63 protein-coding genes and 1 riboswitch (1 of these 64 cut by a window edge) are annotated in these 56,663 nt (G+C 42.1%); of the genes, 56 read left to right on the top strand and 7 right to left on the bottom strand.

Annotated features, from left to right (window positions below; translation table 11 throughout):
* Positions 1-251 precede the first annotated feature (251 nt).
* The 11 genes from BMZ58_RS11975 to BMZ58_RS11925 all read left to right on the top strand — a co-directional run bounded on the left by BMZ58_RS11975 (position 252) and on the right by BMZ58_RS11925 (position 10,880).
* Entirely contained in the window at positions 252-470 is a 219-nt protein-coding gene (locus tag BMZ58_RS11975) for a YqzK family protein (RefSeq protein WP_075036792.1), read from the top strand.
* Between the two features lie 7 nt (positions 471-477).
* Complete coding sequence (gene xerD, locus BMZ58_RS11970) at positions 478-1,365, top strand: site-specific tyrosine recombinase XerD (RefSeq protein ID WP_075036791.1); 888 nt, start codon at positions 478-480, stop codon at positions 1,363-1,365.
* 97 nt (positions 1,366-1,462) lie between these two features.
* Positions 1,463-2,641: a phosphopentomutase gene (gene deoB, locus BMZ58_RS11965; protein ID WP_075036790.1), complete on the top strand. Its 1,179-nt coding sequence runs from the start codon at positions 1,463-1,465 to the stop codon at positions 2,639-2,641.
* A 14-nt stretch (positions 2,642-2,655) separates the two neighbouring features.
* Positions 2,656-3,477: a purine-nucleoside phosphorylase gene (locus BMZ58_RS11960; RefSeq protein ID WP_075036789.1), complete on the top strand. Its 822-nt coding sequence runs from the start codon at positions 2,656-2,658 to the stop codon at positions 3,475-3,477.
* 80 nt (positions 3,478-3,557) lie between these two features.
* Complete coding sequence (locus tag BMZ58_RS11955) at positions 3,558-4,859, top strand: pyrimidine-nucleoside phosphorylase (protein WP_075036788.1); 1,302 nt, start codon at positions 3,558-3,560, stop codon at positions 4,857-4,859.
* Between the two features lie 409 nt (positions 4,860-5,268).
* Positions 5,269-5,661, top strand: coding sequence for an HIT family protein (locus tag BMZ58_RS11950; RefSeq protein ID WP_075036787.1), 393 nt, complete (start codon positions 5,269-5,271; stop codon positions 5,659-5,661).
* A 277-nt stretch (positions 5,662-5,938) separates the two neighbouring features.
* Entirely contained in the window at positions 5,939-7,114 is a 1,176-nt protein-coding gene (locus BMZ58_RS11945) for a D-alanyl-D-alanine carboxypeptidase family protein (RefSeq protein WP_075036786.1), read from the top strand.
* A gap of 93 nt (positions 7,115-7,207) precedes the next feature.
* The gene (gene spoIIAA / locus BMZ58_RS11940) at positions 7,208-7,573 is read left to right on the top strand and encodes an anti-sigma F factor antagonist (protein ID WP_075036785.1); all 366 of its coding nucleotides are present in this window, start codon (positions 7,208-7,210) and stop codon (positions 7,571-7,573) included.
* Positions 7,558-7,998 carry an anti-sigma F factor gene (gene spoIIAB / locus BMZ58_RS11935; protein ID WP_075036784.1) on the top strand — a complete coding sequence of 147 codons (441 nt, stop codon included), beginning with the start codon at positions 7,558-7,560 and terminating at the stop codon, positions 7,996-7,998. The genes spoIIAA and spoIIAB overlap by 16 nt, the downstream gene beginning before the upstream one ends.
* Positions 7,999-8,008: 10 nt before the next feature.
* Entirely contained in the window at positions 8,009-8,755 is a 747-nt protein-coding gene (gene sigF / locus BMZ58_RS11930; RefSeq protein ID WP_075036783.1) for an RNA polymerase sporulation sigma factor SigF, read from the top strand.
* A gap of 340 nt (positions 8,756-9,095) precedes the next feature.
* Positions 9,096-10,880: a solute:sodium symporter family transporter gene (locus tag BMZ58_RS11925; RefSeq protein WP_075036782.1), complete on the top strand. Its 1,785-nt coding sequence runs from the start codon at positions 9,096-9,098 to the stop codon at positions 10,878-10,880.
* 73 nt (positions 10,881-10,953) lie between these two features.
* Here BMZ58_RS11925 and BMZ58_RS21140 read toward each other — a convergent pair whose 3' ends face one another.
* Entirely contained in the window at positions 10,954-11,160 is a 207-nt protein-coding gene (locus tag BMZ58_RS21140) for a hypothetical protein (RefSeq protein WP_167360070.1), read from the bottom strand.
* A gap of 71 nt (positions 11,161-11,231) precedes the next feature.
* Between BMZ58_RS21140 and BMZ58_RS11920 the strand changes: the two genes are divergently transcribed.
* The 10 genes from BMZ58_RS11920 (at position 11,232) to BMZ58_RS11875 (ending at position 18,559) form a co-directional block, all read left to right on the top strand.
* On the top strand, positions 11,232-11,849 hold the full coding sequence (locus BMZ58_RS11920) for a stage V sporulation protein AA (protein ID WP_075036781.1): 618 nt from the start codon (positions 11,232-11,234) through the stop codon (positions 11,847-11,849).
* Positions 11,836-12,246, top strand: coding sequence for a stage V sporulation protein AB (locus BMZ58_RS11915; protein WP_075036780.1), 411 nt, complete (start codon positions 11,836-11,838; stop codon positions 12,244-12,246). The genes BMZ58_RS11920 and BMZ58_RS11915 overlap by 14 nt, the downstream gene beginning before the upstream one ends.
* A gap of 41 nt (positions 12,247-12,287) precedes the next feature.
* A complete protein-coding gene (gene spoVAC, locus BMZ58_RS11910; protein WP_075036930.1) occupies positions 12,288-12,731 on the top strand; it encodes a stage V sporulation protein AC in 444 nt (147 codons plus the stop codon).
* Positions 12,732-12,743: 12 nt separating this feature from the next.
* Positions 12,744-13,760: a stage V sporulation protein AD gene (spoVAD, locus tag BMZ58_RS11905; RefSeq protein ID WP_075036779.1), complete on the top strand. Its 1,017-nt coding sequence runs from the start codon at positions 12,744-12,746 to the stop codon at positions 13,758-13,760.
* Positions 13,757-14,107: a stage V sporulation protein AE gene (spoVAE, locus tag BMZ58_RS11900; RefSeq protein ID WP_075036778.1), complete on the top strand. Its 351-nt coding sequence runs from the start codon at positions 13,757-13,759 to the stop codon at positions 14,105-14,107. The genes spoVAD and spoVAE overlap by 4 nt, the downstream gene beginning before the upstream one ends.
* A 23-nt stretch (positions 14,108-14,130) precedes the next feature.
* Positions 14,131-15,600, top strand: coding sequence for a spore germination protein (locus tag BMZ58_RS11895; protein WP_075036777.1), 1,470 nt, complete (start codon positions 14,131-14,133; stop codon positions 15,598-15,600).
* A gap of 118 nt (positions 15,601-15,718) precedes the next feature.
* Entirely contained in the window at positions 15,719-17,014 is a 1,296-nt protein-coding gene (gene lysA, locus BMZ58_RS11890) for a diaminopimelate decarboxylase (RefSeq protein WP_075036776.1), read from the top strand.
* 14 nt (positions 17,015-17,028) lie between these two features.
* A complete protein-coding gene (locus BMZ58_RS11885) occupies positions 17,029-17,463 on the top strand; it encodes a peptidylprolyl isomerase (RefSeq protein ID WP_075036775.1) in 435 nt (144 codons plus the stop codon).
* Between the two features lie 22 nt (positions 17,464-17,485).
* Positions 17,486-17,947, top strand: coding sequence for a site-2 protease family protein (locus tag BMZ58_RS11880; protein ID WP_075036774.1), 462 nt, complete (start codon positions 17,486-17,488; stop codon positions 17,945-17,947).
* Between the two features lie 246 nt (positions 17,948-18,193).
* Positions 18,194-18,559, top strand: coding sequence for a GNAT family N-acetyltransferase (locus BMZ58_RS11875; RefSeq protein ID WP_075036773.1), 366 nt, complete (start codon positions 18,194-18,196; stop codon positions 18,557-18,559).
* Positions 18,560-18,634: 75 nt separating this feature from the next.
* On the opposite strand, the gene BMZ58_RS11870 is transcribed toward BMZ58_RS11875, so the two are convergent.
* Positions 18,635-19,099, bottom strand: coding sequence for a DUF309 domain-containing protein (locus BMZ58_RS11870; protein ID WP_075036772.1), 465 nt, complete (start codon positions 19,097-19,099; stop codon positions 18,635-18,637).
* 765 nt (positions 19,100-19,864) lie between these two features.
* On the opposite strand from BMZ58_RS11870, the gene BMZ58_RS11865 reads away from it, so the two are divergent.
* The 16 genes from BMZ58_RS11865 (at position 19,865) to BMZ58_RS11790 (ending at position 35,482) form a co-directional block, all read left to right on the top strand.
* Positions 19,865-20,620 (top strand): segregation/condensation protein A, encoded by a 756-nt coding sequence (locus tag BMZ58_RS11865; protein ID WP_075036771.1) that lies wholly within the window; start codon positions 19,865-19,867, stop codon positions 20,618-20,620.
* The gene (scpB, locus tag BMZ58_RS11860; protein WP_075036770.1) at positions 20,611-21,201 is read left to right on the top strand and encodes an SMC-Scp complex subunit ScpB; all 591 of its coding nucleotides are present in this window, start codon (positions 20,611-20,613) and stop codon (positions 21,199-21,201) included. Before BMZ58_RS11865 ends, scpB begins: the two co-directional genes overlap by 10 nt.
* 619 nt (positions 21,202-21,820) lie before the next feature.
* On the top strand, positions 21,821-22,885 hold the full coding sequence (locus BMZ58_RS11855; RefSeq protein ID WP_075036769.1) for a D-alanyl-D-alanine carboxypeptidase family protein: 1,065 nt from the start codon (positions 21,821-21,823) through the stop codon (positions 22,883-22,885).
* Positions 22,873-23,463 (top strand): nucleoside recognition domain-containing protein, encoded by a 591-nt coding sequence (locus BMZ58_RS11850; protein ID WP_075036768.1) that lies wholly within the window; start codon positions 22,873-22,875, stop codon positions 23,461-23,463. The genes BMZ58_RS11855 and BMZ58_RS11850 overlap by 13 nt, the downstream gene beginning before the upstream one ends.
* Positions 23,460-23,975 carry a spore maturation protein gene (locus tag BMZ58_RS11845; protein ID WP_075036767.1) on the top strand — a complete coding sequence of 172 codons (516 nt, stop codon included), beginning with the start codon at positions 23,460-23,462 and terminating at the stop codon, positions 23,973-23,975. Before BMZ58_RS11850 ends, BMZ58_RS11845 begins: the two co-directional genes overlap by 4 nt.
* Before the next feature lie 138 nt (positions 23,976-24,113).
* Positions 24,114-24,842 carry a pseudouridine synthase gene (locus tag BMZ58_RS11840; protein WP_075036929.1) on the top strand — a complete coding sequence of 243 codons (729 nt, stop codon included), beginning with the start codon at positions 24,114-24,116 and terminating at the stop codon, positions 24,840-24,842.
* A gap of 53 nt (positions 24,843-24,895) precedes the next feature.
* The gene (gene resA, locus BMZ58_RS11835) at positions 24,896-25,447 is read left to right on the top strand and encodes a thiol-disulfide oxidoreductase ResA (protein ID WP_075036766.1); all 552 of its coding nucleotides are present in this window, start codon (positions 24,896-24,898) and stop codon (positions 25,445-25,447) included.
* Positions 25,448-25,475: 28 nt separating this feature from the next.
* Positions 25,476-27,110 carry a cytochrome c biogenesis protein ResB gene (gene resB / locus BMZ58_RS11830; protein WP_075036765.1) on the top strand — a complete coding sequence of 545 codons (1,635 nt, stop codon included), beginning with the start codon at positions 25,476-25,478 and terminating at the stop codon, positions 27,108-27,110.
* A 17-nt stretch (positions 27,111-27,127) separates the two neighbouring features.
* Positions 27,128-28,318 (top strand): c-type cytochrome biogenesis protein CcsB, encoded by a 1,191-nt coding sequence (ccsB, locus tag BMZ58_RS11825; protein WP_075036764.1) that lies wholly within the window; start codon positions 27,128-27,130, stop codon positions 28,316-28,318.
* Between the two features lie 253 nt (positions 28,319-28,571).
* Positions 28,572-29,288, top strand: a complete 717-nt coding sequence (locus BMZ58_RS11820) for a response regulator transcription factor (protein WP_075036763.1) — start codon at positions 28,572-28,574, stop codon at positions 29,286-29,288.
* Positions 29,288-31,075, top strand: coding sequence for an ATP-binding protein (locus BMZ58_RS11815; protein ID WP_075036762.1), 1,788 nt, complete (start codon positions 29,288-29,290; stop codon positions 31,073-31,075). The genes BMZ58_RS11820 and BMZ58_RS11815 overlap by 1 nt, the downstream gene beginning before the upstream one ends.
* 42 nt (positions 31,076-31,117) lie before the next feature.
* Positions 31,118-31,298: riboswitch (cobalamin riboswitch) on the top strand.
* A gap of 211 nt (positions 31,299-31,509) precedes the next feature.
* A complete protein-coding gene (locus BMZ58_RS11810) occupies positions 31,510-31,947 on the top strand; it encodes a DUF4430 domain-containing protein (RefSeq protein ID WP_075036761.1) in 438 nt (145 codons plus the stop codon).
* 5 nt (positions 31,948-31,952) lie between these two features.
* Positions 31,953-32,465, top strand: coding sequence for an ECF transporter S component (locus BMZ58_RS11805; RefSeq protein WP_075036760.1), 513 nt, complete (start codon positions 31,953-31,955; stop codon positions 32,463-32,465).
* Positions 32,466-33,163: 698 nt separating this feature from the next.
* Positions 33,164-33,712 carry an RNA polymerase sigma factor SigX gene (gene sigX, locus BMZ58_RS11800; RefSeq protein WP_075036759.1) on the top strand — a complete coding sequence of 183 codons (549 nt, stop codon included), beginning with the start codon at positions 33,164-33,166 and terminating at the stop codon, positions 33,710-33,712.
* The gene (locus BMZ58_RS11795; RefSeq protein ID WP_075036758.1) at positions 33,693-34,928 is read left to right on the top strand and encodes a hypothetical protein; all 1,236 of its coding nucleotides are present in this window, start codon (positions 33,693-33,695) and stop codon (positions 34,926-34,928) included. Before sigX ends, BMZ58_RS11795 begins: the two co-directional genes overlap by 20 nt.
* Positions 34,929-35,032: 104 nt before the next feature.
* Positions 35,033-35,482, top strand: coding sequence for a helix-turn-helix transcriptional regulator (locus BMZ58_RS11790; protein WP_075036757.1), 450 nt, complete (start codon positions 35,033-35,035; stop codon positions 35,480-35,482).
* A gap of 26 nt (positions 35,483-35,508) precedes the next feature.
* Here BMZ58_RS11790 and BMZ58_RS11785 read toward each other — a convergent pair whose 3' ends face one another.
* On the bottom strand, positions 35,509-35,760 hold the full coding sequence (locus BMZ58_RS11785) for a ferredoxin (RefSeq protein ID WP_075036756.1): 252 nt from the start codon (positions 35,758-35,760) through the stop codon (positions 35,509-35,511).
* A 134-nt stretch (positions 35,761-35,894) separates the two neighbouring features.
* Here BMZ58_RS11785 and BMZ58_RS11780 point away from each other — a divergent pair, with 134 nt between their 5' ends.
* Genes BMZ58_RS11780 through BMZ58_RS11765 form a run of 4 tightly spaced genes read left to right on the top strand, consistent with a single transcriptional unit; the run spans position 35,895 to position 39,353 of the window.
* Positions 35,895-36,962: a YpbB family protein gene (locus BMZ58_RS11780; RefSeq protein ID WP_075036755.1), complete on the top strand. Its 1,068-nt coding sequence runs from the start codon at positions 35,895-35,897 to the stop codon at positions 36,960-36,962.
* Positions 36,952-38,460, top strand: a complete 1,509-nt coding sequence (locus tag BMZ58_RS11775; RefSeq protein WP_075036754.1) for a RecQ family ATP-dependent DNA helicase — start codon at positions 36,952-36,954, stop codon at positions 38,458-38,460. Before BMZ58_RS11780 ends, BMZ58_RS11775 begins: the two co-directional genes overlap by 11 nt.
* Complete coding sequence (locus BMZ58_RS11770; RefSeq protein ID WP_075036753.1) at positions 38,457-39,044, top strand: CPBP family intramembrane glutamic endopeptidase; 588 nt, start codon at positions 38,457-38,459, stop codon at positions 39,042-39,044. The genes BMZ58_RS11775 and BMZ58_RS11770 overlap by 4 nt, the downstream gene beginning before the upstream one ends.
* Positions 39,045-39,353 (top strand): hypothetical protein, encoded by a 309-nt coding sequence (locus tag BMZ58_RS11765; protein WP_075036752.1) that lies wholly within the window; start codon positions 39,045-39,047, stop codon positions 39,351-39,353.
* 2 nt (positions 39,354-39,355) lie between these two features.
* Here BMZ58_RS11765 and BMZ58_RS11760 read toward each other — a convergent pair whose 3' ends face one another.
* From BMZ58_RS11760 to BMZ58_RS11750, 3 genes are read right to left on the bottom strand one after another with little or no spacing between them, the layout of a single operon-like run.
* Positions 39,356-39,925, bottom strand: coding sequence for a manganese catalase family protein (locus BMZ58_RS11760; RefSeq protein WP_075036751.1), 570 nt, complete (start codon positions 39,923-39,925; stop codon positions 39,356-39,358).
* A gap of 30 nt (positions 39,926-39,955) precedes the next feature.
* Positions 39,956-40,225, bottom strand: coding sequence for a spore coat protein CotJB (locus tag BMZ58_RS11755; protein WP_075036750.1), 270 nt, complete (start codon positions 40,223-40,225; stop codon positions 39,956-39,958).
* A complete protein-coding gene (locus tag BMZ58_RS11750) occupies positions 40,225-40,443 on the bottom strand; it encodes a spore coat associated protein CotJA (RefSeq protein ID WP_075036749.1) in 219 nt (72 codons plus the stop codon). Before BMZ58_RS11750 ends, BMZ58_RS11755 begins: the two co-directional genes overlap by 1 nt.
* A gap of 148 nt (positions 40,444-40,591) precedes the next feature.
* Here BMZ58_RS11750 and BMZ58_RS11745 point away from each other — a divergent pair, with 148 nt between their 5' ends.
* The 7 genes from BMZ58_RS11745 (at position 40,592) to BMZ58_RS11715 (ending at position 47,953) form a co-directional block, all read left to right on the top strand.
* Complete coding sequence (locus BMZ58_RS11745; protein WP_244151542.1) at positions 40,592-41,212, top strand: CBS domain-containing protein; 621 nt, start codon at positions 40,592-40,594, stop codon at positions 41,210-41,212.
* Between the two features lie 382 nt (positions 41,213-41,594).
* Entirely contained in the window at positions 41,595-42,392 is a 798-nt protein-coding gene (locus BMZ58_RS11740) for a metallophosphoesterase (RefSeq protein WP_075036747.1), read from the top strand.
* Positions 42,393-42,467: 75 nt separating this feature from the next.
* The gene (locus tag BMZ58_RS11735; protein WP_075036746.1) at positions 42,468-43,367 is read left to right on the top strand and encodes a MerR family transcriptional regulator; all 900 of its coding nucleotides are present in this window, start codon (positions 42,468-42,470) and stop codon (positions 43,365-43,367) included.
* Positions 43,368-43,498: 131 nt separating this feature from the next.
* Positions 43,499-44,080: a genetic competence negative regulator gene (locus BMZ58_RS11730; RefSeq protein ID WP_075036745.1), complete on the top strand. Its 582-nt coding sequence runs from the start codon at positions 43,499-43,501 to the stop codon at positions 44,078-44,080.
* A gap of 227 nt (positions 44,081-44,307) precedes the next feature.
* Positions 44,308-45,252, top strand: a complete 945-nt coding sequence (locus BMZ58_RS11725; protein ID WP_075036744.1) for a D-alanine--D-alanine ligase — start codon at positions 44,308-44,310, stop codon at positions 45,250-45,252.
* A 128-nt stretch (positions 45,253-45,380) separates the two neighbouring features.
* Positions 45,381-46,661 (top strand): Glu/Leu/Phe/Val family dehydrogenase, encoded by a 1,281-nt coding sequence (locus tag BMZ58_RS11720; protein WP_075036743.1) that lies wholly within the window; start codon positions 45,381-45,383, stop codon positions 46,659-46,661.
* A 314-nt stretch (positions 46,662-46,975) separates the two neighbouring features.
* Positions 46,976-47,953 carry a YpdA family putative bacillithiol disulfide reductase gene (locus tag BMZ58_RS11715; RefSeq protein ID WP_075036742.1) on the top strand — a complete coding sequence of 326 codons (978 nt, stop codon included), beginning with the start codon at positions 46,976-46,978 and terminating at the stop codon, positions 47,951-47,953.
* 196 nt (positions 47,954-48,149) lie between these two features.
* Here the strand turns inward: BMZ58_RS11715 and BMZ58_RS11710 are convergent, their stop codons facing one another.
* On the bottom strand, positions 48,150-49,121 hold the full coding sequence (locus BMZ58_RS11710; RefSeq protein ID WP_075036741.1) for an asparaginase: 972 nt from the start codon (positions 49,119-49,121) through the stop codon (positions 48,150-48,152).
* A 93-nt stretch (positions 49,122-49,214) separates the two neighbouring features.
* On the opposite strand from BMZ58_RS11710, the gene prsW reads away from it, so the two are divergent.
* From prsW to fni, 8 genes are all read left to right on the top strand, one after another.
* Positions 49,215-49,874, top strand: coding sequence for a glutamic-type intramembrane protease PrsW (gene prsW / locus BMZ58_RS11705; protein WP_075036740.1), 660 nt, complete (start codon positions 49,215-49,217; stop codon positions 49,872-49,874).
* Positions 49,875-50,171: 297 nt separating this feature from the next.
* Positions 50,172-51,002 (top strand): spore cortex-lytic enzyme, encoded by an 831-nt coding sequence (gene sleB / locus BMZ58_RS11700; RefSeq protein WP_075036928.1) that lies wholly within the window; start codon positions 50,172-50,174, stop codon positions 51,000-51,002.
* An 11-nt stretch (positions 51,003-51,013) separates the two neighbouring features.
* Entirely contained in the window at positions 51,014-52,354 is a 1,341-nt protein-coding gene (gene ypeB / locus BMZ58_RS11695; RefSeq protein ID WP_075036739.1) for a germination protein YpeB, read from the top strand.
* A gap of 120 nt (positions 52,355-52,474) precedes the next feature.
* Positions 52,475-53,137, top strand: coding sequence for a flagellar brake protein (locus BMZ58_RS11690; protein WP_075036738.1), 663 nt, complete (start codon positions 52,475-52,477; stop codon positions 53,135-53,137).
* Between the two features lie 149 nt (positions 53,138-53,286).
* Complete coding sequence (cmk, locus tag BMZ58_RS11685) at positions 53,287-53,973, top strand: (d)CMP kinase (protein ID WP_075036737.1); 687 nt, start codon at positions 53,287-53,289, stop codon at positions 53,971-53,973.
* The gene (locus BMZ58_RS11680) at positions 53,970-54,554 is read left to right on the top strand and encodes a lysophospholipid acyltransferase family protein (RefSeq protein ID WP_075036736.1); all 585 of its coding nucleotides are present in this window, start codon (positions 53,970-53,972) and stop codon (positions 54,552-54,554) included. Before cmk ends, BMZ58_RS11680 begins: the two co-directional genes overlap by 4 nt.
* A 101-nt stretch (positions 54,555-54,655) precedes the next feature.
* Complete coding sequence (gene rpsA, locus BMZ58_RS11675; RefSeq protein ID WP_075036735.1) at positions 54,656-55,798, top strand: 30S ribosomal protein S1; 1,143 nt, start codon at positions 54,656-54,658, stop codon at positions 55,796-55,798.
* A gap of 15 nt (positions 55,799-55,813) precedes the next feature.
* A protein-coding gene (gene fni / locus BMZ58_RS11670; protein WP_075036734.1) for a type 2 isopentenyl-diphosphate Delta-isomerase crosses the window boundary here: on the top strand, positions 55,814-56,663 show its 5' portion. 170 nt of this gene lie beyond the right edge of the window; 850 of the gene's 1,020 nt are visible here — the first part of the coding sequence; its start codon is at positions 55,814-55,816; its stop codon lies beyond the right edge, outside the window.

The following is a 56,663-nucleotide window of genomic DNA, read 5'->3' as shown; positions in this document are numbered from 1 at the left end:
CACTCCCACGGAGAGAGTGGTTCCCAAAAAAACATTCGTATGGCTAAAGTAAGTGATTCTGCATTTTCTTAAATCTCTGACTCTTGTATTTTTATTTACAAATGGACCAAAATCGTGTAGGTTAAAGCTAGATGGGGCATATCTCTTTGGAAAACGTGTCATTTGCAATGTTTTCTTCCATACTTCTACGTATATTTGTAGGGATTTTAGGCATATCCTTTACAAAAAGGTACGGAAGTGAGGGGAGCTGCATGACTCGTCTGCGGAACAGTTTAAGAGATTTGATCAAAGTCCTCATTGTCTTCACCGTTTGTACTTGTGTATTTTATATGGCTTTACGGATGGTGCACGAAGAGTATGAGAGGCAACATCGATACGATCCTCCCGAGGGAACGGCTATCAAAGTCTATCAGCCCGTAGAACAGGAGTGGACGGATCGGCTGTCAATATTTTTCCAACTAGGAGAGTAGATGGACGATGCAATATGCTCTGGAAGACTTTTTTCATTATTTGACTGTTGAACGTGGTTTATCCCGGAATACCATCCAATCGTACAAACGTGATCTTACACAGTACGAGGGTTTCATGCAAAAGGAACAAGGGATTCATCAATGGGGCGAAATCACTCGTTCACATATCATGAAGTATTTGCATCACCTTAATGACCAGGGGCGCTCGGCAGCGACGGTTGCTCGGCTGTTATCTTCCATCCGTTTATTTCACCAGTTCCTCATCAGGGAAAAAGTGACAGAACAGGACCCGAGCTTACATATAGAAACACCGAAGAAAGAGAGAAAGCTCCCGAAAGTCCTTTCCTCTGATGATGTGGACAAGCTTTTGAACATTCATGCAAAAGATCCATTATCAGCGAGAAATAAAGCGATGTTCGAAATGCTTTATGCGACGGGATTACGAGTGACGGAGCTCGTCTCATTAAAAGTCTCGGATTTGCATTTGACAATGGGGTTTGTGCGCTGTCTCGGGAAAGGCTCTAAAGAGCGGATCATACCATTAGGTGATATGGCGAAAGACGCGGTGGAAACCTATTTGGAAGTTGGTCGCGGAGCTTTGGTGAAGCAAAAGAAGACGGAAGAACTTTTCGTGAATCACCATGGCAACAGTTTGTCACGGCAGGGTTTTTGGAAGATACTGAAAGCGGTTGCTCGTGATATGGGTGTCAACAAAGAATTAACACCACACACGTTGAGACATTCGTTCGCTACCCACTTGCTTGAAAATGGTGCAGATTTAAGAGCGGTCCAGGAGATGCTTGGTCATGCAGACATTTCAACAACCCAAATTTATACACATGTCTCTAAGACACGTTTGAAAGATGTTTATCGCTCGTATCATCCACGGGCATAAACTCCTTTTATAATTTCAGTTGTCTGACATCCTACAACTCAAAAGTTAGGGTAGTTTTGCACGAATTTGGGAAATTAATCAATAGGAGGGATCGTAGATGAAATCATTTAAAAGAATATTTTTAGTAGTAATGGATTCTGTAGGTATCGGTGAAGCACCCGACGCCGCACAATTCGATGATGAAGGAGCTCACACGCTTGGCCATATCGCAGAGCATATGAACGGTTTGAACATGCCGAATATGGCGGCGCTCGGATTAAGCAATATCAGTCCGATCCAGGGTATAGAAAAAGCGGATCAGCCGCAAGCTCATTACACGACAATGGTCGAAGCATCAAACGGAAAAGATACGATGACAGGACACTGGGAAATCATGGGCCTCTATATCGACCAGCCTTTCCGGACATTCCCTGTCGGTTTTCCAGATGATTTGTTGAACCAAATCAAAGAGAAAACAGGTCGAGGGATTGTAGGCAACAAACCAGCTTCCGGAACAGAAATACTGACGGAACTCGGAGAACATCATATGAAGACTGGTGATTTGATCATCTATACTTCTGCCGATTCTGTCTTACAGATTGCAGCTCACGAGGATATCATTCCACCAGAAGAGCTTTATGAAATCTGTGAATTTTGCCGCGAAATCACAAAAGATGAAAAGTATATGGTGGGTCGTGTGATCGCTCGACCGTTTATCGGTGAACCCGGGGCTTTCGAAAGGACATCCAATCGTCATGACTATGCCTTGAAACCTTTTGGACGTACCGTTATGAACGAGATGGCTGATGAAGGGTTAGATGTAGTTGCCATTGGGAAAATCTCTGATATCTATGATGGAGAAGGCGTTACAGAAGCGCTTCGTACGAAAGATAACATGGATGGGATGGACCAATTAGTCAGATCGATGGACAAGGACTTTAAAGGAATGAGTTTCCTGAACCTTGTAGATTTTGATGCCAAATTCGGTCACCGCCGTGATCCACAAGGATATGGAGAAGCGTTGGAAGAGTACGACGAGCGTCTCCCGGAAGTGTTGGAAAAAATGCAGGATGACGACTTGTTGATCATCACTGCTGATCACGGAAATGACCCGGTCCATCATGGAACAGATCATACACGTGAACTTGTTCCGCTTCTTGTTTATCATAACAGCATCAATGAAGGATCAGAGCTTGATCAACGGAAAACATTCGCTGATATCGGCGCGACCGTCTCTGATAACTTCTCAATCAAAATGCCTGAACATGGCAAAAGCTTTTTAAAAGATATCCAGTAGGGAGGAGAAATATTATGTACCAAACACAAGTAACAGAAGCATCACAATTCATCCAGGGAAAATTGAAGAATGAACCTACCGTTGGTTTGATTCTCGGATCGGGCCTTGGGGTTCTTGCCGATGAAATCGAAAATCCAACAACGATCGCTTACACAGAAATCCCGCACTTTCCAGAGTCTACGGTTTCCGGTCATAAAGGACAATTGGTCGTTGGAGAGTTGGAAGGGCGTCAGGTCATCGCTATGCAGGGACGTTTTCACTATTATGAAGGGTATGACATGAAACAAGTCACTTTCCCTGTGCGCGTAATGAAGGCCCTGGGTGTCGAAACATTATTTGTCACAAACGCGGCAGGCGGAATTAATGAAGCCTTCCAACCGGGGAATTTGATGATCATTACCGATCACATCAATAACATGGGGGACAGCCCATTAATCGGACCGAACGATGAAGAACTCGGACCACGCTTCCCGGATATGTCTGAAGCTTACGATCGCGATCTGATCAACCATGCGAAACAATCAGCTGACCGCTTGAGCCTGAAAGTCCAGGAAGGTGTTTACGTGGGTAACACGGGTCCAGCTTATGAAACAGGTGCAGAGATCCGTATGCTGCGCACAATGGGAGGAGACGCAGTCGGCATGTCTACGGTTCCTGAAGTTATGGTAGCGAACCATGCTGGCATCCGAGTGCTTGGAATCTCTTGTATTTCCAACATGGCAGCAGGAATCCTCGACCAGCCGCTCACTCATGATGAAGTCATCGAAACGACGGCACAAGTGCGTGAAGACTTCTTAGGTTTTGTAAAAGAACTTTTAAAAACTTTGCCTGCATAAACGATCGGTATAACGTAAGCGTCCGTTCAGGGCGCTTACACCATTTTTCCTAACAAAGAAAATAGTAAAGGGTGATAGAGATGAGAATGTATGACATTATCGTCAAGAAACGCGATGGCGGGGAACTGACAAAAGAGGAAATCGAATTTTTCGTTGAGGGATATACAAAAGGGGACATTCCTGATTACCAGGCGTCAGCATTTACAATGGCTATCTATTTCCAGGGGATGACAGCAGAAGAAACGGCAACTCTGACACAAGCAATGGTAGATTCAGGGGAGACGATCGACCTTTCAGCTATCGAAGGGAAGAAAGTCGATAAACACTCCACTGGTGGTGTAGGAGATAAAGTTACATTTATCGTCGGACCTTTGGTAGCTTCTGTCGGTATCCCAGTAGCTAAAATGTCTGGTCGTGGATTGGGCCATACAGGTGGAACTCTGGATAAACTGGAATCCGTCAAAGGCCTTGAAATCGAAATGACCAAAGAAAAATTCATTGAAAATGTAAATACACACAAATTGGCTGTCGCAGGGCAAACAGGTAATTTAGCTCCTGCAGACAAGAAACTATATGCTCTCCGTGATGTTACAGGTACGGTCAACTCTTTACCATTGATTGCGGGTTCTATCATGAGTAAGAAAATCGCATCCGGTGCGGACAGTATTGTTTTAGATGTTAAGACTGGCTCTGGAGCGTTTATGAAAACACTGGAAGATTCGGAAGCCCTTGCTCGGGAAATGGTCAATATCGGCAACAATCTTGGAAGAAATACTGTAGCAGTCATCAGTGACATGAATCAGCCTCTTGGGTATGAAGTCGGAAATGCAAATGAAATAAGAGAAGCAGCAGAAATCCTGCAAGGTAAGAATGTAGAAGATTTACGTTTGCTTTCTCTTGAAATCGCTTCCCACATGGCTGTCCTTGCAGAGAAATTCGCTTCTTATGAGGAAGCTTATGAGGCGATTGAAGCCAATATCGAAAATGGCAAAGCGTTCCAATCACTAAGAACCCTTATTGAATCCCAGGGTGGCGATGTGTCGATGATCGATGATTTGGATAAGCTGCCGAAAGCTGCTTATGAAATAGAAGTGAAAGCAGAAAAAGATGGTTTCGTTTCTGCTATAGACGCAGAGTCTATCGGCGTTGCAGCCATGTACTTAGGTGCAGGCCGTGCGACTAAAGAAGATGAAATCAACCATGGTGTAGGGATTAGCTTGAAAAAGAAAATCGGGGATCCTGTCAAAGCTGGCGAACCGCTTGTTGTTTTAATCAGTGAGGACCAGGAGCCAAATGATTCTATAAATAAAGTGAAAGAGGCGTACACCATCTCCGACGAGAAAGTCGAAAAACCGACGCTCATCCACAACATCATTAAATAAGGATTAGCTCCAGATCAAAGTCTGGAGCTTTTTTTTGTGAGGAAAGGTTGAGAAGAGCTACTCGTTCTATGGATATAAAATGCGATTTTTTGAAATTTCAGCCGTCTCTATGCATACGCTTCATGATAAGATGGTAAATGAAATATTTTGTGGGGTGGGGTGAGGATGTTACGAATTCTACGTATCACATTTGGGAACTCTCTGTCTTCTTTGGCTCATATCATCGTGGATATTTCCTTTTGATATTTCTTTTGAATTGCTTGCCCCGGTACTTTCCGTCATGTTCTTCGCCCAAAGCGTTGATTTTTTGAAAAGTAATCATACCATTCAAGGTTCTATAACAATTGTAGTATCAACGATGATGGCATTTATTTGTATTGAAACGGTATTTCCCATTACATAAGGAGGTATGAAGGTGGAAACATGCATTTTATGTTCTCCAGAGTTGGACGAGGAGCAAGAGATCGTATTTGAAAATGATTCCTGCTATTTTGTGAAGAAGGAACAGCGAATTTTGAAGGGGTCAGGATTAATCGTCCCGAAATCTCACAAAGTAACAGTTTTCGATTTATCCGAAAAAGAGTGGAAAGACACACAAGATTTAATCCATCAAGTGAAAAGCTGGTTAGAGGAAACGATGGCCCCGGATGGATACAATATCGGATATAATTGTTACGAAACAGGAGGACAGCACATTTTTCATGCTCACATGCATATCATTCCTCGTTTTAATGATGAGCCTCACGCGGGTAAGGGCATTCGTCATTGGCTTAAAAGAGAAGAAAATAAACGTTACATATGAAGCACATGAAGCACTTCCTCCTCGAGGCAGTGTTTTTTTCTTGTTATATGCGCTCTTTATAAGTAGTCTGCGATTTTTTTGTAAGCATCCTTTTAGTGAGCCATTTCAAGAAGATAACACTTTCAACAAAAGTCCATCAACAAGGCAAGAATCCTTCCCTGCGATATTCTGCTTATGCGTGTCAGTTCTTTCGGCCCCTCTCCACACCATATTTATGTATAGAAGGTCTTTGTAGGGGAATGATAGGGACACTTACAGCAATGGGAGGTTTAGGTAAATGAAAAAGTTGATGGGTTTGTGTCTCACTTTTTGTTTAGTGTTTTCTCTTTTTCCGATGAGTATGACAATGGCTGAGGAGAGAGAGAATTCTGAGATAGTCAATTCTGCCAAGTCGGCGATTTTGATGGAAAAGAACAGTGGGATGACTCTTTATGATAAGGATTCCAATAAAAAATTGCCACCAGCTAGTATGACAAAAGTGATGACCCTTCTCTTAATTATGGAGGAGCTTGAAAAGGGAGGGATCAAGCTTGATGAGACTGTCCGGATCAGCGAGCATGCAGCTTCTATGGGTGGATCGCAGATTTTCTTAGAAGCAGGGGAAGAAATGACAGTGGAAGATTTATTGAAAGGTATCGCTGTCGCTTCGGGGAATGATGCAAGTGTAGCAATGGCCGAGCGTATTGCTGGCAGTGAAAAGGATTTTGTCGCGCAAATGAATAAGAAAGCCAAAGACCTCGGATTAAAGAATACCCAATTTAAGAATCCGACAGGTTTGCCTGCAGAAGGTCACTATAGTACGGCGCATGATATGGCTGTAATGGCGCGTGAGTTGTTGTTGCATGATGAAGTGACGAAGTATACCAAAATTTATGATGACTACCTCCGTAAGGGACAGGAGAATGAATTTTGGCTCGTCAATACAAATAAATTGATTAAATCTTATCCTGGGATGGACGGTCTTAAAACAGGATATACATCAGAAGCGAAATATTGCCTTACTGCATCCGCTCAGCGTAACGATATGCATATGATCGCCGTTGTCATGGGGGCGGAAAATCCTAAAAAGAGGAATGCAGATGTTACGAGTCTGCTCGACTATGGTTTCGGTCAATATGAAGGTGTGAAATTGTACTCGAAAGATGACACAATGAAATCGATGAAAATGACACGAGGCAATCCGCTCCATTTAGATTTATCACCTGAAAAAGATGTGGTAGTTCTGAAGAAGAAAAACGATAAGAAGAGTGATTACACGACAGAAATCAAAGTGTCCAAGAAATCAGATCTTCCACTGGAAAAAGGTACACACATGGGATGGGTAATCGTGAAGAATGGAGAAGAGGAAGTAGCAAAGGTCCGGCTCGAAACGAATAATGAAGTGGATAGGGCTGGATTCCCTGCATTATGGCAACGCTCATGGAAGAATTTGACGAGCTTTCAGAGGTTTTAGCATTTTCTCACTAGTATTGTTTATAAGCAGGAAATGACAGCAAAAAGTACGAAAAGACATAGTGACTCTTTTAAGTCAGAGGAGGTAATTCACTTGAGTCTTCAAGTCAAATTTGCTGTCAGAGAAAATGTATTGGTCGTAAGGTTAGAGGGAGAATTAGACCACCATGAAGCTACGAATCTTCGGGAATCATGGCAGAAAGAGCTGAATAACAACGGTGTGGAACATGTGATCGTCAATTTACAAAAATTGTCCTTCATGGATAGTTCAGGCCTTGGTGTGATGCTCGGTCGTTATAAAGAAGTCCAGGCGAAGGGAAATGAAATGGTCCTTTGTTCGATTTCACCTGAAGTACGCCGTTTGTTCGACATGTCCGGAATGTTCAAAATCATGAAGCTTGTGGATGACGAGGCATCCGCGCTGGAGATGTTGGGGGTGGCATCATGCGAAATGAAATGACCTTAGAATTCACGAGCATTAGTGAAAATGAATCACTCGCTCGTGTGTCGGTAGCAGCATTCGTCAGTCAGTTGAATCCGACGATGGAAGAATTGACAGACATCAAGACGGTTGTCTCCGAAGCGGTGACGAATGCGATTATCCATGGATATGAAGAACAAAAGGATGAAAAGGTACTCCTTACGTGTGCCATCGATGATGGTGAAATTGAAATTATTATTCAGGATCGTGGCCAGGGCATTGAAAATATTGATATAGCCAAAGAGCCATTGTACACATCCAAACCGGAATGGGAACGGTCCGGAATGGGCTTTACGATTATGGAGAATTTCATGGATCGAGTAGATATTACATCAGAGCCCGGGGTCGGTACGACGATCCGTATGACGAAGCAACTCACGTCAACCCGTGCTCTGTGTAATTGAGGGTACGCCTATGAGCGATACGACAAAAGAACGTCTGTCCGACAAAGATGTCAAAGACTTGATCAAGAAAAGTCAGGCGGGCGATCAAAAGGCGAGAGACTATCTGGTTGAAAAGAATACTCGTCTTGTTTGGTCGGTCGTCCAGCGTTATCTCAGGCGTGGTTATGACCAGGACGATCTGTATCAAATCGGGTGTATCGGACTCTTGAAATCGATCGATAAATTCGATTTGAGTTATGACGTGCGTTTTTCTACTTACGCCGTACCGATGATCATCGGTGAAATCCAGAGATTCATCCGCGATGATGGCAGTGTAAAGGTGAGCCGTAGTTTAAAAGAATTGAATCATAAAGTGAGAGCGAAAAAAGAAGAGCTTCTTAAAGAGCATGGTCGATCACCGACTGTGACGGAGCTTGCAGATGCTCTAGGGCTTACAAAGGAAGAAGTCGTCCAGGCGGAGGAAGTTGGACGAACCCCTCAATCCATATACGAAACGGTTTACGAAAATGAAGGCGATCCCATCACATTGGTCGATCAAATTGCAGAAGAAGAAAATAATTGGTTCGAGCATCTGACATTGCAGGATGTTATGAGTAAACTTGATAAACGGGAGCGTTTGATCATTTACTTGCGTTATTATAAAGACCAAACCCAAACCGAAGTAGCGGAACGGCTGGGGATTTCCCAAGTGCAAGTGTCCAGGCTTGAGAAAAAGATCCTGGCTGATATGAAAGAAACGATGAATGATACGAGTTAAAGCTGTACCTATCCAGGTACGGCTTTTTCTTTTAGGAAAGAAAAGTAAAAGGATTGAAAGAAGTAATAGGTTCTCTTAGGTTGTTTTACATCCATGAAATTCTTCTTCTTAATGGTTTTTTGATTTTTTCTCCGAACTCTCTCCGATTTGCCTTCATACTGCCCTTCTAGTCATTTCTAAGATATTGCTTCTTTATGTTTTCTATCACGTGCCTATTTTTTTAAAACCTGTTTATTAACGTTAGGGACCTAATAAAGATTTTGACAAAATATGTTTAACAGAATTTCTAAGTGGTTATCATCACCTGTACAAAAATAACAACTTAGAAAGGTGGCAGATTATGGAACAGAATATTTGGTTCACGCTATTGTCGTGTGTGTTCTTCATGGCATTAGTGGCATTTATATCTTACAAAAAAACAAAAGGGAATACAGATAGTTCCACTGGGTACTTCTTGGCAGGAAGAGGATTAACAGGTGGATTTATCGCAGGTTCTTTACTTCTGACAAACTTGTCCGCGGAACAGTTGGTGGGTCTAAATGGACAGGCGTTCCGGACGAATTTATCTAATATGGCCTGGGAAGTAACAGCGGGTATCGCGATCGTTCTTATGGGGTTATTTCTTTTACCTAAATACATTAATTTTTCAATTACCACACTCCCCGAATTTTTAAGTAAAAGGTTCGATGAGGGAGTAAGACGTTATACGGTTGTATTGTTTATGTTAGGTTATGTACTGGTTACCATTCCATCTATGTTATATTCCGGTGCACTAGCGGTATTGAAACTATTTGATGTACCAGCATTGTTTGGTATTACTTATACGCAATCTGTCTGGCTGGTGATTTGGATTATCGGGATCATAGGGGCATTGTATGCGATTTTCGGTGGTTTAAAAGCAGTAGCTGTATCTGACACCTTAAATGGAATTGGCTTACTGATCATCGGTGCAGTTGTACCGATTTTTGGATTCTTTGCTCTTGGGGATGGACAATTTTTCGAAGGGATGAAAACACTGACCACAAATAACGCTGAGAAGCTAAATGCAATTGGAGGGCCTGATGACTCCGTACCATTCGGGTCGATTTTCACGGGTCTAATATTCGCCAATATGTTCTATTGGGCAACAAACCAATATGTCATTCAACGTACTTTAGGAGCTAATAGCTTGAAAGAAGGGCAAAAAGGGGTACTGTTTTCAGGCTTTTATAAATTACTTGTTCCTTTTTACATGATGATCCCTGGGGTTATTGCGTTTCATTTATATGGAAATGATTTACGTTCTGTGGATTTAGCTTACCCTACACTAGTTACCAATGTGTTGCCGACTTATTTATCAGGGTTCTTTTTGGCCGTCCTGTTAGGAGCAGTATTAAGTTCTTATAACTCGCTTTTAAACAGTGCAGCTACCATGTTTGCTCTCGACATCTATCAAGCAGGGTTTGATAAAGATGCGAGTGATGAAAAGCTTATTAAAGTCAGTAAAATATTTGGAAGTGTGGTCGCCATTGTGACCTTTTTCATTTCTCCTTTACTGATGAATGCACCGAACGGACTTTGGGACCTCATTCGTAAGTTCACAGGGTTCTTTAATATCCCGATTATTGCGGTAGTCTTAATAGCTGTGCTTTCAAGAAAAATTCCATCTCTCGCTCCCAAAGTGGCGATTATTTTCCACATTTTTGCTTATTACATGATGGTCTGGGGTTTTGAGCAACTATTCGGATTACCAATAAACATTCACTTTATTCATATTTATGGCATATTGTTCGCCATCGAACTTCTTCTTATGCTAGCAATTGGGGTTGTTAAACAGCGGACGACACCATTTGAGTTTCCTTCCAACCCAAGTGTGGATACCACACCGTGGAAGTATAGTGTGGCAACGTCCATTGTACTGTTTGCATCCATTACTATTGTCTATATCGTTTTCTCCCCAATCGGGGTTGCATATACAGACGGTGTAGTTTCTGAATATTTCTCCTTAGCTGTTTTGGGTGTTGTAATATTAACTGCTATCCTTGTACCTCTGTCCATCCGTCAGTGGAACAGAAAATATAATACCAGTTATCAATCCATGAACAGTAAACGAGCAGTGAATAGTGAACAAGGAAATGTGTATTAAATAGAGGAGTCTGTCCCTAATAATTGGGACAGGCTCTTTTTCGTTCTCGAATCAACATCATGCCTCTAGTGACCTAATGCACAATCAAATGCAACTCAGGACTGTAGACATGAAGGGCAACTGAAAGGGTCAGGAATGATTTTGTCATTCCTGGCACTTTCATTGGATAAAGAGTTAGGAAAATCGAGTACTGCAGTTTATCCGCTCCTGTGTAGTATTGTTCCATTTTAGTATGGAAATCGGTGAGCAAAAGGAATTCAGGTTTATTTAACGGTTTCACAGTCTTCGTATGTTTTCTTCTATCTCACACATAATAAGTGTAAGAAAAATCATGCAGGGGAGGCGAATGTATTGGCGACTCCTGTTTATATCCGAACTAAACAGTCGATCTATGTTCCACCGTCAGCGGAAATTCGTCTGAAGGACGTAGCGCGTGTTACGGGGCAAAAAAGGTACATCCCCGTAATAGAACAGATGGTGTTGCACCAGGTATCTGAAAAGGATAAGAATATTGTTGTCATTGATTCTTTTATGATGATTGAACAAATCCTTGAGAAATTTCCTGAAATAGAAATTGAATTAATTGGGCCGAATCAATGTGTCGTCCACGTAGAAAAGCATCAAAAACAACCCTCGCCTTTATTGATCAGTGGCATTTGGGTTTTGCTTTTCATTGGGGCGGCGATGGCGATTATGAACTTCCACTATGATGTCAGCATGCAGGAAGTTCAGCAGAAATTACACTTCATGCTGACAGGTGAAGAAGTCGAACATCCATTGTGGATCCAGGTCCCATACTCCATAGGTCTTGGTATTGGGATGATATTGTTTTTTAATCACTGGTTCCAGAAACGTTTCAATGAAGAACCGAGCCCGATGGAAGTGGAGATATTCAATTATCAAGAAGACCTTGATCATTATGTAGCCATTAAAGAAAACAAGGTGGAAAAACAGGATGTGGATCGTTGAAGCACTGATAGGACTGGCTGCAGGAATCGCTGTCGGTACAGGGTTCGTAGCTTTTTTAACTGTGCTAGGCATCGTCCCCCGTCTTATGCAACTCAGTCATTCAGAGTCGAAGCTGAGACATTATGAAGTGGCCGTGATTTTAGGAGTTTTTGCAGGCATTTACTTATCGTTTGGTGATATACCCGTGAAAATAACTTTAATCGGACTGATCATCTGGGGATTATTTCATGGGATTTTCATTGGCATGTTGGCGGCTGCATTGACGGAGGTGCTCAATGTATTTCCCCTTTTGTTCAAACGCATTGGTGTAGATGGCTTTTTATTCACATTATTGATGGCACTAGTTCTTGGCAAAATTGCCGGTTCATTGTTTCAATGGATCATCTTTGTTAAGTAATTCAAGTTTTTTTAGGAGGAAACATCGTGGAGAAACAACCAATGAATGAAAAGAATTTTGATAAGGCGAGAAAATCGTATCAACCCAAACCGCCTTATGTAATGAATTGCATCAAGGCATTTATTGTCGGTGGATTGATATGTGTGTTCGGTGAATTGTTGACGCAAATGTATATCCATTGGTTTGACTTCAGCGAAAAGAACGCAACCAATCCGACGGTGGCAACATTGATTCTATTATCGGCTCTTGCGACAGGGTTTGGGGTATATGACAAACTTGGTCAATTTGCTGGGGCTGGATCGGCTGTTCCTGTAACTGGGTTCGCGAACTCGATTACTTCCGCTGCATTGGAACATAAATCGGAAGGGCTCGTGTTAGGTGTAGCGACCAATTTATTCAAACTCGCAGGGTCGGTTATCGTGTTCGGCGTTGTAGCAGCATATATACTCGGAATCATTCGTTATCTCGGGAAGTTCATTTTTTAGGAGGATAGGCACATGGCTAAAACAGGAAAACAATCATGGACTTTTAATACCCCGGTGTATTTACAGGCTACCGGCACAGCAGTAGGGCCGATGGAAGGGGAAGGTCCACTCAGAGAAACCTATGACATCATTCATAAGGAACTTCATTGCGGAGAAGATAATTGGGAGCTTGCTGAACGGAGATTGATGACAGATGCTGTTCATTCTTGTTTGCAAAAAGCAGGGGTCGATCAATCGAACATCGATTTATTTTTAGCAGGGGATTTATTGAATCAAAACGTGACAGGCAACTATGTTGCAAGACAACTTGGTATCCCGGTGTTAGGTATGTTCGGAGCTTGTTCGACGAGTATGGAAACACTTGCAACAGGGGCGGCACTGATTGAGGCAGGGTATTCGAAACAGGCCCTCGTAGCGGTCAGTTCCCACAACTGTACTGCAGAAAGACAATTTCGTTATCCGACGGAATATGGAGGTCAAAAACCGGATACAGCGACTTTCACTGTCACTGGTAGCGGTGCTGCTCTCCTTTCTAAGACTCCATCACAGATCCAGGTGGAGGCCGCTACGATCGGTAAAGTAATGGACTATAGTATTAAAGATCCGTTCGATATGGGTTCAGCGATGGCTCCAGCTGCCTGGGATACGATTAAGACCCATTTGGAAGATATGGGACGTGTGCCGGGGGATTATGATGTCATCGCAACGGGTGACCTTTCTTCCGTGGGTACACCAATACTTAGAGACTTAATGAAACAGGATGGGTATGACATCGGTGACGTCCACAGAGATTGTGGTCTTCTCGTCTACCACAGTGACCAGCCTGTGTTCGCCGGCGGTAGCGGTTGTGCATGTTCAGCGGTCGTAACTTATGGAAAACTGGTACAGGATCTAATAAAGGGTAAGTACCAAAAGGTTTTGATCGTAGCTACAGGGGCGCTTATGAGTCCGATGATGTTACAGCAGAAAGAATCGATTCCTGGTATTGCCCATGCGGTCGTGCTGACGAAAGGGGAAAGTGGGTCATGACTTTTCTCTGGGCTTTTATTGTTGGAGGGTTGATTTGTGTCATCGGTCAAATTCTTCTGGACGTATTCAAGTTGACACCAGCACATGTCATGTCCTCTTTTGTGGTAGCAGGAGCTGTACTGGATGCTTTTGATTTATATGATAACTTGATTGAATTCGCCGGGGGAGGAGCGACGGTTCCTATCACGAGCTTTGGCCATTCGCTTTTGCACGGTGCGATGGAACAATCAAATGAGCACGGAATCATAGGAATTGCCATCGGAATTTTTGAATTGACATCCGCAGGTATTGCATCAGCAATTTTGTTCGGTTTTATTGTTGCAGTCATTTTTAAACCGAAAGGATAACGCAGACCAAGGAGTGGAGGTTTATGCCTACAAAGAAAAAGGAAACACCGATTGTCATGAAGTTGGAACAAAACCGTAAGATGATGAACGAACGTGTTGGCGTAGACCAATCGTTCGATGTCGGTTTCCGCACTTTACATCTTCTCGATCATGAAGTGAACCTGTATTATGTGACAGGTCTTGTAGAAACAGCGACGATCGTAGAAGTCATGAGACAATTGATGGAAATGAACGATAACGAGAATGATGTGAAATCTGCCTTTCAAACGATCAAAGATGAAATTCCACACCAACAGGTGGAAACGACCTCGAATTTAGATAACTGTATCACTCAAATGTTGTCAGGTCTCCTGGTCATTTTCGTGGATGGTGAAACGGAAGCATTTATTGTTGATGTCCGCACCTATCCTGGAAGGACCCCAGAGGAACCGGATACAGAGAAAGTAATTCGAGGTTCTCGTGATGGCTATACAGAGAATATTATTGAAAATACTGCCTTGACGAGGAGAAGAATTCGAGATGAAAGGCTCCGTCATGAAATTTTACAAGTTGGTAATCGTTCAAAAACGGATGTTTGTATTTCCTATATAAAAGATGTGGCAGACCCGGGTCTTATTGATTTAATTAAAAATGAAATAGAAAATATCGACACAGATGGGCTGTCGATGGCTGACAAAACGTTGGAGGAATATTTAGTCAATCAAGGGAAGAACCCCTTTCCACTTGTCCGTTATACAGAACGTCCAGATGTAGCGGCTGCTCATTTATTCGAAGGGCATGTCCTCATCATGGTTGATACATCGCCAAGTATGATCATTACGCCGACAACGTATTTTCACCATGTGCAACATGCGGAAGAATTCCGTCAATCCCCTCCTGTCGGCACGTTCGTCAGATGGGTACGATTCTTCGGTATTTTCTCTTCCGTCTTTTTATTGCCTTTATGGATGTTGTTTGTCATGCAACCGGACCTTTTACCAGAACCATTAGCTTTTATCGGTCCAAATGAAGAAAGCAGCATTCCGATCATTTACCAGATCCTGCTGGCTGATCTCGGGTTGGAAATGTTAAGAATTGCAGCCATACACACACCTACACCTCTCTCGACCGCCATGGGTTTAATCGCGGCCGTCCTGATAGGGCAAATAGCCATTGATGTAGGAATGTTCGTTCCGGAAGTCATATTATATGTGGCTCTAGCTGCGATCGGATCTTATTCGACACCGAGTTATGAATTGTCCGTAGCGAATAAGATGGCAAGAATCGTATTTGTCATCCTTGTCGCCATCTTCGGTATCAAAGGTTTGATGGTTGGATTCCTTGGTTATGTTTTGTTGCTAGCCAAAACAAATTCGTTGAACACACCGTATTTATGGCCATTTCTCCCTTTCAATGCAAAAGCTGCACTGCAAATTATTTTCCGCTTGAGCATGCCGTCATTAAAAGTTCGACCTAGTGTCGTACATCCTCAGAACAATCACCGTCAGAAATAATCATATTGCCCCTTCTTTAGCAATGTGATAAATTAAAATAAATCTTTCATGTCCTTTGACTTACAAAGGGCATTTTCTTTTTCACATACGACGATATTCTGTAAAAAGGCGGGGTACAATGAATCATGAGGTGAATGAAAAAGGTCAACTGATGATTGGTCAAGTTCCAGCGTCGGAATTGGCCGAACAATACGGGACACCTTTATATGTATATGATGTAGAGAAAATCCGAAATAAAGCCAGAGCATTCGTCCGGACATTCGAAGAAAACGGGGTGAAGGCACAAGTGGCTTATGCAAGTAAAGCCTTTTCCTCCGTCGCCATCCTTCAAGTTGCACACCAGGAAGGTCTCAGCCTTGACGTTGTTTCCGAAGGAGAGCTACATACGGCACTTGAAGCAGGATTTCCAGTGGAGAAAATTCACATGCATGGAAATAACAAGAGCATTCGTGAACTTGAAATGGCCGTGAAAAACAATATCGGTTGTATTGTCGTGGATAACTTTTATGAAATAGATTTGTTGCAAGCTATTTTAAGAGAACAAAATAAAACAATCGATGTATTGCTCAGAGTTACTCCTGGTATTGAAGCCCATACCCATGATTACATCCTGACAGGGCAGGAAGACTCGAAATTCGGTTTTGACTTGACTAGTGGCCAGGCAGAAGATGCATTCATGAAAGTTCAAGATGATGAAAATATTCGTATGGCTGGTCTCCATTGCCATATAGGTTCGCAAATTTTCGAAACGAGTGGTTTTGAAATGGCGACACGTAAGCTGTTTACAACATTGAAAGAATGGCGCGAGCGTTATGGATACGAAGCATCTGTCTTGAATCTCGGAGGCGGGTTCGGCATCCAGTACACACAGGAGGACGCTCCACTAGAACTGGATCAATATGCTCGTGCATTGATCAAAGAAGTCAAAGATCTATCTTCCCAGTACGATTATCCGATGCCGGAGATATGGGTCGAACCAGGTCGCGCGATTGTAGGAGAAGCAGGGACGACCATCTATACTGTCGGATCCATTAAAGAAGTACCGGAAGTAAGGACGTATGTTTCTGTTGATGGGGGAATGACAGACAACATTCGCCCTGCGCTTTACCAGGCGAAATACGAAGCCGCTTTAACAGAAAAAATGGATGAACCGGCAGAAAAAGAGTACTCTATTGCTGGGAAGTGCTGTGAATCGGGAGATATGCTAATATGGGATGTGGCTCTTCCGAAAATTGAACATGGCGATAAGCTTGCAGTTTTCAGCACAGGAGCGTATGGTTATGCTATGGCAAACAATTACAACCGCTTTCAAAAGGCGGCTGTCGTGTTCGTTGAAAATGGCAAGCATCAGCTAGTCGTCAGAAGAGAGAGTTATCAGGAAATGACACGACTCGATTTGTCTTATGAAAAATGAGAGGGGTATGAGAAATGAAACAAGCAACGATTCAATTCGAAAATGGAGAGAAAATGGTTGTCGAACTATACGATGAAGCAACTCCCAACACAGTAGCAAACTTTGAGAAGCTGGCGAATGAGGAGTTCTACGATGGTCTTACATTCCACCGGGTTATTCCTGACTTCGTCATCCAGGGTGGATGTCCGAACGGTACAGGAACTGGCGGACCTGGTTACACAATCAAATGTGAGACAGAAGGGAACCCACACAAACACGAACGTGGATCCTTATCCATGGCACATGCTGGTAAAGATACAGGAGGCAGTCAGTTTTTCGTTTGTCATTCACCTCAGCCTCATTTGGATGGCCGCCACACCGTGTTCGGCAAAGTGGTAGAAGGTGTTGATACTGTCGACCGTGTCCGTGTCGGAGACGTTATGCAGAAGGTTCGAGTAGAAGACAAGTAATAGTTTTTTGTGAAGAATACTCATGATCTTAACGATTATTGTATTGATTTTTCTAATGGCTCCGATTAGTCTTTTTGTTCATGAACTTGGACATGTTCTTCCAGGGCTCTTTTTCGGCTCAGAGCGAAGTAACATTCATATCGGCCGTGGTTCCTCTTTATTGCATTGCCGTGGGAAGAAGCTGGAATTATCCATTCATGTGTGGTTCTTTCAAGGAGCATATTCAATAAACGAACGTTCCCCAGCATTTTCAAATTTTGAGAAAGTCTGGATAAGTATAGGCGGTCCGTTACTAAATGGACTTTTTGCATTGATCCTGTCCTTGTTTTTCTCTGAAGCGGAAAATCCCTTTGTAAAAGTTTTTCTCCTCTTTAATTTGTACCTTGCGATTGTTAACCTTATCCCCTTTTCGTTCAAAGGGAAGGGGTCTGACGGTTATCATGTATGGCAGTTACTGAAAAGGATATGGAAGAGGGTTGAATAATGCGGAACTTTGCTATATTCTATTTAGCAGGACAAGTCACCTTTATACCGGGGGATACGTAAGATGAAGAAGAAAAACTGGATGCTGTTTACGTTCTTGACGTTGTTCAGCTTGGGCTGGGGTCTATACTATTGGTTCGGCATCGTCATGTAAGTAGACAATGGTTGAAAGTAACAAAAATTCTGTATTGATCTATTTTCGGTCATGGAACAGTAAGTAAGTTATTTTCAAAATTGAGGGGTTATTATGTTAATTCGATATAAAAAATCATTCGAAAAGATTGCGATGGGATTGCTCTCTTTTATGCCTGAAGTGTCTGATGTTAAAACATTGCAGGAAATTATCAAGGAGTATGATTCCAATCCTGATTGGAATCTGTTTTTGTGGAAAGAGGAAGATATCCTTGGGGCCGTCGGTGTTCGGTTGGAGGATGAGAAAGCCATCATTCAACATGTTTCGGTCAATCCCTCCCACCGTAACTCTGGGATAGGCAGACAAATGATTCACCGTGTCCGGGACCATTTCAAAGATGAATGTCATGTTTGTGCAGATGTCGCAACAGAGTCCTTTATTGAGAAATGTGATGAAGAAAGTGCCTCTTCACAATTATAAAAGCGAAAGGAGGTGTCCATCTGTGACACCTCCTTTGTTATGTCTTAGAATCTATCCAATACTGGGCTGGGTGATTCATGCTCTTCTTTTATGTTTGTGGACAAGATCGTCATTGGAAAGATCACTTGGTGAACCATAAGAGACATTCCAATGTTGGCACAAAATCTGGACTTCTTTTCGCAGGTAGAGGTCTTTAATGGGCATGTTCCAACTTCGATAAGGACGCTTATGCAGAAAGTGCCTATTGGCGGTATTCAACTGTTTTTCGAGATGTTTTGCATCCAATCCGAGTTTTTCAAGTTCAGCGGTATGATCAGGTATATTTCTAAGACAGCGACCCATCAGTGTTCTTGCTCCTTTTAAATTGCCCCTCCTTGCATGATACATCGATACAGCAATTTGTATGAGGAGTACCCAGACAGAAGAGCGGTTTTTTGGATCGACTGCTTTCCAGTGTTCTTCAAGTACTTCATGGCATTCAAAATAATCTCTTGTTCCGTGAAAGTGTGCTAAATATCCTATATAAGCTTTCGCATACATAAGTGAAACCTCCGATTCTCACTCTGTTTATTTTCATCTAAACAGAAGGGGCAGTTTCGAGATTTTTTATATGAGTTTAGGGGCTCGGGAAAAGGTTCGCCCCTGTTCATATAAGTTACTCGAAACCACTCTAAGAAATAATAAAAATTAGTGTTAGTATTTTGTCACCTCAGTCCCATGTTGAAAACCTTGCTAAAGAGCTTATATACTCATGGGGGAGGAATGATGGAAGACGCTCATACTTGGTAAAAAGGTTAGCGAGAGCACTTAGTGGAAAACCACGAGGAAGCTCGCCAGTTCCCCAACCACTGTATGTAGAAAAGTGTTCGAAACCATCTTCATGTACAAGAAGCTTATGGTAGCTGGAAGTGCTATCAATAGCGTGGGGTGCTATTCATACTCTTGGGCAGGGCAATTGTAGTGTGATTTCGCGTTACTCTTACGCTTCTTATACGCAATACAAGTATCGGAACCGGTTCTTCCAGAATTCTGCCGGTGGGTGAAGAGCAGATTTATGATAATCAATAGCAAAGTTTAAGATATAGTAGAGGGTGGGTTATCAAAGTTCCATTATACTAGAGTATCGGAATCAGTTCTTCCTATAACTACTGAAAATCGAAATCATACACCTATTGAAATTCCCAAGCCTATGTTATTATTACCAAATTTCAGGGGGGAATGAGAATAATTTCAACCTGTTCTGTCAGGTCTGGTTATTTTTTGATACCATTGAAAAGAGAATAAAGATCGTAAAGGAAGAATGATATGAAAAAAAGCTACCAAGTGAAGGTGGAAGGCTTCGAAGGGCCGCTCGATCTTCTTTTACATTTGATTAACAGATATGAAATCGATATTTATAACATACCTGTATCACAAATCACTGATCAATACATGCATTACATCCATACCATGCAAGAATTGGAACTGGACCTTGCTAGTGAATATCTCGTCATGGCAGCCACTCTACTGGCGATAAAAAGTCAAATGTTACTTCCTAATCAAAATATGGATGAAGATATGGATGATGGCGAGTTTGAAGAGGACCCGCGGGAAGATTTAATGAGACGTCTGATTGAATACCGTAAATATAAACAGGCAGCAGAGGAACTGAAAGGGAAGGAACTCGATGCCAATAGGATTTATACGCGGCCTCCTATGAATGTGGAAGATTGGGAAGATGTGAAAACAGAAGTCCGTCCAGGAGAAGCGTCGATTTACGATATGATCCAGGCGATGGGCAAGCTGATGAACCGAGCTAAAACTGAAAAGCCCCAAGAAGCAAAAGTCCGCCGGGATGAAATACCAATCCAAATGAGAATGGAAGAAATTCTTGGGAAAATCGATGTTCAAACAGGTGGTACCCCTTTCAACCAATTATTTGAAAAAAGGACGAGATCACACATAGTAGTTACCTTCATGGCTCTTCTGGAGCTGATGAAAAGTAATGATATCGTCTGTGTTCAACAACAGCACTTTGATGAACTAATCGTATTTAAGATGGAGGATGCACCATGGAGATAGAAGAATACACAGCTATCATAGAAGGGTTGTTGTTTGCAGCCGGAGAAGAAGGGATCACCAGGAAAAAACTTTCCATTCTCCTCGAACTTGATGCGAAAACAATTAATAAGCTAGTGGATGAGATGATGGAAGAATATAAGAAACCGCAAAGAGGTCTTACCATCATGGATTCACAGGGCACTTTACACTTGACGACAAAGCCGCACCATGCACCTTATTACAAAAGACTGCTCGACTCACCAGGTTCGACCAGGCTTTCTCAAGCTGCACTTGAAACGCTTGCGATCATAGCTTATCAGCAACCGATTACTAGAATCGAAGTCGATGATTTAAGAGGTGTGAAAAGTGATAGAGCCATCCAAACTTTAGTCAACCGGAGCTTGATTGAAGAAAAGGGAAGAAAAGATGCGATCGGCCGTCCTATCCTTTATGGCACGACAAAAGAATTCCTTATTTATTTTGGATTGACATCCATTGATGAATTGCCGCCTTTATCTGAGCTTAAACAAGCAGAAGATGAAGAAGGTGAGGCAGATCTGTTTTTTGAAAAGTTTCCGGAAGACCCTTTCGCAGACGATTGATATTAAAGCTGTTCCTCAGTGAGGGACAGCTTTTTTCTGTCAAGATCATGATTTTTGAGACTATTAGATTTAAGTAAGGTGGTTCAGTTATATAGATCCGGTTGCATCGCCCAGACTCTCGCTACATAAGCAATCCGTCCTGTGGAAGGACAGGTCGCCTTCCTCCGGCCGTTTTGCTTATGCGTTTCGTGTCTCCCAGGTCACTTCCGCATTTCGACTTGTCCAGCTGCAGTGCCTAGCTCCTCGAGGTCTTAGGCCTCACAGGAAGTGGGGTCGTTCGGTGTTGCAACAGGACGTTGCGAACTTAACCGAACTTCTTTCATAATCATTCTGAAGAAAGAACACTTCAGCCCGTTGGGGTTCTTAAGCTTGTCGGAGCTGACCAAGGCACTTCCGCATTTCTCTTTTATGATCCGGTTGCATCGCCCAGACTCTCGAGACATAAGTCAACCGCCTCTGTGGGGAAGACCGTCCCACGGCGCCGTTTGTCTTATGCTTGTCGAGTCTCCCAGGGCGATTCCACACTTCAAAATATCATAAGCTTGTACTTTTTTGCATAAGTTGTAGCAAACGATGAGAATGGGAGGAAGTCCTCTTGAGAAGGTGTTTTTGGGTTTTTATGACTTTCACTTTATTATTTCCGATTTTTACAATCGATCGGGTTCAGGCGAATCCTAATATATCGGTTTCTGCAGAACGGGCGGTGCTGATGGATGCGGAGTCTGGACGTGTCCTTTATGAGAAAAATGCGTATGATCCTACTTTGATTGCAAGTACGACAAAAATCATGACAGCCATTATTGCCATTGAATCTGGGAAGATGGAAGAAAAGGTGAAAGTGAGTAAGAGGGCTGTTTATACAGAAGGTTCCTCCATTTATTTGACAGAAGACGAGAAAATTCCCTTGAAAGATTTAGTTTATGGGTTGATGCTCCGGTCAGGAAATGACTCGGCTATAGCGATTGCTGAACATGTCGGAGGCAGTGTGGAAGGGTTTGTTCAATTGATGAACGAAAAAGCTGATTGGTTGGGCATGAATCATAGCAACTTTGAGAACCCGCATGGACTCGATGGGGAAACCCATTATTCAAGTGCGTACGATTTAGGGTTACTGATGGCGTATTCTATGAAAAACGAGACTTTCCGAGAGGTGACAGGCAGTGAAATGTATCGGTCGGAAAATCGTGATTACGCGTGGATGAACAAAAATAAAATGCTCACTCAATACTATGATCCGACGACAGGTGGGAAGACCGGTTTCACTAAAGCCGCAGGAAGGACATTAGTAACGAGTGCTGAAAAAGAAGGCATGGAACTGATAGCTGTGACATTGAACGCCCCTGACGACTGGAATGACCATACGCAGATGTATGAATGGGGTTTTAAAAACTTTGAAACAGTCAAACTTCAAAGTGAAGGGGTGGTAGAAGCTAATGGCCAAACCTACTACGTTCCACGAGACATTTATTATCCTTTGACAATGACTGAACAAGAGGATCTCAGTGCAACCTTTTACCGGTATGACCAGAACCAGTCGGACCTGGCTGGTGTAACCTACTTTATGGTTGGAAAAACGCCGGTCGTAGAGGCCCCTGTATGGAAGGAGCGTCCTTCTCAATCATTCTTATCTGAAGTGAAAAGCTTTTTTAGCAGGATGGTGGGGGTGGCGCCATGGTCAACCTGATATGGGCCTTTCTTGCTGTTGTTGGAATTGCATATGCCGCCATTAATGGGACGATGAAAGAAGTGAATGAGGCGATTTTTTCAACTTTAGATGAGGCTATCATGATAACGCTCAGCCTTGCTGGTGTGCTTATTTTCTGGCTGGGACTTATGAAAATAGCAGAAGAAGCAGGGTTACTTGCTGGACTCGCAAAAATATTCCGTCCTATAGTAAAGCGGATTTTCCCAGAAATACCTGATGACCATCCAGCGATTGGTTATATCTTGTCTAATATGACAGCTAACATGTTTGGATTAGGTAATGCAGCAACACCAATGGGGCTTAAAGCCATGAGAGAATTAAAAAAGTTATCAGGTTCGGATAAAGCCAGCAGATCAATGATTACTCTTCTCGCGATTAATACATCATCTCTTACTCTCATACCAACAACGGTCCTAGCGATTCGAATGAAGTATGATTCCGCGGATCCCACATCGATAGTCGGAGCCACAGTCCTTGCAACAATTATTTCTACGGTTGCAGCATTACTGATTGATCGTTATTTCTATTATCGAAGAAAGCGGGCGATGCACGGATGATCAGTATATGGCTAATTCCTTCGATAATATTGATCGTCCTTGTTACGGCAACAATAAAAAAAGTTCCCTCCTATGAAGTTTTCGTGGAAGGTAGCAAAGAGGGGATACAAATAGCTATCACACTTCTTCCGTTTTTATTAGGAATGATGGTGTCGATTGCTATTTTTCAGGCTTCAGGTGCTATGGGTGCCATCTTGAAAGTGTTTGAACCTCTCATGTCCATGGTAGGAGCTCCAGCAGAAATTCTTCCATTAGCCTTAATCAGGCCGATTTCAGGTACAGCGGCATTAAGCATGACTACTGAGTTGATTCGTACGTTCGGACCGGATTCTTTTATCGGACAACTGGCTTCTGTTATGCAAGGGAGTACAGACACGACCCTTTATATCATAACGGTCTATTTTGGTGCTGTCGGGATCAAAAGGATGGGAGATGCGTTGAAAGTTGGACTGTTGGCGGATTTAGTTGGTATAATAGCATCAATAGTGATCGTAATCATCCTATTCAGCTGATAGGGTGACTTTTTTTGTTCAAATCTTTATAGAATGTGTATAATGTAGATGAAATGATGAGCTGCGCTTGTAAGCGTGGCTCCCTGTTATGAAAAAAGCAAGTATAATGAGAAAGTTGGTGACGGTCGTATGGCAGATATGGAACGACTACAGAAGGTGATCGCTCACGCAGGTGTTGCATCCCGGAGAAAAGCTGAGAAATTAATCACAGATGGTAAAGTGACCGTGAATGGAAAAGTGGTTACGGAACTGGGTACGAAAGTGGGTAAGAATGACGACGTCGAAGTAGAAGGGGTACCGATCGATAAAGAAGAGCCTGTCTACTATTTGTTATATAAACCGCGTGGTGTCATATCGAGTGTGAGTGATGATAAAGGGCGTAAAGTCGTCACAGATTATTTACCGGAAGTCAAGGAACGTATTTTCCCTATTGGCCGTTTAGATTACGATACATCTGGATTGATTTTATTGACCAATGATGGAGAATTTGCCAACATGCTTATGCATCCCAGTCATGAAGTGGACAAGGTGTATATTGCAAAAACAAAAGGCATCCCTTCTCCTGAGCAATTAAAACAATTGAAAAAAGGATTCACTGTTGAAGGTGAATATTTAAAAGCGGTCCATGCGAAAATCAATTCCACCGATACGAGGAAGAATACGGCGATTGTCCAGATCGTTCTTCACGAAGGGAAAAACAGACAAGTTCGCCGGATGTTCGATGCTCTTGGTTTCCCTCTGGATAAATTGAAGCGCGAAAGATACGGCTCCCTGGACTTGCATGGATTGAATGCGGGAGACTATCGCCCTCTGAAACCATTTGAGGTCAAACAACTTCGTCAACTGGCAGGTAAAAATGTTAAATAACGTTCAAATTTAACTTTTTCATTCAATGTTATAATGGTGTGGGAGTGAATGTGATGAAGGAAAAAACCATCCAAAAAAAGAAAAAGCGGCTCATTTTCCGGACTGCGATGCTTACCGTCATGGTAGGTCTGGTTGTCTTCGCTCTGGTTGCCAATGGCGAGGATGAGAAGGCTGTGGTTGCTAAGGGGGAAGAGGCGCCTGATTTCCAACTGAAGAAATTCGGAACAGGGGAAACGGTTCAATTGAGCGACTTGGAAGGAAAAGGGGTCATGTTGAACTTTTGGGCCACTTACTGTAAACCGTGTAAAGATGAAATGCCTTATATGGAAAAGTTGTACCCGAAATATAAAGAAAAAGGTGTAGAAATCCTTGCCGTCAACCTGGATTCAACCGAACTTGTCGTAGAGAGCTTCGTGAATGAATACGATCTTTCATTCCCTATACTCCAGGATAAGGACGGTCAAGTGATGGAGCTTTATAATATCGGCCCGATTCCATCAACGCTATTCATCAATCCCGAAGGTGAAATCGAAGAGCAAGTGATCGGTCCTCTTACATTGGATAAATTGGAAGGTCACTTACAGAACATAGCACCGGAGGAGTAGAGTCTACTTGATATTGTGAGGTTTTACTATGAAAGAAATTACCTGTGAATGTGGTCATATCAACCCGGAGGGGACGGTTCTGTGTGAAGAATGCGGGAAACCGATAGAAAAAAATCAACACATCGATGGCAATGATGAGAAGCAGCTCCTCAACATGCGTTATGATGGGAGTGCCCGTAGATCACAAACGTACAATCGGACAATCGTCGATAAAGTGTGGAACTTCTTTTCTTCTGTCAAAGTAGGAGTTACCCTCATTTTCATTACTGTTATCGCTTCTGCCATCGGTACGATTTTCCCCCAGGAGGAATTCATTCAGAGCACTGTAGATCCAGCGATCCACTACCGTGATCAATATGGGTTAGCTGGCCAAATCTATTACCAGCTTGGATTCCATGATTTGTTCAGTTCCTGGTGGTACATGATCCTGCTTGCAATGATCGGAATTTCGATTGTCATTGCAAGTATTGACCGCTTTTTCCCTCTATATAAAACGTTGAAAAAGCAGAAGCCGAAGCGTCATGAACTGTTCATGAAGAAACAACGTATTTTTGGTAGGACCACAGCTGAAGACATCGATATCGATCGTTTTAAAGAGAACTTGAAGAAAAGACGATTCAAAATCTATGAACAAGATGGTCATCTATTGGCAGAGAAAAATCGTTTCGCACGGTGGGGCCCTTATGTGAACCATATAGGACTGATCATCTTTCTTTTAGGAGCGTTACTGCGTTTTGTACCCGCCTTCTATGTGGATGAATTCATATGGGTTCGAGAAGGAGAAACCGCTTTGATCAGCGGTACTGAAGGTGAATTTTATATAAAAAACGAAGACTTCACGCTGGAAACCTATGATAAAGATGATCCTGAGGATGCAAGATTCAAGGAAGCAATTGAAAATCAAGAAGGTCCAATACCAAAAACGTTCCGGACAGATGCCACGATCTATGAGCGTACCAATAAAGACGTTACAGGGGCTGACCCTGAATTAGAAGCGGTCAAAGAAGGGGCAGCGACTTTGAACAATCCATTGAAATTTGATGACTATGCTCTTTATCAATCAAGCTATCAACTGGACGAATTCAAGGATATGTCATTTAAAATCCATGATAAAGATGATGATGAAACGAATCATGGAGAGTTTACAATTGATTTGACAGATCCTCAATCTACATACGAATTAGAAGGAGGATTCAGAGTCGAGGTCGTCAATTATTTCCCTGATTATGAAATGCAGGATGGTCAGCCGGAATCTGTAACAAAGTATCCTAGAAATCCTGCCTTTGTCTTTAATGTGTACCCACCTGGAGAAGAAGAGGCTGAAACAAGTTTTCTCGGTATTGGTGCCAACATTGGTGCTAGTGAGGATAATCAATACAAATTGGGTCTTACAGGGTTTAATGTCAGGGACGTTACCGGTTTGACGGTGAAAAAGGACCACACACTTGGCATCATTTCCCTTGGCGGTGCGATATTTATGATCGGTGTCATTCAGGGGATGTATTGGAACCATCGGCGTATTTGGCTCCAACCACGAGAAGACGGGGTATGGATCGCCGGCCATACGAACAAAAATTGGTATGCTTTGAGAATGGAAATCGAAAGAGCCATAGAAGATACGAATATCGAGGCACCAGTGGACCAATATGAAATGAAATCATAGAGTCAGGAGGATGGAAAATGGGAGATTGGACAACCATTAGTGGCAACCTGCTTTATGCCGCCTTTTTCATCTATTTGATTGCGACGTTCTTTTTCGCTGGAACGATCCGTGATAAAAAGAAAGGGAAAAGTAAGATTGCAGGTAATATAGGAATCACAATTACGATTATCGGATTCGTTACACAGATCGGTTATTTTATTACAAGATGGATGGCTAGCGGGCATGCACCAGTAAGTAATCTATTTGAATACACCACTTTCTTCGGTATGATGCTCGTTTTCGCTTTCATTGTGTTATATTTTATTTACCGTGTAGATTTGCTTGGCTTATTTGCCTTGCCGATTGCTTTACTCTTAATCGCGTTTGCAAGTATGTTTCCGACAGAGGTTTCACCATTAGTTCCATCATTACAATCACACTGGTTGTATATCCATGTGACGACAGCTTCCCTTGGACAAGGAATTTTATCGGTGAGCTTTGTAGCGGGGCTTGTATTCCTGATCAGTCAAGTAGATCAGAGCAAACGTTCTAAACATACTTATTGGCTTGAATTTGTTATCTATATAATCGCTGTGACCTTGGCTTTTATCGTTCTTTCCTCCTCTTTCAGTGCGATGAATTATGAAGCGACCTTTGAAGCACCTATAGAAGGCCAGCAGGCAGAGATCACCTACGAGATGCCTGCAATTGCCGGACCTAATGAAGGCGTTCTGATTTCGGATGATAGGATGGCCCCATTGTTCCAAGCTCCGGAATGGATGCGGGGCGAAGATGCAGCGAAAAAACTCAACACATTCCTTTGGGCTATTTTAGGCGGAGTGGTTCTCTATTGGGGAACACGCTTGATTTTGAGAAAAAGGATAGCGGCGTCTATTCAGCCATTATTGAATAAGAAAGTAAACCCGGAACTTGTGGATGAAGTATCTTACCGTGCTGTAGCTATCGGATTTCCGGTCTTCACCCTTGGCGCGCTTATCTTTGCTATGATTTGGGCACAGCAAGCATGGGACCGTTTTTGGGGTTGGGACCCTAAAGAAGTTTGGGCCCTCATCACCTTCTTCTTCTATGCCGCATATTTACATTTAAGACTGTCCAGAGGTTGGCAGGGAATGAAGTCGGCATGGCTGGCGGTCGGTGGTTTCGGCATTATTATGTTCAACTTGATTGCAGTCAACTTAATTATTTCTGGTTTGCATTCTTATGCTTAAATCAACAAAAGCAGGCGGGGATTCATAGCTCCACCTGCTCTTTGTTTAAAAAGGGCTTTAAAACTGGGTAACGCCTATGGTATACAAATTTTTTCCGGTGTACCACACTGTCCTAAATAAAGGTCATACAAAAAAAGATGACTCGCCCTTATGCGTTATAGGGATAACTTTACATAGGCTAATGCACATATTCAATTGTCAGGTTACAGGTTATGAAAGTTTAAAATTCAAAGTCGTATGGAGGTAGGTTGCAATGGAACAAGAAGCAAAAGTGCTCGTCGTGGATGATGAAGAACGCATCCGTCGGTTGATACGAATGTATTTGGAAAAAGAAGATTATGTGATCGATGAAGCGGAAGACGGGGAAGAGGCATTGCAAAAAGCGATACAGAATGATTATGATGTGATTCTACTGGACTTGATGCTCCCTGGTAAAGATGGGATTGAGGTGTGTAAAGAACTTCGTGAGAAGAAAGCAACACCTGTGATCATGCTGACAGCAAAAGGGGAGGAAGCAAACAGGGTCCAGGGGTTCGAAGTAGGGACGGATGACTATATCGTTAAACCTTTCAGCCCGAGAGAAGTTGTCTTGAGGGTGAAAGCTCTTCTTAGAAGATCTTCATCTACAAAGTTTCTGGAAACAGAGACATCTGCTCGTAATGTACTCGTCTTTCCTCATATGACCATTGATAATGATGCGCATCGTGTTACAGCTGACGGCAAGGAAGTGGCGCTTACTCCAAAAGAATACGAATTGCTCCATTACATGGCACAGTCGCCAGACAAAGTGTTCGACAGGGAACAATTATTGAAGGAAGTATGGCAGTACGAATTTTTCGGCGATCTTAGAACAGTGGATACGCACGTAAAGCGACTGCGGGAAAAGTTGAGCAAGGTCTCAGCGGAAGTTGCTGGAATGATTGTGACCGTGTGGGGCATCGGTTATAAATTCGAGGTCGCTGGTGACTGATGTTTTGGCGTAGCGTAGTAGGAAAATTATGGTTTACCATTTTACTTTTAGTCTGTTTTGTGCTTTTTATTCTTACGGTTCTATTGCTGGAGTTTTTCCAAAATTACCACGTACTGGAAGCAGAGAGTCATTTGTTACAAACGGCTGATAAAATTTCAGATGTTGTAGACAGGTATGAGGGACAGGAAGACCTTTTGCTTTCCACTACAGCACTTGTGAAGGATCCTGCGAGTCGTGCAGTTATCGTCCAAAACTCTGAAGAGTTAGTAGAAGCAGATAGTGAATCCTCCCAACTTCCTGAACTCGGTTATTCTTGGTTCGAAAATGATGAAGAGCTATCAACCGTTCTTACTAACGGAGAAGATGTGAAGAAGGTGGCAAATATGGGATCTGGTGAGTCAGGTCTGATGGTAGTAGGCACGCCTTTGAACAACCAAGAGGGAGCAGTATTCGTTTATCAATCTCTTGACACAATCGAAGAAACGTCAGAGCAAACAACTAAAATCATCTTCCTTGGTGCAGGTATTGCCATCATTTTGACAACGATTTTTGCCTTTTTCTTATCTACAAGAATCACTGCACCATTGATTAAAATGCGGGAAGGTGCTATGGATCTTGCCAAAGGGGAATTCAATACGAAAATTCCCATCAGGACGCACGATGAAATTGGTGAGCTGGCTATGGCTTTCAATCGAATGGGAAGAGATTTGAAATTCCATATCAATGCACTGAATCAAGAAAAAGAACAGCTTTCTGGAATATTGAGGTCGATGGCAGATGGAGTAATCACCTTCAATCGTCAGGGGGATGTCCTTATTTCCAATCCACCTGCCCAGCAATATTTAGAAACATATGAGTACGAAATAAGTGGTATGACTCCCAAGTCTGAGCAGGAGGCTCGCTTACCCCAACCATTACAGGAGCAATTCAAAAGCGTTATATCTGAGGAAAACGAGTCCATGACAGAAATGACCTTGCAAGGACGTTCCTGGGTGATCATCATGACCCCTTTGTATGATCGTGAAAAAGTGAGAGGGGCGGTCGCAGTTCTTAGAGATATGACGGAGGAGCGCCGGTTGAATAAATTACGCAAAGATTTCATTGCTAATGTATCCCATGAACTCAGAACTCCTATTTCCATGCTGCAGGGTTACAGTGAAGCGATTGTCGATGACATCGCCGAAACGAAAGAGGACAAAAACGAACTGGCGCAAATTATTCATGACGAATCATTGAGAATCGGTCGTCTTGTAAATGAATTGTTGGATATAGCGCGAATGGAAGCTGGTCACATTCAGCTGACGACAGAACCTGTAGAGATGGAACCTTACATGCAAAGAATTATCCGTAAATTTTCCGGTCTTGCAGGTGAAAAAGCAGTGGGTCTGAAATTAGAAATCGATCCCAGCTTCCATACGCTAACCTTCGATCCAGATCGAATCGAGCAGGTGTTTACGAACTTAGTGGACAATGCAATAAGGCATACAAGTGCCGGTGGTAATGTTAAAGTGACAATTGAAGATGGGGACATGGAGTGGGTTGCAAGTGTACAAGATTCAGGGCTTGGGATCGCTGAAGATGATTTGCCTTTTGTATTCGAGCGGTTCTATAAAGCGGATAAATCCAGGAAACGTAAGGACAAGAATTATAAAAAAGGTACCGGCCTGGGTCTTGCAATCGCTAAAAACATTGTAGAGGCTCATGATGGGTCGATTAGTGTACACAGTAAGCTGGAAGAAGGAACGACTTTCACATTCAAAATTCCATATTCTCCATCAGAAAAATAATTTGCTATATTCCAAAAATTAATGTAATCTTGTTTATGGAACTTCATACGAAGAGGTCCGGGTGTATGATGAAGACTTAAAAGGGAATCTGGTGCGAATCCAGAACTGTCCTCGCAACTGTAAGTGTAGACGAAAGGGAATTTCCACTGTGTCCAAGACATGGGAAGGATTCTTAGTAGGATGACACACAAGTCAGTAGACCTGCCTGTACCAATGTTTCAAAGCTTCGGGGATTGAGCGTTTGAGACAACCGATCGGTATAGGATAGTAGAACGTGTAATCTAACCATTGGATTGTCTTAAGCTTGCCTTCGCTAGGGGCAAGCTTTTTTGATTGGATTACTGCTTGTGAAGGATTACATATCTGTCGTTGGTTGTCGATCCCCTTTCTTCTGAAAGCAATGAAACAAATTGACAAAAAAAGGAGAGGGAAAAATGAGTAAGTGGTATTCTGTATTATTAGCAATGGTAATGGCTGTGGGAGTCCTCGTAGGTTGCGGATCCCAAGAAGAAGAGGGGACATCTTCCAATCAGGAAGAGCAAGTAGAAGAGAATACTTCCGCTAATGAGGAAGAGCAAGCAGAAGAGGTGACTGTCCAGGTTGAGATTGCTAATAGCAAGGAAGATGAAGTGATTGCTGATGATGAGTGGACAGTGGAAGAAGGCACAACACTTATGGAAGTGATGGAAGAAAACTATGAAGTGGAACAAACGGAAGGATTCATAAATAGTATAGAAGGTATTGCTGGAAACGAAGAAGAAAAGATGGCATGGATGTACACGATCAATGGAGAAGAAGCGATGGTCGGTGCAAACGAATATGAAGTAGAGGATGGAGACGAGATCGCCTTTAATTATCAATCCTGGGAATGATGTAAATGAACACTTATAAACTGACATTGATTGCTATGCTGGCATCATTGGCTGTGGCGGGCCGGATGGCTTTAGCAAACTTACCGAATATACAACCAGTGACAGCTATAATCATCATAGCAGGTTTCTGGTTAGGACCAGTTGCTGGTATCCTAATCGCGTTATTAACTACCATTGTTTCCAATATGCTATTAGGAATGGGTTTCTGGACCATTTGGCAAATTGTAGCATGGTCGTTGATCGGGATCATTGCAGGGATTATAGGTAAATATTGGCCGAAGCTACCTGCATGGGGACTTTCCATTTATGGGTTTATAAGTGGAATTTTATATGGGGTGATCCTATCGCTTACTATGCGTGCCGTTGGTCAGCCATTTTGGGCTTACTATTTGGCAGGTCTTCCCATGGACATCAATCACGCCATATCGAACACTGTATTCATTTTAGTTCTTTCCCCTGTTTTAGGGACACTTTTTCAACGTTATGAAAAAAGGAATGCATTAACCAAACTATCTTAGCTGCCCCGCAAAAAAGGGCAGCTTTTTTATATGCACCAAAGCTCCCTATCCAGAAGACACAGATTCGATGTTTCCAGGATTCGTTGCCGTATTTGGAGTCAGGGGTGGTTGGGAAGCTACTCGCTTTCCTGTGGGAGAGCGCCGAGCTTCCTCGGACTGTGTCCTGCGGGATCTCGCCTATCTCCTTCTCCCACGGGAGTCTCCTAGCTTCCCCACCACCCCATTACATGCAGAATAGAAACGAATCTCTTTACTAAGATGGCCTGTGCTTTCCCCACTCTTAATTGGGCATAAAACGCTTTATATCAAGCTTTCTTATCCAGAATAGAGGCCATGGAAGTCTATATCCTTCCACTCTCGCTTTTAGTAAAAAGATTATTTCAGCAGTGGTTTCGAGATACTCATATGGCAAAGGGGCGGAGGGGAATGGTGAGACTCCTGTTTGGGTTAGCGGGACAGGTGAGACCCCGCAAGTCTTTAGCCTTAGGAGGCTCACCGCCCGCCCCACGGAAATCGAGCCGTTTCCTGTAGCCTCTTAATCTCAATATTAGCTCGGAACGAGTCTTCAAGAATATTGCCATGATCTTTAATAAAGAAGTAGAGACAGGTTCCTTTTTCTTTTTTTGCATATTAAGATAGAGAGTGTAACTTTTAACATACATAAAACGACTATATAGATAACGCAGGAGGTACGACCATTGCGAACGTTCTTTGATGAACTATACGAAAACTATCACCAGGACCTTTTCCAATTCCTAATTTACATGGTCAAAGACCGGAGTTTAGCGGAAGACCTCGTACAAGATGTGTACGTTAGAGTCATGAAGTCCTATGATTCATTCAATGGGGAAAGTACAGAAAAGACATGGCTGTTTTCCATCGCACGCCATGTGGCCATTGACCACTTCCGGAAACAAAAGCGAAAACGAAACAGAATTATGGAATTTTTTGATTGGACGGAAAAAGGGGAAGAATTACAAGATAAGAAAAAGTTGCCAGAAGAAATTGCTGTCCAGAATGATCAAATGCAGCACGTATACCGGGCTTTGGATGAGTGTACGGTAGACCAACGGAGTGTATTGATCTTCCGGTATATACAGGGACTGTCGATTAGAGAAACGGCTGATATTTTAAGTTGGAGTGAGAGCAAAGTGAAGACGACTCAACATAGGGGTATGAAAGCTTTGAAAACGAAATTAGATAAAATAGATGAAGGGAGGGGAGAACATGAAGAAGCACAAAGATGAGGATGTGGAAAACTTGTTGAATAAGCTTCCTTCCATTGAGGACCGACAATCAAAGGAAGCTGTTTTTCAAAAGGTTTCTTCAAGGGTCAATAAGAAGAAAAGAAAGACTCCTCCTTGGCTTTTGCCGGGAATGGCCACTATAGCAGCAGTCGTTCTATTAGCTGTGTTCATCCCCGTCTATTTTAATAATAATAATGAAATGTTTACAGGAGAGGAATCTACCGATCAAATGCATACAACTTCGGATACTTATTCCTCTTCTGAATTTGAAGAGACGGAAGAAGCGATACCATCAGCGGAAGATGAATCAGAAGTAGAGGAAGCCAGACCAGAAGAAAATGATAATGAAAGGGAAGATGCCTCCATAGCTGAGGACGATGGAAAAGAATCTGAAGTACCAAAAACGGAAGAAAATAATGTTCAGACGGTGGAGGATACCAATGGTTTTAACTCATTGATCGCTGGACCAAATATAGAACAGTATGAAACGGTTACGTACCCGGGGATGAACGGAGAGGTAGTCCTTCCTCTAGTCCCAGTCACAGAAAACCTGGAGCAGGTACCTTCAACTTCCTATGGTTTAGCAGAGAGAGCTACAAGCGATTTGAAATATGAAATTAGTGAACAAGGGGACACTGTCACTGTTATATTTCCCGAGGATTTCAGTGTAAGTGGCTCATCCTGGACACAAGCTATCATAGAAAGTATTCGCTGGGATCTCGCTCATTTGGAGACGGATACTATTATGATCCAGACAGAATCTGGGGCTCCGGTCCCCCTCGGGAATTATGGGGAGATGACTGAAATTCCAGCTATTAAAAACGGCGAATATGTCTTTAAATTGTATCAATATGAAGGATCTGACGAACAGTTGCTAGCACCAGTTGCTGTGGAAGCATCCCCTTCATTTTTAGAAGCTTTACATCTTATGAAAGAATCAGGTCAAGCTCTTTATGTTAAACCAGCGATTCCTTCCCATGTCCAATTTACAGAAGTGAGTACAGAAGAGGGACTTGTAACGATCAACGTGGACCACCAGGCCTGGGCCAGTGAACAGCAGTTGTTGACGATGGTTGAAGCTATTCTGGCTACAGCTGAGCAATTTGGTTTTCATGCGGTGCAATTTGAGGGTATTAATGTTCGTGAATTCTCCCCATATAACCTTGATGAGCCGATTGCTGTCCCTGAAAAGATCAACCCGATGATCATCAACTGATTGTTAACCTCCTGTGTTCCTTGCGGGAGGTTATTCTTTTTGATGGGAATGTCTTTCTTACTCGTGTTAAAATAAAGGAACGTAGTAAAAGGGGACGATTGGGAATGGAAAAACTTGAATTAAGGGAAAAGGTTTCAGAGAAAATGAAGTTGATCCGTGTGGAGCATGATTACACACAGGACAGAATGGCTGATGTACTCGGCTTATCAAAAAAAACGCTCGTCCAAATAGAAAAACAGCGGACAGTTGCAGGGTGGACGACTACGGTCGCCGTCTGTGCACTATTTCAAGAGAGTGAAGTTTTGAAAGGGGTACTGGGGGACTCCCCTGTCGAGATTGTTGAAACAGTCGCCCATCAGCAAGTGGAGCCACAAGGGAAGAAGACACTTGGAGGAAAAGTTTGGTGGCAGACGATTGCCGAAGCTGAGAACTATACACTCCAGCAAAATATCATCAGTCATCATTATCGTATTATAGATTCAGAAGACTACCGAGTGTATTCCACATTAGACCGTACAGAAGCTGAAATACGGTTTGAAGAACTAGTAAAATAAAAAAGCCCCGTGCTTAGGGGCTTCTGTTATTCTTCGTGTTTTAAAGGGTCTCCGTTGAAGGGAGTATCGGCAATCTTGATTGAATCTGTCGGACATCCTTCGAAAGCATCTTCCATATCCTCTTCATATAATTCCGGAACCTCTTCCACTCCTTCATTATCATCAAGGACCACATAAGCAATCCCTTCGTCATCATAGTCATATATATCAGGCGCTGCAGCACCACAAGCACCACAGGCAATGCATGTATCCTTATCAACAATCGTGTACTTGGCCATGTTCGACCTCCTTATAAAGTCTATCTATCATGTAAGCAACAGATTACATAAGTACAAGGTTCATTGTAAAACGCAGGACGATAGTTTTCAATAGAGAGCCTTTTAATAAATCGCCCTGGGGAAGGAGGGAGGAAATGTTCGATTATTTGATTTTGAATTGCATTCATCGTTTTAAAGGGGAACGGACGGTATCGGGGATTTACAACCTTCTGACTGGCAAGCGTTCCTCTCAGACAATGCAAGACGCTAAAGGGTACCAAGTTCATGGTTACTTCGGTATCTATCCGAACTTGACACGTGCTCAGCTGGAAAGTCATATCGATGATTTAGAGGGGAAAGGACTAATTTCAGTCAAAAAATCTTTCCCTTTTCTGACTTCTCTTGGCAAAGATCATCTCTCCAGTTATAAGGGGCCGACATTACAATATTTCCAAGGGATGGTTTGGCATGATGTGATCCCTATCTATGAAGATAGAATACATTTACTTGTTCAAACAATGGCCAATTCGAAGGCAGGAATACTGAATTATGTGCCGATTGTAGAAGATGCCGATGTTCAAAGATGGGTGAAAGCTGTCTTTAGAAATTTTCATGAAAAGCTACCTGTACTGTTTGAAACTTTATATGAAGAAATCTATCATCTTCTAAAATTACATTCCCGCTTGGAAGCCGAGCTTCTTACCCACCGGCTTACAGGAGGAGGTATGATCGGCATGACGACAGCACAATTGAGGGAGGATTACGATCTTCGTCATGAAGATGTTGTCATCCTGCTACACCACACCATGTATTACCTTTTTATAAAGTCAAAGGAGAATAAAAAAGATTTTCCTGTTCTCCATTTATGTACGAAAGGTCTGGATGCCGCCCACTTAATAACTCAATCGGCACGGAAAACCTTTCAATATATCCAGCAAGGCTTAACCATGGAGGAAATAATAACGGTACGAAATCTTAAAAAGAGTACGATCCAGGATCACATTGTTGAAGCGGCATTAGTTATCCCTGGATTTTCGATTGATTCATTCCTGAGTGAAAAAGATGTGAAAGACATAAAAGAAATGGCCGTAACATTAGATACTCAAAGGCTTAAACAGATCCATGAAGCTTTTAGTGGGAAATATGATTATTTTGAGTTACGTCTTGCGTTAGCGAGCAGTCCTTATGAAGAGGGGAAAGGGAAGGCTGAGTATGAGAATTGATCTATTTGCAGCTTTACAAAAGCATTTTGGTTTCGATCGCTTCCGGGAGGGACAGGAAGAGGTCATCAGAGATGTATTGAACGGCGAGGATGTATTAGGAATTTTACCTACCGGGACGGGGAAATCTTTATGTTATCAATTACCTGCAAAACTTTTAGGTGGGACCACGATTGTCGTCTCCCCTTTAATTTCCTTAATGATCGACCAAGTAAAACAACTGAAGGCTTCAGGCTATAAGTCCGTGATCGCTTTGAATAGTTTCATGGATCGACAAGAAAAAATGGAGGCAATGAAGAATCTTTCTTCCTACTCACTCCTTTATCTTTCACCTGAAATGCTGCAGAACGAATGGGTGAAAAGAGCTCTCCCCTCTATTGATGTCCGTTTATTTGTCATCGATGAAGCTCACTGTATATCTCAGTGGGGGCATGAATTCAGAACCGATTACTTGAAACTTTACCAGACGATAGAGGAACTGGGAAATCCTAGGGTCCTTGCACTCAGTGCTACGGCTACACCTGAAGTACAAAGAGATATCATGGATAAGTTGAAACGCCCGCATATGAAAAGAAGGGTGTATCCGATGGACAAGCAGAACATCAGCTTTGCTGTAGAGGAGCATAAGGACGAAGAGGAAAAGACGAAAAGAATTCTCCAATTACTTAAGCATAATACTGCCCCGACGATGATTTATTTCTCCAGCCGGCAGTGGGCAGAACGCGTAAGCTTTGAGTTAAAGGACCATCTGGACAAACGGATCGCTTTTTATCATGGGGGGATGGAGCAAACAGATCGGATGCTTGTTCAGCAACAATTCATGAACGATCAATTAGATGTGATTTGTTGTACGAGTGCATTCGGCATGGGAGTAGACAAGCCGAATATACGACTGGTCATCCACTTTCATTTGCCACCTCAATTGGAATCATTCATCCAGGAAATCGGCCGGGCAGGACGCGATGGTGGAGATGCTGTCAGTCTAGTATTATTCACAAAAAAAGATCATTATCTTCCACAAATGCTGATGCATAGTGAGCTCCCTGAGACCAGTGATTTACAACGGGTGTTTTCCTTTTTAAGAAAGCAGGGAAATCCTCTACCAGAGGATGATAGGATTCAGGAAACCTTACAATTATCTGAATCGCAATGGAACTTCATTAAATATCAATTAGAAAAAGAAGGTGTCATAGAAGGACAGCTGATGCATCAAGCTTCTGCTTCTGTTCAACAGAAAATCCAACGTCTCTTGGAAGAACGATGGATCTACAAACAAGGGAAGCTTACGGAAATGTTAAAGTGGATCCATCACTCAGGATGCCGCAGAAAAGAATTATACCGCCCCTTTCAAGAAGTGGTTCGAGACCCGTTTGTTCCCTGTTGTGATGCCTGTGATTTCCGTGTAGATGATCTCTCTTTGTATGAATCCTATGATAAAATCTATAAAGCAACATGGGAAGAGCGTTTACGGCAGATTTTCCAACAAGGAGTAACTTCATGAAAAAGAAAACCCAGGGAGAAATTTTAAATCAGATGAGTGATCGGGAAGTATCACTTCAGCTCATCCTTACTCAATTGATCATTTTATCTCTTTCTCTTATTGGAAGTGTGTTTTTATTTGATGATTTATTGGAAGGATGGGCTAGTCAACTCCACCCAGATGTCGGTGAGATTTTCTATTTCGGTGTTTTACCGGGACTATTGGTACTTTTCATAGATCTCTTTCTCTTATATCGTTTACCTAGAAGGATGTATGATGACGGCGGCGTGAACATCAAGGTGTTCCGCAACCGTTCCGCTCTTAGTATTATCGGGCTGACAATGATCGTCGCGATAAGTGAGGAAATGTTGTTCCGTGGTGTACTGCATGCGGAATTTGGTTATTTTATTGCAAGTATATTATTTGCAGTCATGCACCTTCGTTATTTAACAAAAATCGTTTTATTCATTTCTGTCTTGTTCGTCAGTTTTTTTATCGGTTTCATGTATGAACTCACGGGGAACCTGCTCGTGACAATTACTGCACATTTCATCATAGATGTTGTGCTTGCTTTTTGGATTCGCTTAGGAAAATGGGGTGAGTAGATGAAGGATCGACCAGAGGAGAAGGACCAGGCTGAAAACTTAAGAAGCTATAAAGAAGAGGGCAGTTTTGAAAGTTATGAAATGGATGTGCTGGAACTGCCGCCAAGGAAAGATGTACATCAAGGGACGAACCGGACAAAGTGGAAGTTCAGTACCGTCTGGATGCGGTTTCTATTGGTAATTTTCATTATATTGATAATAGTGGTGCTGTCCTATCGTTATTGGGATGATTGGTTTGGAGAGTCGTTGGACCCGGATATTAAGAAAATCGAAAAGCCCTACCATGAAGAAGTCACGGTAGAGCGGTAACTTTAGAAGAATTGTTTCCGATCTTTTTCGAACTTAAGTATTTCAACAGCTTCCCTGAAACGTTGGGAGTGGACAACTTCGCGTTCTCTTAAAAATTTCAGACTGTCGTTCAAACAAGGATCATCGGACATATTGATGATCCATTGGTATGTCGCCCTTGCCTTTTCTTCTGCAGCAATATCCTCATAAAGGTCAGCTATAGGATCACCTTTAGCTTGAATGTATGTCGCTGTCCACGGACTGCCTGCAGCATTATGATAGAACAATGCTTTATCATGATTGGCATAATGGGCTCCAAGCCCCGCTTCTTTCATTTGTTCTGGTGTGGCGTCTTTAGTCAATTTGTAAATCATCGCTGCAATCATTTCCAAATGAGCGAATTCTTCGGTTCCTATGTCAGTCAAGAGCCCGATGACTTTATCTGGTATGCTGTAACGCTGGTTCAAGTAACGAAGAGCAGCCGATAATTCTCCATCCGCTCCACCATATTGTTCAATCAAATATTTCGCAAGTCGTGGGTTGCATTCTGTCACTTTGACAGGGTATTGTAACTTTTTCTCATAAAACCACATATTCGCCCCTCCTTTAATAGGAATAACTTATTATAATTGCCAAGGCCAGGGGGCATTGTCCCAGTTCCAGGGATAACCGGAAAAACTGCCGCCAAATTGCCTTAAAGGTCCGAAGCGCTTCTCGTAAGCTCCTTTCAAATCTCTGCTTTCCATTGCCAGCTGATTGAATTGCTGTATAGCCTGACTATCCTGAGGATGTGTGTCCAGATACAGGGTAAGTTCAACTAAAGCGAAATCCACCATTTGGATTTTTTCCATTAATGCATTACGTTCTTGGGCAGTATCGGCCGTTTGTTTCATTATTTTCCTCCTTTCTTCATAGGGGTCGGGTAGGGGTCATACAAGACTGGCCAAAGCGTCCCTCTGTACAAAGCTTCTTGAATAGGAAATTGCTGCATATTAGGTGCTTGAAATCCTAAATAGAGATTTGGAGGAGTCTGATAGCACTTTATCCCTATTGGAGGACATGGATCGTTAGGCCCGTAATAAGGTTGGTAACACTTGATCGGGGTGTACATACTTAAATCACATCCTTTTCTATGGGATTTTATGTGGAGCATTCTTGTCCTATTCCGCCCTTGCAGGATATTTCGTATGTTGTAGCGAATGTTAATACGGGTAGAGTATTAAATAAAAAGAGGTGACTATATGTTTGTTAAAGGGATAATGAAACCAGCACATAAATCTTTTACGGCAGAGGTCTCTACAACACTTGCTGAGGTACTGAAAGTTCTGGATGAAAAAGATATCGAAGCCATGCCTGTTTTAGAAGATGGTAGATTTAAAGGAATGATCTCAAAAGAAATCATTTTCCGAGCCTATTTCAATGGAGATGAAGGGATGGACAGGCAAACGTTTCTAAAAGAAGTGAAGGCTGGCGATGTTGCTCTTCACGAAGATTTCAACATTCATGATGAAGAAGTATTTGAACGTACTTTGCCCATGTTCAAAGGTTTTTCTGTTTTGGCTGTTGTAGACAAAACAAATAAGTTCCTCGGACTCGTTACAAGATACGACGTGATTGAACAGTTTGAAAGTGCATTCGGGGTGAAAAAACAGGGCGTACGGATTGCATTCACATCGGAAGAATCTTCGGGAAGAATTGAACGACTCGGTGACATAATCAAGCACTATCACGAAAACGTCATTTCTTTGGCTACTTTCGATGAAACGGACAAACTTGCGAGAAGGATTGTTCTTAAAATTGAGGATAATGATAATATTGAAGCTTTTACAAAAAAACTCGAGAAAACCGGGTTCCGAATACTCAGTGTTAAACGTTTGTAGGAGAAGCCGCTGGCTCATTAGAGCATAGCGGCCTTTTGTATTTTCTGTGAAACTTTATGGAGTCTTTAAGTCCTTTTGAGGATATAGGAGCGTCATAGAGGGCGGTTTTATGTGAGCGATGCGTCCTTTTATTATCCGGGGAGGTTTATATTGGATAGTGAAGTAATTACAGGATTCTGTTCTAGTTCACGGACAATCCCTTTAACAGTAGTCTGTTTAACAAAAGGGGAGGGAAATTACTACTGCCATTCCACCGTTGTCCCCCCAAGTACCAGTACCAGTAATGTTTTAGATGAGTATTTGTGATACTATTAGGTTTCGATTATTTTGATGTTTTTTCTGAATAGATTAAGTGTAAAGAAGAGAAAAAGGAGGGATGAAATTGTTTTGGTTTCTACTAATCCTGGCTGGAGGTCTAATCATGGTCGGATATATGTTCGCATTAGCAGAGTGGGCCGACAAGACACAAGTGAAAAATCTTTCTTATAACCGTTTCAAGGTGAAGGAGTCAAAGCCTTCCATCAAAATATTTTTCATTTCTGATATACATAATCGAAAGGTACGTGAAAAATCAATCGAAAATATAGAACAAGTAGATGTTGTCATTATAGGCGGCGATCTTGTGGATAAAAGAACCCCCCATCAACGCTTGCTGGACAATTTGCAACTGTTGAGGAAGTGGAATGCACCGATTTTCTTCATCCCTGGAAACAATGACCATGAGTTAACAAGCGGATCAATTATTGACGTGTTGGAGAATAATGGGGTGAAGACCTTATCTAATGAAGATGAGTATGTAAAATTAAAGCAAAACAAAGGGTTTGTCCTTAGTGGACTCGATCCATACTTCATGAAGCCTAACAGGAAATCAGCTCAAATAAAAGATGACGATATTCTTCAAATTCTCTGTGTTCACGACCCTTTTGTCTATCAAAGAATGAACCAGGAAGACAGGGAACGTTTCGATTTGGTATTGGCAGGACATACTCACGGTGGACAAATCCGAATATTTGGTCTGGGGCCTTATGAACGCGGGGGATGGTTGAATGATGAAGATCAGCCTTTGTTAGTCAGTGAGGGGTACGGTACATCCTTATTACCTCTTCGTTTAGGGACAAGAGCAGAGTCCCATCTCATTCATCTTAGCCTGGGGGAAGAGAAACCTGAAAAATTATTATAAAAAGAATATACAAATTTTACATAGGCTCTCGAGCTCTTATATAATAATGAAGAATAAATAGCTGGAGGCAGACTTATGGCTACGACAAAAGCTAAATATAACATCAAAGCCGTGTCCCAAATGCTTGGTATTCAACCGGGTACACTGCGCGCTTGGGAACGCCGCTATAAAATGATCCGTCCTTCACGGAATGAAGCTGGTCATCGGCTTTATACAGATGATCATATCAAGGTTTTAAAATGGTTGTTAGAGAAAGTAGATAAAGGATTCACCATCTCTCAAGCGGTATCCTTATTAGAAAATAACGAGGATACGGTGACAAGTCCCGATCATTCCGACAACAAAACGCAATTGGATATGATTGGTGATGAACTCTTAACATGTTTGTTGGCATTCAATGAAAAAGAAGCTCAACGGCAGCTCGATCATGCTTTTACTCTTTTTACACCGGAAACTGTGGCGATTGACATTATTGGCCCCATCTTAGTAAAGGTCGGGGATTTGTGGGAAAAGAATCAGATCACAAGTGCGCATGAGCACTTTGCCAGCCAATTTATTCGGACAAGAATTGGTATGATGGTTCTATCCATCCCTTCCGATGGTGTCCTTCCAAAAGCTCTTCTTGTATGTGGCCCGAATGAAAAGCATGAACTCGGTCTGCTGATCTTTGCGCTTTTCTTAAAACGGAAAGGTTACGATGTAGTGTACCTCGGGCAAAGCATAGCAGGTGGGGATATTGATATTGTAATCGATGAAATCGAGCCAGCATACATGTTTATGTCTTGTACCCTTAAGAAAAATATTCCGACAACTATCCGATTGGCAGAGTCTTTAAGAAGTCAATACCCGGATATAAAAATAGGGTTGGGCGGTTATGCGTATGATCGTCTCTCAGATTTGGACAAAAAACGTATCCAGCCATTTATCGTAGGCAAATCAAAAAATGACTGGGAAAGATGGTTGCAAAGTAGTTGATCATATACACAATTGATTTGAAAATGTTTGCCCCTGCCCAAATCGTCCGATATAATTTGAAAAAAAGGTGCCATAATCGCATCAGCCATCATAAGATATAGATAAAACACACGTGACAGGGGGGCGATCATGTGCGAGTGGAAAGAATGACGAATGAGAAATTCAAAATATTTCTCACGTTTGATGACCTGATGGATCGGGGCTTGTCTCGAGAAGAGCTTTGGAGTGATTTACCAAGAGTCCATCGTATATTCAGCGATATGATGTATGATGCCGGTATTGAACTTGGTGTCGAACTATCAGGTGTACTCCTTGTGCAAGTGTATTTGTTACAAGCTCAAGGCATGCTAGTTGTTGTAACAAAAACAGAACCAGCCGATATAGAGGAAGATGATGACTATATTGAAATGAAAGTTACATTGGATGAAAGTAATGAAATGATGTTTTCATTTGCAGAATTTGAGCATGTCATCCGGGCAGGGATCCAATTGAACCAATTGGATGTAAACGGAGGCAGTGTTTATTTTTATAATGAAGATTATTATATGTTGCTGGAAGATGAAGATATTGCTCATTTAGACCAGGATCAGGTCATAGCTCTGATGTCTGAATTTGCATCCGCAACAGCTGCCACATCCCATCGTTTAATCGAATACGGCAAACAGATCATGGACAAAGATGCTTGTAGAACCATCTATAAATATTTCTCATAAAATGGCAAGAACGTTGCTTTTCAAAGCTTCGTTCTTTTTATTTGTCCCTATTGACTGGACACTCAGATAAAGGTGAATATATCTGAAAAAAACGATATACCTCTAACATGAAAAACAAAATAAAAGTTCTGGTGTAGCTTTCATTTTTAATAGAAGCGTCCAACGGAACATGTTAAGATAATAACTGGTGTAAGTTAATTATAGAGGTAGGAAATGGAGTGTAACAAATGAAGATTGCGGTTTTATATGGTGGAACATCCGGTGAAAGAGAGGTTTCCTTATCAACAGGGAAGGGAATCATTAAAGCGCTGGAAAACAAAGGTCACATCGTTACACCGATCGATTTCTCCCCAGACAAGATAGAGGAAGTGTTGAAGCTCAAGGTAGACCTTGTATTCATCGGGTTGCACGGTCGATTCGGGGAAGATGGTAAAATACAGGGCCTTTTGGATATGCTTGAAATTCCTTATGTAGGATCTGGTGTACTTGCTTCTGCGCTGGCAATGGATAAAGCGAAATCTAAACAGATCTTTTCATTAAATGGTCTCCATACTGCTAAAAGCGAAGTATATGATGTTACGGATGAGACCCGGTTTGATAGGATTGAAAAAGAGATCAAACGAGCATTCAAGCTTCCATTCGTCATAAAACCGAATCAGGAAGGTTCTACCCTTGGTTTAAGTATCGTGAAGAACGAAAAGGACATTCGTAGTGCAATCGTGATGGCTGCGAAATCCGACTCTATGATTCTAGTCGAAGATTATGTCAAAGGAAGAGAAGTAACCGTTCCTGTAATGGGGATAAAAGGAGAGGAGCAGGCTCTTCCTGTTATTGAGATCATCCCGAAGAATGATTATTATGATTTTGATTCAAAATATAAACCAGGTGGCAGTGAACATATCGTTCCTGCAAAAGTAGATGAGAAATTGACGACACAACTGAAGGAAGATGCTGTAACTGCACATCAATTGTTAGATTGTGATGTCTATTCGCGCGTAGATTTCATCATTAATGAAGAAAACGAACCGATCATACTTGAAGTAAATACTCTTCCAGGAATGACCCCGACCAGTCTATTTCCTGATTCAGCCCAAGAGATCGGATTAAGTTATGACGACCTTATTGAAAAATTCGTAGAGCTATCCCAAAGTAATAAAGAGAAAAAGGTGTAATCGCTTACATTTTAATGTGAAAACGGTTGAAAATGACTGCATCCGGCTTTCTTAAACCGTAACGAACGTGTATACTAATCACTGAAGAATGAGTCCTAATCGAATGGATTGATATAGGAGGTAAATGGATGGTAGCCGATAAGCCAACAGATTCTGCAAATCAAAACAATGATAAACTTGATGTGTTGAAGTCCACACAAACGGTGGTCAAAAAAGCACTTGATAAATTAGGTTATCCGAATGAAGTGTATGAACTGATGAAAGAACCTGTAAGAATGATGACTGTTCGAATCCCTGTGCGCATGGACAATGATCAGATTAAAATTTTCACAGGGTATCGTTCGCAACATAACGATGCAGTAGGCCCGACGAAAGGCGGCGTACGTTTTCACCCGAATGTTACGGAAAAAGAAGTGAAAGCTCTTTCCATTTGGATGAGTCTTAAAGCGGGGATTGTCGATCTTCCTTACGGCGGAGGTAAAGGCGGAATTGTTTGTGATCCACGAGAGATGTCTTTCCGTGAATTGGAAGGGGTAAGTCGTGGGTATGTCCGTGCCATCAGTCAGATCGTCGGCCCGACAAAAGATATCCCAGCACCTGATGTTTTTACCAATTCGCAAATAATGGCGTGGATGATGGATGAATATAGCCGGATCGATGAATTCAATAACCCTGGCTTCATCACAGGGAAACCCCTTGTCCTCGGTGGTTCTCACGGTAGAGAAACAGCGACAGCCAAAGGTGTGACCATTTGTATCGAAGAAGCAGCTAAGAAGAAAGGGATTAATGTAGAAGGAGCCAGAGTCGTTGTCCAGGGTTTCGGAAACGCAGGCAGCTTCCTTGCTAAATTCATGCATGACAAAGGGGCCAAAGTCATTGGTATTTCCGATGCGCATGGAGGGTTACATGATCCTGATGGCTTGGATATAGACTACTTACTTGATCGCAGGGACAGCTTCGGAACGGTTACGAATCTGTTCAAAAACACGATTACCAATGAAGAATTGTTGGAACTGGATTGTGATATTCTTGTCCCGGCAGCGATAGAAAATCAAATTACAGAAGACAACGCCTATAACATAAAAGCTTCCATCGTGGTAGAAGCTGCTAATGGTCCAACTACACTGGATGCGACTCGTATCCTTTCCGAGCGGGGGATTTTGTTAGTACCTGATGTACTGGCGTCCTCAGGTGGGGTGACCGTTTCTTATTTCGAATGGGTGCAAAATAATCAAGGGTATTACTGGACAGAAGAAGAAGTGGAAGAAAAGCTCCATAAAGTCATTGTCAAAGGTTTCGATAATGTTTATCGGACATCGGAGACTAGACGAGTGGATATGCGCCTTGCTGCTTATATGGTCGGCGTTAGAAAGATGGCGGAGGCTTCAAGATTCCGTGGATGGATTTAACTTGATTCTCCAATTCCAATCTCCTATCATAGTTATGGTAGGAGATTCATTTTTTTAGAAGACAAGTAAAGAAAGTATATTTTTGCGGAAGGTTGGCTAGCTCCAGCACCTGCCCCCTCGATGTCTTAGGCCACACAGGAAGTGGGGTTGTTCGGTGTTGCAACAGGACGGCAAACTTAACCGAACTTCTGACTAATCATCTGTGACAAAGAACGTCACGGCGAGTCTTGTCTTAAGCTTGTCAGGGGTGAGCAAGTCGCTTGCGCTTTTCTAACTAACCGTCATGTTCTGGGAACGAAAGAGGAGTGTTGTTCGTGCTACAAGAAGAAAAAGTCATAATCATCGGTGGAGGTCCCTGCGGGATAAGTGCAGCCATCGAATTGCAGAAATCCGGCATAGAACCATTGATCATAGAAAAAGGAAATATTGTTAACTCGATTTATCATTATCCGACTCATCAAACGTTTTTCAGTTCCAGTGAAAAATTGGAGATCGGAAATATTCCATTTATAACGGAAAGACAAAAACCTGTCCGTAACGAAGCACTAGCATATTACCGCGCGGTAGCTGGGCGAGAGCAACTCCGTGTTCACACTTATGAAAGAGTGACAAGTGTCGAACGAACCGATAAGGGGTTTTTTGTCCATACAGAAAAAGATAATGGAGTACAAGTACAGTATACAGCAGAACAAATTGTCGTTGCTACTGGATATTATGATCAACCGAACTATATGAACGTCAAAGGCGAAGATTTACCTAAAGTCATGCACTATTTCAAAGAAGGACATCCTTACTATAATAAAGATGTTGTGATTATCGGAGGAAAAAATTCGGCGGCTGATGCAGCCCTTGAATTGGAAAAATCCGGCGCGAATATCACCGTATTATATCGTGGGGAAGATTATTCGAAAAGTATTAAACCTTGGATCCTCCCTCAATTCGAAGCTCTAGTCAGAAAGGGAATCATCCAAATGGATTTTTGCGCAGACATTAAAGAAATCACAGAGAACGAAGTGATTTATGAATGTAAAGGGAAAGAAAAACGTATTGCGAATGACTTTGTCTTCGCAATGACAGGATACCGTCCAGATCATAGCTTCCTTACAAAAATGGGGGTAGAAATGGATGAGGAAACAGGGCGTCCTGCTTTTGATGAGAACACTATGGAAACGAATGTACCAGGTATATATATTGCAGGGGTCATTGCAGCTGGTTACAATAACAATGAAATTTTTATTGAGAACGGTCGACATCATGGCGGTAAAATTGCTCATTCCATTGCTTCTCGATGAAAATTTTTAAATACAGACATAACGAATAGCTGTTGATTATCGCGACCTGACTCATGGGTAGGAAAGGTGAAAAGCAGAAGACCGATCTTCCTGACCCAAACTAAAAGTAATGGTTAATTTGGAGTAATAAATCTATAGATATGCAAAAAAAGCTCAGAGATATCTGAGCTTTTTCGTTTGTATAGATATTTATGAATTAGTAACTGAACATATGTTCCAGTTCAGTAAGATTGGTGGTCATTTCAAGAGCGACCATAAGTTTGATCCTTGCTTTAGGACCAGTCAGTCCGTTAGCAAATATGAGCCCCATATCCCTTAATTGTCGACCGCCGCCTGGGTATCCGTATGTATCTTGGACAATACCCTGATAACAACGGGAAACGAGTACGATCGGGATGGAAGCTTCTATTGCCCTCTTTAATGATTCTACTGTCTCGGGAGGTAAATTCCCTTGCCCCAATGCTTCGATTACTAAACCGTCTACATTGCTTTCTCTTACAGCATCGATCAAAGAGCCATCCATGCCTGCAAATGCTTTGATCAGAGCGACTCGTTTGTTAATGTGCTGTATAGGGTAAGAATCATGACGGGTCATCTTATGATGGAAAAACACCTCATTTTTAGTGGTGATACCGATCGGACCATATTGCGGGCTTTGAAAGGTTGCTACATTACTCGTACTTGTTTTCGTCACGTTTTTAGCAGTGTGGATTTCGTCATTCATTACTACGAGTACACCTTTCTCTTGGGCTTCATCGCAACTGGCTACACGGATAGCACTAAGTAGATTATATAACCCGTCAGCACCGATTTCATTACTGGAACGCATCGCCCCTGTGACAACTACCGGTTTTCTTGTTTGCAGGAATAAATCAAGAAAATAGGACGTTTCTTCCAGAGTATCTGTGCCGTGGGTGATGACGATTCCATCATAGTTTCGCTTGGACATTTTTTCATGAATCGCACGACCTAGTTTTAACATATGGTCGGGGCGGATGTGCGGGGAAGGGAGATGAAATAATATTTCATCTTCAATTTCTGTTTCCCCTTTCAACATCGTCGATATTTCATCAAGGGGGTGTTTGGATGAAGTATTCACTTCACCAGTTTCTTTGTTTTCTTTCATTGAAATGGTGCCTCCTGTGTGGATCACCAAAATTCGTTTCATAAACTGTCACCATCTTCCATTCAATTGTTCCTTTTCTTATACCTTCATGATACGATGAAAAGTGTGTGAAGGAAAGAGAAAGGGTTGAGGTTTATGGCCATATTGACCGCTGCCATATCACCTGCTGTTGCCATTATGACATTTATATATTTGAGCAAACGAATTGAACTCGAGCCATTACCTCTGATTATTCGGATGTTCATCATAGGTGTTATCATGGTGTTTCCCATCATGTTTATTCAATACGCTTTTGAAGTAGAGAATGTCTTTCATAATCCGCTAATGAAATCGGTATTTTTGGTAGGTTTATTAGAAGAATTCTTTAAATGGTTCTTTTTACTTTTCGTAGCTTATAGACACTCTGATTTTGACCATCATTATGATGGCATCATATATGCTGTCGCCGTTAGTTTAGGTTTCGCTACCATAGAAAATATTATTTTTCTCTTTCAGAACGGAATTCAGATAGCGGTGTTGCGTGCGATTTTTCCGGTTTCCTCTCATGCGTTATTCGGGATCATCATGGGATTTTATATGGGTAAGGCAAAGTTTCGAACCACTCGATCCAGGTGGTGTCTTGGTTTAGGATTAATTGTTCCTGTAGGTTTCCATACGATTTATGACTATATCATTACGATAAATGAAATGACATGGATGTTTTGGATCACGCCATTCATGATTATTTTATGGGTCATCGGCTTTAGAAAAATCAGGATTGCCAATCAACATCATGAAAATATGTGGTCACAGTAAAGACAGCGGATCAGCTGTCTTTTTTTGTGCAGGAAAAAATATAAAAAGGATGATTGATTCCATGTCGTTACGGCATGCTTAGTGCCCGGTCTCTTTTTCTATTTCACAGGCCGATGAACCTAGAAGGTTTTTAGTACACAAATAAATCAGCTTTCTGGTATAAAAAAGAATTCAAACGATGTTTCCTCTCTATGCATAATCTTCGGGTTCTGTTAAAAACTACCCCTATAACTAAACTATTGGGTCAGGGGTGTATATTGGATGTTATGGAAAAAGACAATGGTCGTTTTTTGGGGTATGGCCCTATTGCTTTTCCCTTTATCAGAGTTGACCTACGTCAAACCTGTCCAAGGGTTTTCTAATCAGGTTATTCAGCAAGGAGCGACAGGCGAGGATGTCATTGAGCTCCAATCCAGGTTGCAGTATCTCGGATTCTATAATGGAAATATAGATGGAGTGTTCGGGTGGGGTACTTACTGGGCAGTCCGTAATTTTCAGTACGAATTCGGGCTTGAAATTGATGGATTGGTCGGCGAAGAAGTGAAAAACAAGCTGAACAAAGCTAGTAATTATGATGAAGGTTATGTGAAAGAACAAATTCGTAAAGGTAATGATTTTACACATTATGGCGGTACACCAAAATCGCAGCAAACGAAAGAAAAGCCTGATCAAAAACAACAACCAAAGCAACAAGAGCAAAACCAGCAACAGCAAAACCAGCAAGAACAACCACAACAACAAGAGCCTTCGGCGGTCAACGTACCAAGTGGTTACTCACAAAATGATATCCAATTAATGGCTAATGCAGTGTATGGGGAAGCCCGTGGCGAACCTTATGTAGGTCAAGTAGCAGTCGCTGCCGTTATACTCAATCGTATCCAAAGTGCATCCTTCCCTAATACAGCTTCCGGGGTCATTTTTGAACCACGTGCATTTACCGCTGTAGCTGACGGCCAAATCTGGCTGGAGCCGAATGATCAAGCGAAAGAAGCGGTCATGGATGCGATCAATGGCTGGGACCCATCCGGTCAAGCAACCTATTATTTCAACCCACAAACGGCGACTTCGGATTGGATTTGGTCAAGACCACAGATTAAACAAATAGGTAAACATATTTTTTGTAAATAGGAGGTGGGCGTATGTTGAGATGGACTGCCATCATCATATTAAGTATTACGACTATCGGTGCAGGAGTCTGGGGATATAAGGAGAACCAGGATAAAAACGCTGTGCTTATACAAGCAGAGAATAGTTATCAGCGAGCATTCCATGATCTGACCTATAATATCGATCTATTACACGATAAAATCGGCTCCAGTTTGGCGATGAACTCAAGAGATAGTTTGTCACCACAACTAGCAGAGATATGGAAAATTTCCTCGGAAGCCAACTCTGATGTTGGTCAATTGCCGTTGACTCTTCTCCCTTTCAATAAAACAGAAGAATTTTTGTATGATATTGGAGAGTTCGCTTATAGGACAGCTGTGAGAGATCTAGAGAAAAAACCGCTGAGTGATGAAGAAGTTAAATTCTTAGAAGAGCTTCATACAAAGTCAGGTGAAATCGAAGGGGAACTGAGGAAAGTACAAAATGTCGTTCTCAGTGATAATCTCAGATGGATGGATGTAGAGCTAGCACTAGCTACGAATGATGAAGTAGGGGATAACACCATCGTCAACGGATTTAAAACTGTTGAGAAATCGATGGAAGGTTTTGAGGATTCTGTTACTCAAACAGGTTTTAGTGCGTCCGGACCTGAAAAAAGTTACCGTAACCTTCAAGGAGAGAAAATAACAGAGAAACAAGCAAAAAAAATAGCAAGTAAGTTCCTTGAGAAGGTATCCCCAGATAAATTGACATTGACTAAATCAGGGAAAGGCGCAGATGTGCCAACATACACAGGTTCTTTTGAAAATGGGGATAGGAATGGGTACATCGACCTTACAGAAAAAGGTGGACATCCTCTGACAGTGATGATTAGTCGTAAAGTAGGGGATGCGAAGATTTCCCTCTTTGAAGCTTCAGAGAAAGCTAAGGAATATGTAAAAGGGTTGGATATTGAAAATCTTGAACTTGTCGAAAGCAACCAGTATGATAAAATGGGCGTTTTCCGCTTCCTATATACAGAGAATGATGTGCGTTTTTACCCTGATTCCGTTGTCGTCAAAGTGGCCTTAGATAATGGGGAAGTACTTGGTTTGTCGACTAGGGATTATTTTAACTTCCATAGTGACAGGGAGTTGAATGAACCTGGCATCTCTCTGGAAGAAGCTCGAAAGAAAGTGAACCCTAATGTTGAAATCCAGGATCATCACATGTCAGTCATTGAAAATGATGTAAATGAACAAGTGTTATGTTATGAATTTTTGACTACGATGGAGAATACGACATACCGGATATTCATTAATGCATCTAATGGACATGAAGAAAAAGTAGAGACATTGAAAAAAGCAGAAATGAAGTTCAATCAAGATATATGATAGAGAAGGGCCCTGACTAAGGGTCCTTTTCCCTTTCTTTAGACCTAGCATCTTCCCTTTTTTTGAGAGGCATGAGATAATAATAGACAAAAGATTGTTACGATTTAAGGGGGAGAAGCGGTGCAGAACTTAAAGGTGGGGACGCCTCTTACGTTAGAACTCCATAAGCCGGAAGAAGAGGAATCTCATCGCTACAAATGTAAACTCGTGGACTATGATCTTAATAACATCTATATAGATTATCCTATACATATGGAAACAGGAAGGACAGGTTTCTTTTTGGAAGGGACTCAATTTCATGCCAGCTTTGTCGGGCGCGATCAATCTGTTTATTGGTTTAAGACAAAAGTCGTTGCCCGAAAAAAAATGAATATTCCTGTAATTGCTCTACCTTTTCCTGGGATGGATGAATTGCGGCGCATCCAACGCAGGAAATATGTCCGTGTAGAAGCCTCTGTGGATGTGGCGGTCGAAGGGGAACATGCGGCTTTCCCTACTGTCACCCAGGACATTAGCGGAGGTGGACTGATGATCCTGCAACCAGCAGGTGATTTGCTGATACAAGGGGAGATCATCCAATTGACAGTCGTTGTCCCGATGAACTCAGGGGATACCCACTACCGGGAAATGACAGGAAAGGTAATTCGGACGATTGAAGCAAATGAAACTCAACCAGCACGTGTATCGGTTGAATTTATTGAAATTCCAGAAAAGGACCGACAATTGATTATCCGCTATTGTTTTGAGCAACAAATGCAGTCAAGGATGAAGGCACTTAATTGAACACGTATTTCATTTCATGGATTTTAAGAGGCGATTTGTGTTATTCTTGACATTGGAAATCAGCCAAATTTTTTACATGAGGCATCAGAAAAGCGCGCTTTGAAAGTGCGTTTTTGCTTTGATGAAGACAGATGGAGGAAACTAGAATAATGAACACAATGACCATTGCAATTGACGGTCCAGCGGCTGCCGGAAAAAGTACTGTAGCAAAAAGAGTCGCAGAAAAACTATCATTCATCTATGTGGATACAGGTGCAATGTATCGTGCTTTAACTTGGAAAGCCATAAAAGAAGGAGTTTCCCTTGAAGATGAAAAAGGTCTAAAATCACTTCTTAATCACACAGAGTTGAATCTCATTAAAAATGAACTTGGTCAACGGGTGATTCTTGATCAACAAGATGTGTCCGATCAAATCCGTACAGCAGAAGTGACGAACCAAGTATCAATCGTAGCGAAACATAAAGAAGTTCGCGAAGAAATGGTGCGTAGGCAACAGGAACTCGTCAAAGACAAAGGGGTAGTGATGGATGGCCGAGATATCGGTACACATGTGCTTCCGGATGCAGAAGTGAAAATTTTTATGATTGCATCTGTTGATGAACGAGCAGAACGTCGCCATAAAGAAAATATCGAGAAGGGTTTCCCATCCGACTTGAATCAGCTAAAAGAAGAGATCCGTAAGCGCGACGAAATTGACTCGAACCGGGAGGTCTCCCCACTAGTGAAAGCGGAAGACGCTATCGAGGTAGATACAACCTCCATGGGGATTGAAGAAGTTGTCCATACCATACTGGGAATTGTAAAAGAAAAAGCCAGGAAGGGGGATCAAGGATGAACCTCTATAAACTCGGAAAATTCTTATGCAGTGTTGTTTTTTACCCGATGTACCGCATTAAAGTTATTGGTAAAAAAAACATCCCAGCCGAAGGTCCTGTCATTATTTGTGCGAATCATATCTCCAACATAGACCCACCAGTTGTGGGTATAACCAATAATCGAAATATTTATTTCTTAGCCAAAGAAGAATTGTTTAAAAACCCCATCATCGGGGGTATATTGAAAAAAGTCCATGCTTTTCCGATCAAACGCGGCATGAGAGACCGGGATGCTCTAAGAAAAGGTTTGGGAGTTTTGAAAGAGGGGCATGCACTCGGTTTATTCCCGGAAGGCAGCCGACAAAAAAATAATGAGGTCGGAAAAGGCCTCGCTGGAGCCGGCTTTTTCGCTTTAAGGTCTGAAGCGGCCATCGTCCCTTGTGCTATTGTTGGTCCTTATAGGAAATTCAAACCATTAAAAGTGGTTTATGGGGAGCCGATCGATATGTCGGAATATCGTGAACAAAAAGCTTCTGCTCAAGTCGTGACTGATCGAATCATGGAAGAAATCAGACAATTGCATAAAATTCATCAATCATAAGGCGTAATCACTTGACAAAATGCTCTAAATATTAGAAGTTAGACAAAAGGGCATTTCTGTTTTTATTAGGTTGTGTCGGAAATTGAAGGAGGTAGCTTGGTATGGATGAAATGAATCAGGAAGTATCAGGAATGAAAGAATTCTCTGCAGGGGACATCGTGACTGGTAAAGTCGTGAAAATTGAAGAAAAACAGGTCCTTGTAGATGTTGGATATAAAGTCGAGGGTATTGTACCTATCAGTGAATTATCCAGCCTTCATGTAGAAAAAGCTTCAGATGCCGTCAGTGAAGGGGATGAACTGACGTTGCAAGTGAAGAAAGTGGAAGATGATGAAATTGTACTTTCTAAACGTGCGGTCGATGCTGATAAGGCATGGGAAGACCTTGAAGCGAAATTCGAAAGCGGAGAAATCTTTGAAGCAGAAGTCAAAGACGTAGTAAAAGGTGGACTAGTTGTAGACATCGGATTACGTGGTTTCATTCCGGCTTCTTTGGTCGAAACGTATTACGTTGAAGATTTTGAAGACTATAAAGGGAAGACCCTCTCTTTAAAAGTCGTAGAATTGGATCGTGAACAAAACCGTGTAATCCTTTCCCACCGTGCTGTTGTTGAAGAAGAAGAATCAGCGAAAAAGCATGAAGTGCTACAATCTTTGGAAGAAGGACAAGTCATTGAAGGAACTGTACAGCGTTTGACAGATTTCGGAGCCTTCGTGAACCTTGGAGGTATTGACGGACTCGTACATATCTCCCAGCTATCTCATCAGCATGTGGAAAAAGCAGCTGATGTTGTGGAAGAAGGGCAAGCTGTCAAAGTCAAAGTTCTTTCTGTGGATCGCGACAACGAGAGAATTTCTTTATCGTTGAAAGCTACTCAACCAGGACCTTGGCATGACATCAAGGCTAAAGTGAACCCTGGTGAGACACTCGAAGGTACAGTACGCAGACTAGTAAGCTTCGGAGCTTTCGTAGAAGTTTTCCCTGGTGTCGAAGGGCTTGTTCATATTTCCCAAATTTCCAATCGTCACATCGGCACCCCGGATGAAGTACTTGAAGAAGGACAAACAGTCCAAGTGAAAGTACTTGATGTGGATGAAGATGCCAAACGTCTTTCATTGAGCATGAAAGAATTAGAGCGTGAAGAAGCTCGTGCCGATATTCAACAATATGAGAAAGAAGATGACAACTCTGGTTTCTCATTAAGTGATATGATCGGTGATAAGCTGGATAAATACAAAAAGTAAAAAGTAGGGATGGGTATGAGTAGAGCGCAAAGAAAGATTGACCATATCCGCCATGCCTTAAGTCATGAACGGGAATTGCATAATCACTTTGATGATATTGAAATTATCCATCAGAGTTTGGCTCGTTTAGACTTTAATCAATTGCGTATAGACATGAAAGTAGGGGAACTTAATTTAAGTTCCCCTCTTTTTGTTAATGCAATGACTGGAGGTGGTGGCGAAGAGACGAAAGCAATCAATCGTGATCTAGCTCTAGTAGCAAGAGAAACGGGCATCGGAATGGCTGTCGGCTCTCAAATGTCTGCAATAAAAAATGTGGAAGAACGCCATACTTATGCGATTGTCCGACAGATGAATCCAGAAGGTTTCATTTTTGCGAACGTAGGCAGTGAAGCTTCATTAGATCAAGCGGAACAAGCGGTAGATATGATACAAGCTGATGCATTGCAAATTCATGTGAACACATTACAGGAATTGATTATGCCAGAAGGTGATCGTAATTTCACTCAACGGCTTGATAACATTCAACGTATTGTTAGTTCAATAGAACTGCCGGTTATTGTGAAAGAAGTAGGTTACGGAATGTCGATGGAAACTATTGAAACCCTTCAGCAAATCGGAGTGCGATACATCGATGTAGGAGGACGAGGAGGAACGAATTTTTCGAAAGTCGAAAATATGAGACGGGAACGCCCATTTGCATCTTTCAATAATTGGGGTATCCCTACTCCTGCGTCTATTCTGGAAACTGCAGGATCCGGTTTGCATGTATTCGCTTCGGGAGGCATCCGTAATGGTTTGGATGGAGCTAAAGCTCTTGTCCTGGGAGCGGAGGGATTCGGGATGGCAGGAAGTTTATTGAGAG

The organism is Halobacillus dabanensis, assembly GCF_900114165.1.
GTDB classification, from domain to species: Bacteria; Bacillota; Bacilli; order Bacillales; family Halobacillaceae; genus Halobacillus; species Halobacillus dabanensis.
The sequence above is the reverse complement of the archived record's forward strand: the minus strand, read 5'-3'. Positions and strand labels throughout refer to the sequence as shown.

What these genes read in the sequence shown, in the direction of transcription:
- BMZ58_RS11720 (WP_075036743.1), top strand. Translation starts at nt 45,381, where the DNA reads ATGGTAGCCGATAAGCCAACAGATTCTGCAAATCAAAACAATGATAAA.
- spoIIAB (WP_075036784.1), top strand. Translation starts at nt 7,558, where the DNA reads ATGCGAAATGAAATGACCTTAGAATTCACGAGCATTAGTGAAAATGAA.
- ypeB (WP_075036739.1), top strand. Translation starts at nt 51,014, where the DNA reads ATGTTGAGATGGACTGCCATCATCATATTAAGTATTACGACTATCGGT.
- BMZ58_RS11765 (WP_075036752.1), top strand. Translation starts at nt 39,045, where the DNA reads ATGAAGGATCGACCAGAGGAGAAGGACCAGGCTGAAAACTTAAGAAGC.
- sigF (WP_075036783.1), top strand. Translation starts at nt 8,009, where the DNA reads ATGAGCGATACGACAAAAGAACGTCTGTCCGACAAAGATGTCAAAGAC.
- BMZ58_RS11755 (WP_075036750.1), bottom strand. Translation starts at nt 40,225, where the DNA reads ATGAAACAAACGGCCGATACTGCCCAAGAACGTAATGCATTAATGGAA.
- BMZ58_RS11785 (WP_075036756.1), bottom strand. Translation starts at nt 35,760, where the DNA reads ATGGCCAAGTACACGATTGTTGATAAGGATACATGCATTGCCTGTGGT.
- BMZ58_RS11840 (WP_075036929.1), top strand. Translation starts at nt 24,114, where the DNA reads ATGGAACGACTACAGAAGGTGATCGCTCACGCAGGTGTTGCATCCCGG.
- BMZ58_RS11960 (WP_075036789.1), top strand. Translation starts at nt 2,656, where the DNA reads ATGTACCAAACACAAGTAACAGAAGCATCACAATTCATCCAGGGAAAA.
- BMZ58_RS11790 (WP_075036757.1), top strand. Translation starts at nt 35,033, where the DNA reads ATGGAAAAACTTGAATTAAGGGAAAAGGTTTCAGAGAAAATGAAGTTG.
- spoVAD (WP_075036779.1), top strand. Translation starts at nt 12,744, where the DNA reads ATGGCTAAAACAGGAAAACAATCATGGACTTTTAATACCCCGGTGTAT.
- BMZ58_RS11725 (WP_075036744.1), top strand. Translation starts at nt 44,308, where the DNA reads ATGAAGATTGCGGTTTTATATGGTGGAACATCCGGTGAAAGAGAGGTT.
- BMZ58_RS11855 (WP_075036769.1), top strand. Translation starts at nt 21,821, where the DNA reads ATGACTTTCACTTTATTATTTCCGATTTTTACAATCGATCGGGTTCAG.
- ccsB (WP_075036764.1), top strand. Translation starts at nt 27,128, where the DNA reads ATGGGAGATTGGACAACCATTAGTGGCAACCTGCTTTATGCCGCCTTT.
- BMZ58_RS11735 (WP_075036746.1), top strand. Translation starts at nt 42,468, where the DNA reads ATGGCTACGACAAAAGCTAAATATAACATCAAAGCCGTGTCCCAAATG.
- spoVAC (WP_075036930.1), top strand. Translation starts at nt 12,288, where the DNA reads ATGAATGAAAAGAATTTTGATAAGGCGAGAAAATCGTATCAACCCAAA.
- BMZ58_RS11780 (WP_075036755.1), top strand. Translation starts at nt 35,895, where the DNA reads ATGTTCGATTATTTGATTTTGAATTGCATTCATCGTTTTAAAGGGGAA.
- deoB (WP_075036790.1), top strand. Translation starts at nt 1,463, where the DNA reads ATGAAATCATTTAAAAGAATATTTTTAGTAGTAATGGATTCTGTAGGT.
- rpsA (WP_075036735.1), top strand. Translation starts at nt 54,656, where the DNA reads ATGGATGAAATGAATCAGGAAGTATCAGGAATGAAAGAATTCTCTGCA.
- BMZ58_RS11895 (WP_075036777.1), top strand. Translation starts at nt 14,131, where the DNA reads ATGCCTACAAAGAAAAAGGAAACACCGATTGTCATGAAGTTGGAACAA.
- BMZ58_RS11760 (WP_075036751.1), bottom strand. Translation starts at nt 39,925, where the DNA reads ATGTGGTTTTATGAGAAAAAGTTACAATACCCTGTCAAAGTGACAGAA.
- BMZ58_RS11710 (WP_075036741.1), bottom strand. Translation starts at nt 49,121, where the DNA reads ATGAAACGAATTTTGGTGATCCACACAGGAGGCACCATTTCAATGAAA.
- BMZ58_RS11950 (WP_075036787.1), top strand. Translation starts at nt 5,269, where the DNA reads ATGAAGGTGGAAACATGCATTTTATGTTCTCCAGAGTTGGACGAGGAG.
- BMZ58_RS11770 (WP_075036753.1), top strand. Translation starts at nt 38,457, where the DNA reads ATGAAAAAGAAAACCCAGGGAGAAATTTTAAATCAGATGAGTGATCGG.
- BMZ58_RS11805 (WP_075036760.1), top strand. Translation starts at nt 31,953, where the DNA reads ATGAACACTTATAAACTGACATTGATTGCTATGCTGGCATCATTGGCT.
- scpB (WP_075036770.1), top strand. Translation starts at nt 20,611, where the DNA reads ATGGAGATAGAAGAATACACAGCTATCATAGAAGGGTTGTTGTTTGCA.
- BMZ58_RS11680 (WP_075036736.1), top strand. Translation starts at nt 53,970, where the DNA reads ATGAACCTCTATAAACTCGGAAAATTCTTATGCAGTGTTGTTTTTTAC.
- BMZ58_RS11885 (WP_075036775.1), top strand. Translation starts at nt 17,029, where the DNA reads ATGAAACAAGCAACGATTCAATTCGAAAATGGAGAGAAAATGGTTGTC.
- sleB (WP_075036928.1), top strand. Translation starts at nt 50,172, where the DNA reads ATGGCCCTATTGCTTTTCCCTTTATCAGAGTTGACCTACGTCAAACCT.
- BMZ58_RS11915 (WP_075036780.1), top strand. Translation starts at nt 11,836, where the DNA reads ATGTGGATCGTTGAAGCACTGATAGGACTGGCTGCAGGAATCGCTGTC.
- xerD (WP_075036791.1), top strand. Translation starts at nt 478, where the DNA reads ATGCAATATGCTCTGGAAGACTTTTTTCATTATTTGACTGTTGAACGT.
- BMZ58_RS11750 (WP_075036749.1), bottom strand. Translation starts at nt 40,443, where the DNA reads ATGTACACCCCGATCAAGTGTTACCAACCTTATTACGGGCCTAACGAT.
- BMZ58_RS11845 (WP_075036767.1), top strand. Translation starts at nt 23,460, where the DNA reads ATGATCAGTATATGGCTAATTCCTTCGATAATATTGATCGTCCTTGTT.
- BMZ58_RS11870 (WP_075036772.1), bottom strand. Translation starts at nt 19,099, where the DNA reads ATGTATGCGAAAGCTTATATAGGATATTTAGCACACTTTCACGGAACA.
- BMZ58_RS11775 (WP_075036754.1), top strand. Translation starts at nt 36,952, where the DNA reads ATGAGAATTGATCTATTTGCAGCTTTACAAAAGCATTTTGGTTTCGAT.
- cmk (WP_075036737.1), top strand. Translation starts at nt 53,287, where the DNA reads ATGAACACAATGACCATTGCAATTGACGGTCCAGCGGCTGCCGGAAAA.
- prsW (WP_075036740.1), top strand. Translation starts at nt 49,215, where the DNA reads ATGGCCATATTGACCGCTGCCATATCACCTGCTGTTGCCATTATGACA.
- BMZ58_RS11925 (WP_075036782.1), top strand. Translation starts at nt 9,096, where the DNA reads ATGGAACAGAATATTTGGTTCACGCTATTGTCGTGTGTGTTCTTCATG.
- BMZ58_RS11815 (WP_075036762.1), top strand. Translation starts at nt 29,288, where the DNA reads ATGTTTTGGCGTAGCGTAGTAGGAAAATTATGGTTTACCATTTTACTT.
- BMZ58_RS11865 (WP_075036771.1), top strand. Translation starts at nt 19,865, where the DNA reads ATGAAAAAAAGCTACCAAGTGAAGGTGGAAGGCTTCGAAGGGCCGCTC.
- BMZ58_RS11880 (WP_075036774.1), top strand. Translation starts at nt 17,486, where the DNA reads ATGATCTTAACGATTATTGTATTGATTTTTCTAATGGCTCCGATTAGT.
- BMZ58_RS11745 (WP_244151542.1), top strand. Translation starts at nt 40,592, where the DNA reads ATGAAACCAGCACATAAATCTTTTACGGCAGAGGTCTCTACAACACTT.
- BMZ58_RS11820 (WP_075036763.1), top strand. Translation starts at nt 28,572, where the DNA reads ATGGAACAAGAAGCAAAAGTGCTCGTCGTGGATGATGAAGAACGCATC.
- lysA (WP_075036776.1), top strand. Translation starts at nt 15,719, where the DNA reads ATGAATCATGAGGTGAATGAAAAAGGTCAACTGATGATTGGTCAAGTT.
- BMZ58_RS11945 (WP_075036786.1), top strand. Translation starts at nt 5,939, where the DNA reads ATGAAAAAGTTGATGGGTTTGTGTCTCACTTTTTGTTTAGTGTTTTCT.
- resA (WP_075036766.1), top strand. Translation starts at nt 24,896, where the DNA reads ATGAAGGAAAAAACCATCCAAAAAAAGAAAAAGCGGCTCATTTTCCGG.
- spoVAE (WP_075036778.1), top strand. Translation starts at nt 13,757, where the DNA reads ATGACTTTTCTCTGGGCTTTTATTGTTGGAGGGTTGATTTGTGTCATC.
- BMZ58_RS11975 (WP_075036792.1), top strand. Translation starts at nt 252, where the DNA reads ATGACTCGTCTGCGGAACAGTTTAAGAGATTTGATCAAAGTCCTCATT.
- BMZ58_RS11810 (WP_075036761.1), top strand. Translation starts at nt 31,510, where the DNA reads ATGAGTAAGTGGTATTCTGTATTATTAGCAATGGTAATGGCTGTGGGA.
- BMZ58_RS11955 (WP_075036788.1), top strand. Translation starts at nt 3,558, where the DNA reads ATGAGAATGTATGACATTATCGTCAAGAAACGCGATGGCGGGGAACTG.
- BMZ58_RS11875 (WP_075036773.1), top strand. Translation starts at nt 18,194, where the DNA reads ATGTTAATTCGATATAAAAAATCATTCGAAAAGATTGCGATGGGATTG.
- BMZ58_RS11795 (WP_075036758.1), top strand. Translation starts at nt 33,693, where the DNA reads ATGAAGAAGCACAAAGATGAGGATGTGGAAAACTTGTTGAATAAGCTT.
- resB (WP_075036765.1), top strand. Translation starts at nt 25,476, where the DNA reads ATGAAAGAAATTACCTGTGAATGTGGTCATATCAACCCGGAGGGGACG.
- BMZ58_RS11850 (WP_075036768.1), top strand. Translation starts at nt 22,873, where the DNA reads ATGGTCAACCTGATATGGGCCTTTCTTGCTGTTGTTGGAATTGCATAT.